The sequence below is a fragment of the Staphylococcus xylosus genome (assembly GCF_002732165.1).
Classification (GTDB): domain Bacteria; phylum Bacillota; class Bacilli; order Staphylococcales; family Staphylococcaceae; genus Staphylococcus; species Staphylococcus xylosus.
Map to the genome: position 1 here is coordinate 1 of NZ_MRZO01000001.1, position 57671 is coordinate 57671.

Below are 57671 nucleotides of genomic sequence, written 5' to 3' on the forward strand. Positions count from 1 at the left end.
ATCGGGACCGCCATTTTTAATTATGGTTCAGTAGCTCAGTTGGTAGAGCAATGGATTGAAGCTCCATGTGTCGGCAGTTCGATTCTGTCCTGAACCATTTTATGCAAGCCGGCCTAGCTCAACTGGTAGAGCAACTGACTTGTAATCAGTAGGTTGGGGGTTCAAGTCCTCTGGCCGGCACCATTCTTAGGAGGGGTAGCGAAGTGGCTAAACGCGGCGGACTGTAAATCCGCTCCTTCGGGTTCGGCAGTTCGAATCTGCCCCCCTCCACCATTTATTTTTTAATTTAATAGGGGCATATTTCAACGGTAGAATAGAGGTCTCCAAAACCTTTGATGTGGGTTCGATTCCTACTGCCCCTGCCATGGCGGTTGTGGCGAAGTGGTTAACGCATCGGATTGTGGTTCCGACACTCGTGGGTTCGATTCCCATCATCCGCCCTTTATATTAATGGGCTATAGCCAAGCGGTAAGGCAATGGACTTTGACTCCATCACGCGCTGGTTCGAATCCAGCTAGCCCAGTTTTTTATTGGCGGCATAGCCAAGTGGTAAGGCAGAGGTCTGCAAAACCTTTATCACCGGTTCAAATCCGGTTGCCGCCTTCATCAAAATGCGGGAGTATTTCAACTTTTAGAATCCGTTCCTTCCCGGAACGAGGTATAGGTGTAAGTCCTATCTTCCGCTCCATAATTTAATACTTAAGCGGGAGTAGTTCAACTCTCAGAACACATTCCTTCCCGGAATGAGGTATAGGTGTAAGTCCTATCTTCCGCTCCATAATTTATTACTTATGCGGGGGTATTTCAACTCTTAGAATCCGTTCCTTCCCGGAACGAGATATAGGTGTAAGTCCTATCCTCCGCTCCATAATTTAATATTTAAGCGGGAGTAGTTCAACTCTCAGAACACATTCCTTCCCGGAATGAGGTATAGGTGTAAGTCCTATCTTCCGCTCCATTTATTCTTCCTTGTAGGAAGTTTTTTTTATATCTTTTTTTATCTTAGTATATATCCTTATTTTAACTTCCAATATTTGTAGAAATATCTGTATAATATGGTAATATGAATAATTACAATAGTGTTTTGTACTATTAATTTAAATAGCATACACTATTAAAAATACTTTTTGGTAGGAGATTATATATAATGATTAGAACAATGATGAATGGAAAAATTCATAGAGCGAGAGTGACGGAATCAAACTTAAATTATGTAGGTAGTATTACTATAGATAAAGATTTATTAGAAGCAGTTGACATATTACCTAATGAAAAGGTTGCTATTGTAAATAATAATAATGGGGCGAGATTTGAAACATATGTGATTGAAGGTGAACGAGGTAGTGGTAAGATTTGTTTGAATGGTGCTGCATCTAGATTAGTTGAAGTGGATGATGTGGTAATCATTATGTCTTATGTTCAGCTGAATGAAGAGGAGCTTTCTATACATGCACCAAAAGTTGCTGTTTTAAATGAATATAATCAAATTACACAAATGATTCATGAAGTTGAGAATGAAGTTATAACAGATTAGCTTTTAATAATTTCTTATATTAAATATTTTAGTGGTCTTTAAATTACAGTATTTATATAAGTAAATATACTTTAGCTTTGAAGTTAAATAGTGACAAAAATTACAATTTACATGTAAAAAAATTGTACCTAAACTAAGCAATTACAGCTTTTTTAATAAATCTATTGACGACAAATGTAGTTAGTAATATAATATACTTATGCCATTTAGAAGTTGTAAAATATTTACAGATATAAATGATAATTTATAAATAGTCTCGTATGAGCTATTGAGCCGGCGTGGCGGAATTGGCAGACGCGCGGGACTCAAAATCCCGTTCCTTTTTGGAGTGTCGGTTCGATCCCGACCGCCGGTACTAATAAAATAACTAACATTTAAGAAACATCATTTAATGATGTTTCTTTTTTTTACTCTCTTTTAGTTTATATAGAAATAGAGAAGTTAGTTTAACAATTGTATTTTAATTATATGTTGTTGTTTCCATTAGACAGAGGTTACTTTTGTTAATTTCTATATTTGTAAAACCTTTAAAATTAATTATTACTATGTCTAAGTTAATATTGTAGTTTAATACAATGTGTAATATTATTAGTCTAATGTTATATTTGGAGGACATAATTTAATGGTTAAATATAAAAGTTCAGAATCAAGCGGAAAACAATTTTTTACTAATATTTTACAAGCTGTTGGTGCAGGTGTAGTTATTGCTTTACTACCTAATGCGCTATTGGGAGAATTATTAAAGTTCTTTAAAGAAGGTAATCAATTACTAGAATCAATATATCAACTTGTAGTATTAATTCAGTCGTTTATGGCATTTATAATCGGTGTTTTAGCAGCACATCAATTTAAGTTTAATGGTGCAGGAGCTGCTATGGTAGGTGTTTCTGCTATGTTAGGTAGTGGCGCTGTGAAAATTACAGCTGATGGATTTGTGTTAAATGGTATCGGTGATATTATAAATACTATTCTCATCGTTATTGTTGCATGTTTTTTATATTTATTACTACGCGATAAACTCGGCTCATTAGAAATGATTATTTTACCAGTGTTAATACCTGTTATTAGTGGTGTGATTGGCTTATATACGTTAAGTTATGTATCAAACGTAACTAAAGGTTTAGGCCATGTTGTTAGTTCATTTACAGAACTTAATCCAATGTTAATGTCGATATTAATTTGTATCACTTATTCATTACTAATGGTAACACCAATATCTGTTGTAGCTATTGCAACTGCCATAGGTTTATCTGGATTAGGAAGTGGTGCAGCAAATATGGGTATAGTTGCTGCATGTGTGACGTTCTTATTTGGTTCAATTAGAGTTAATAGTGTTGGGGTGAATCTAGTCCTAATAATCGGTGCTGCAAAAATGATGATACCGGTTTATTTTAAACATTTAATTATTGCAGTTCCATTAACTATAAACGGTATAATTGGTGGTTTAATTGCTTATTTCATAGGTATACATGGCACACCAATGTCTGCAGGGTTTGGATATACAGGGCTTGTAGGGCCAATAAATGCATTTAATCGTATGGATGGTGATCCGATGACCAATATTATTCTACTTATTTTTGGATACTTTATCATACCTTTTGTAGCAGCATTTTTTGTACATGAATTATGCAAAAAATTCATTGCTAAATATTCTGATGAAATTTATAGATTCGAAATCCCAAGACAATAGGTGTTTCGTACTTTACAAACTCAAAATAACTAACTATCTAAATTTTGCATATAAAAGATAAAAATAAGTATATGTTATATCACTCTTTTAAGTGCTAAATACAACGGTTTAAGAAATCATTACCAAACATTTGATTTCTAACCGTTTTTTTATACATAAGTATTGCATAATAATTTATTATCATAAAAGAAAATGCGATATAACAATAATTTTAAAAAATATTATTGAATAATGTTGCGTTATTGTGTATAATAATTAATATTATAGAGAGGGGATACAAAGATGAAACACATATTAAAAGGCTTTATGGTATGTATAATTATTCTTAGTGCCATAATAAGTTATATAAACCCTACAGCTCATGCACAAACGCAAGACGATCAATGGGAAAAAATAAAAGAACGTGGTGAGTTAAGGGTTGGTTTGTCAGCTGATTATGCACCTTATGAATTTGAACATAATGTTAATGGTAAGTCTGAATACGCGGGAATAGATATTGAATTAGCGAAAAAAGTAGCAAAGGACAATGGTTTAAAATTAAAGATTGTAAATATGCAATTTGATAGTTTACTGGGAGCTATTAAAACTGGGAAAGTAGATTTAATCATTTCTGGTATGACACCTACGCCAGAACGTAAAAAAGAAGTAGACTTTTCTGATCCATATATGACCGTTCAGCAAAAAATGATTATAAAAAAATCTGATGCTGATAATTTAAAAACTATCGATGATTTTACTAATAAAAAAATAGGTGTTCAAAAGCAGACACAACAGGAAAAAATCGCTCAGTCAGATATTGAAAATGCTCAAATTCAATCACTTACTAGAGTTCCAGAAGTAATTATGTCATTAAAAAGTGGAAAAGTAAGCGGCATGGTTATTGAAGGACCAGTTGCAGAAGCCTATTTAAAGCAAAATAAAGATCTAACTTTTGCTGATGGAGTGAAATTTAATGAAGGAACTAAAAGTACAGCAATAGCTGCACCAAAAAACTCTCCTAAATTGATGGAAAAATTAAATACTAGTATTAAAGAGGTTAAGGATAAAAACTTAATTGCAGACTATAAAGACTCAGCTGCAGAAGCTATGAAAAAAGATGATGGTAACTTCTTTAGTAAGTATGGTAACTTTTTCTTGAAAGGTATCCAAAACACTATTTTAATTTCAATTGTTGGTGTGTTATTAGGAACAGTTTTTGGAGCTATTATAGCATTAATAAAACTTAGTAAGATCAAAGTACTTAGATGGATAGCTTCAGCTTATATTGAATTCCTAAGAGGTACTCCATTGTTGGTACAAGTATTTTTAGTCTATTTTGGTACCACAGCGATGCTTGGTTTAGATATATCAGCCTTAATTTGCGGTATGATCGCGCTAGTAATTAACTGTTCAGCGTATATTGCCGAAATAATTAGAGCAGGAATCAATGCGGTAGATAAAGGGCAAACGGAAGCTGCACGTAGTTTAGGGCTTACATACGGTCAAACTATGAAAACAGTTATATTGCCTCAAGCAATTAAAAAGATATTACCAGCGTTAGGAAATGAATTTGTGACTGTTATTAAAGAGTCATCAATTGTTTCTGTAATAGGTGTAAGTGAAATTATGTTTAATGCACAAGTAGTTCAAGGTGCTTCATTTGATCCATTCACGCCACTATTAGTTGCAGCAGTATTATACTTTATACTTACATTCACACTATCTAGAGTGATGTATTTCTTTGAAGGGAGAATGAAAGTTAGTGATTAATATTAAAAATTTATATAAAACTTTTGGGAAAAATGAAGTTTTAAAAGGTATTGATATGACAGTGAATCAAGGAGAAGTTGTAGCTATCATTGGTCCTTCAGGTAGTGGGAAAAGTACATTACTGCGTTGTATGAATTTATTAGAAACACCTACAAGTGGTGAGGTTATATTTAAAGAACATAGCTTAACAAGTAAAAATACAGAGTTAGAAAAATTACGTCAACAAATGGGTATGGTATTTCAAAACTTTAACTTATTCCCGCATAAAAAAGTGATTGATAATATCATTTTAGCACCAAGTTTGTTAAAAAAAGACAAGCAAAGTAATTTAAAGGAGCAAGCTCAGGAATTATTAGATAAAGTAGGATTAAGTGATAAAGCGGATGCTTATCCATCGCAATTATCAGGTGGGCAAAAGCAGAGAGTTGCTATTGCTAGAGCATTAGCGATGAATCCGGAAGTTTTACTCTTTGATGAACCTACTTCAGCACTAGACCCTGAAGTAGTTGGTGATGTTCTGAAAGTTATGAAAGATCTAGCAAAAGAAGGTATGACAATGGTTGTTGTAACACATGAAATGAATTTTGCTAGAGATGTGAGTGATAAAGTAGTATTTATGGCAGATGGGGTTATCGTTGAATCAGGTAATCCTGAGGCAATATTTGAACAACAACAACATGAAAGAACTAAAAACTTCTTAAGTAGAGTATTATAAATTTTTATTAAGGCCAGGTAGATAAAGTAATTATGACAATATAATTGCTTAACTACTTGGTTTTTATTTTTGATAATAAAAAATGAATTTATGCACACTCTAAACACGAAATAATGTGTTAAACTGTAGGATGTATGTTTTTAATGTGGGGTGTAAGAATAAATGGATTTAAATCAATTAAAACAAGATGTAATTGACTATGCACATACGATAGGTATCGATAGTATAGGTTTTACTACTGCTGATCCATTTGATGAAATGAAACAAAAGTTAGTAGATTATCATGCTAAAGGTTATGCATCAGGTTTTGAAGAATCAGATATAGAGTTAAGAACTGAACCGACATTAACATTACCGACAGCACGGTCTATTATCGCAATTGCGGTAGGATATCCTAATAAATTAAAAGGCGCACCTAAGAGTACTAGAGGAGATAGAAGAGGTATGTTTGCTCGTGCTTCATGGGGGCAAGACTATCACTCTATTATGCGAAAACGCTTGGATAAACTAGCTGATTATTTGAGATATAGAGTAGAGGGCGTTGAAATTCAGTCAATGGTAGATACTGGAGCATTGTCAGATAGAGCTGTGGCAGAGCGTGCTGGTTTAGGTTATGTTGGTAGAAATGGTTTTGTAATCAACCCTGAACTAGGAACCTGGACATATTTAGGAGAAATGCTTGTAAGTGTGCCTTTTGCACCGGATGATCCATTACTGGATAGTTGTGGAGACTGTACCATTTGCGTTGATCGTTGTCCGACTGGTGCACTTGTTGGAGATGGTCAACTAAATAGTCAAAAATGTATTAGCTTTTTAACCCAAACAAAAGGGTACCTAGCAGATGAATATCGTTATAAAATAGGTAATCGACTATACGGATGTGATACTTGTCAGCAAGTATGTCCGAGAAATAAGGGTATAAACACCCAGCATGATGATATTGTCTTAGAGCCTGAAATTTTAAAACCAAGATTAGTGCCATTACTAAAAATGAGTAATAAAGAATTTAAAAATACGTATGGTCATTTAGCAGGTGCTTGGAGAGGTAAAAAGCCTATTCAGCGTAATGCAATAGTAGCATTAGCACATTTCAAAGAAGAAAGTGCTATTCCTGATTTACAAGATGTTGCATTGAATGATCCTCGTCCAATGATTAGGGGAACAGCGTATTGGGCAATTGGGCAAATACAGGGAGAAAATGCTAGAAGCTTTATTGAACAACAATACCAAAATGAACTAGAAGAAGTTCAACAAGAAATGTTAAAAGGATTAGAAATGAGGAGAGAACAATAGCATGACAAACCATATCGTATTATTTCAACCACAAATACCAGGTAACACTGGTAGCATCGCAAGGACTTGTGCAGGAACATATACCAATTTACATTTAATTAAACCATTAGGATTTAGTACAGATGATAAAATGTTAAAACGTGCAGGATTAGATTATTGGGAAACTGTAAATATTATGTATCATGAAAGTATAGAAGAATTTTTTGAAGCCACTGAAGGAACATATTATTTATTAACAAAATTTGGAGAAAAAACGTATTCAGACTTTGATTTTACAAATACTGAGCATGACCACTTTTTCATATTTGGTCGAGAAACAACTGGCTTACCTGACTGGGTAAAAGAAAAATATGCAGATACTGCACTTCGTATACCTATGAATGATAATATTAGATCGCTGAACCTTTCTAACACTGCTTCTTTACTAATTTATGAAGCTTTGAGACAACAGAATTTTCCGGAGTTGCATTAATATTTATCGAAATGAATGAAAATATGCTAAAAGCTTTGTATAATGATAATAAGTCTTATAATGGCTATTTGGACAAATCATCATTTAGTTTAATAAAGTATGGGTTTATAGGAACATTATGTAGGGTATTAATAAAAATAATGCTAGAACCGTCTTAATTGAAAAAGAGGAGTGTAATTACTATGGCAATGAACTTTAAAGTTTTAGAAAACGAAAGAGTTGTAGCTGAATATGCTGCAGATATTTTAAGAAAACAATTTAACAATAATCCAACAACTATCGCAGGTGTACACCTTGCTAATGACAATGCTCCTGTATTGGATGAATTGAAGAAAAATGTAGATAAAAATGCTGTAGATTTCAGTCAAATTAATATACTTGATTATGATGATAAGAAATCTTATTTTGAAGCATTAGGCGTACCAGAAGGTCAAATTTATAATGTATCATTTAGTGAAGACACTGAATCGTTTATCAAAGATAAGATTAAAACTAAAGAAAATAAAGGCAAATTAGTTACACAAGTACTTTCTATTGATACAAAAGGTAATTTAGACGTAAGTATCAAGCAAGGCCTTTTCTCAGCACGTGAAGTGATTTTAATCATTACTGGTAGTGAGAAAAAAGAAATTGTTCATAAACTTTATGAAGAAAATGGTAAAACAAGTTTTGAACCTTCAGATTTAAAGGCTCACCGCATGGTTAATGTAATTTTAGATGAAGCGGCTGCAGAAGGTTTACCTGAAGATGTTAGACATTATTTCACAGCACGTTTTGCATAATCAAATGTGAGGTGATCCAAATGACAAAAAATAAGAATTCAAATGAACAACCAAACGAATCTTTAGTGCCAGAGAATGAAATGGTCGATGATTTCGATGATGTTGTTGAATTAGGTAAAGAGATGGAACAAATTTCAGAAGAAAATGATGAAGATAAATTAGATAAATCACATGATGCTGAAGTACGTTCTGACCTTAATGATTAATATATAGCTAACCGAGACATTAATTAGTGTCTCGGTTTTATATATTAATTATTATTTTACAATTAAATAACCTTATATCATTGTTAGCTTATCAAATTAGATTTACAGTTATGTAAATTTAAATGTAGTGTGAGTTACAAAAAAGCAATGCCATGTTAAAAGTTAATATGGTATGATTAAAGCATTATTGATTTAAGGAGATTTATATATGTTAAGTAAGCAATGGAAATATATCATGATAGTTGCAGTAATTATTAACTTATTATCAATTAAAGGTTTTCCAATGGCAATTGGTGCTATCTACTTACCAGTATTATTTAAAATTATTAAATTGCAGATAAATTTATCACGTGGCCTTGTAGATCAGGTTAATGCTTCTACATTTGTTAAAGGTAATCAAACAGGTATTATTATTAGTGTTTTATGCTGTATGATTGTAACTGTTTTATTATTTAAGCCGTTAGGCGATTTTTATAGCAATTTAGACGGCTTTTTAGGTTTATTAATCACAATAAGTCCAGTAACGATGGTAATCGGTGCTATACTGTTAATTTTAACTGCTATTGGTATTATTCAAGCTGCTAAAGAACAGTTTAAAAATGTAAATATAACAAAATAATTATAACGTCTAATAATTTTTAAGAAGAAAACCTCGGAAATAGTTGAGGTTTTCTTTTTATATATAAAGAAATAGGTTATTGAAGAGAGTGAAGAAAGAATTGATAAATATTATGTTTTTAAGAAAAATGAATTTATAATGAAAACGCTATATAATACAATTGCCCGTTTAAAATGATTAATGCTATACTTAAAATGAACTAAGATTAATGAAGGGGAGATTTATAAATGTCAGTTAGAATTGAACATGATACATTCGGTGAAATAGAAGTACCATCAGACAAATACTGGGGTGCTCAAACAGAAAGAAGTAAACGTAACTTCCCTGTTGGTAAAGAACGTATGCCAATTGAAGTTGTTTATGGATTTGCTCAATTAAAAAGAGGTGCCGCTTTAGCTAACTATGAATTAGGAAAATTATCAGCTGCTAAGAAAGACGCAATTGTTTATGCATGTGATCGTGTATTAAATAAAGAATTAGATGATCATTTTCCTTTAGTAGTATGGCAAACAGGCAGCGGTACGCAAAGTAATATGAATGTTAATGAAGTTGTAAGCTTTGTGGCAAACACTTACTTAAAAGAGCAAGGTAGCGATGAATCTATTCATCCTAATGATGATGTCAATAAATCACAAAGTTCTAATGATACGTTCCCTACAGCAATGCACGTGGCATTATATAACGAAGTAGAAACGAAACTAGAGCCTGCATTAAAATCTTTAAGAGACACGTTTAAACAAAAAGAAGAACAATTTAATGATATTATTAAAATAGGTCGTACACATTTACAAGATGCTACGCCAATCCGTTTAGGTCAAGAAATTAGTGGTTGGCGCTATATGTTAGATAAATGTGAAACATTATTAACTGAATCAAAAGCACATATTTTAAATTTAGCAATAGGTGGAACTGCGGTTGGTACTGGTATTAATGCGCACCCTGAATTTGGTGATAAAGTCGCTAAGTTCATCGCAGAAAATACAGGATATCCATTTGTGTCTTCTGAAAATAAATTCCATGCATTAACTGCACATGATGAGGTAGTACAACTTCATGGCTCATTAAAAGCGCTTGCGACAGACTTAATGAAAATTGCTAACGATGTTAGATGGTTAGCATCAGGCCCACGTGCAGGATTAGCAGAAATTTCAATACCTGAAAATGAACCAGGTTCTTCGATTATGCCGGGTAAAGTTAACCCTACACAATGTGAAATGTTAACAATGGTTGCTGTCCAAGTTATGGGGAATGATACAGCAGTAGGAATTGGTAGTTCACAAGGTAACTTTGAATTAAATGTATATAAACCTGTTATTTTATTAAATACACTACAATCTATTTATTTATTAGCAGATGGTATGGACACATTTAATAGTAACTGTGCTGTTGGTATAGAACCAATTCCTGAAAACATCGATAATTACTTAAATCAATCGCTTATGCTAGTTACTGCTTTAAACCCACACATTGGTTATGAGAAGGCAGCAAGTATTGCTAAAAAAGCGCATAAAGAAGGCTTAACTTTAAAAGAATCTGCAATTCAATCAGGCTATGTAACAGAAGAACAGTTTGAGCAATGGATTAAACCAGAAGATATGGTTGAACCGAAGTAAATATACCGTAAAAAAGCAATTGTTGTGATCAACTAAGTAATGTCTTGTAATCACATCGAAATGTATATTCTTAACTAATAAACGCACTGTCATTTTAAATGGCAGTGCGTTTTCTTTTTATGATATTAAAAATTTTGAAATTATACTTACATATAACCAACTTATATGAAAATAAGGGATGAATGATAGTTATAACTTTGAGTATAAGTATTAATTTGAGTAAATAGTGAAATATAGATTAAAAAAAGACACTTCAATATAAGTATAGTCTTTGTGACTTTATATTGAAGTGTTTATATATTTTGTAGAATAAGTTTTAGGCATGTAATAGTATAAAATTTATGATTAAGTATACTACTAAATTAGATCTCATCATCTAGACTGACAGAAATTTGTGCTTGTGTCAGTGGATGGATGAATTCAATTTTATAACTATTTAATTGAAGTTGTCTCAAAGTAGAGTTTCCATATAATGGGTCGCCTATAACTGGATGTCCAATTTCAGCTAAATGAACACGAATTTGGTGAGTGCGGCCTGTATCTAATTTTAATTCTAATTCACAGACGTCTTCTTTGACCATTTTTGAGTCAAGAATATGTGTAATTGCTGATTGTCCGGTTGGTGACACCCTACGTTTGTTAGAATGGAATTTATCTTTACCAATTGGCATATCAATAGTTTGAGGTTTGATTGGTAATAAACTATGAACATTTGCTTTATAGATGCGATCAATTTCATTTTCTTCTAACATACGATCTAATATTTTTTTCATCAATGGGTTTTTTGCTACGATTAATAAACCAACAGTTTCTTGGTCTAAACGGTGAATTGGTTCAACATAGTCACTTTTAACTGTATAAATTACATGATTCATTAATGTATTACTTTCTTTTAAATCATTTGGGTGTGTTTTAACACCTTTTGGCTTCATGACTATAGCGATATCATCATCTTCGTAGTAAACTTGTGCAAAACGATAACTAGGTAAATAGTTACTTACTTCATCTGGAGTAGGGATAAACACATTGTCACCTGTGTTAACTCTTGTCATTAATGAAGCGGTTGCGTCGTTAATTGTAATTGCTTTAGACATGTTTAAATTATGCAAATCTTTTTTAGGTAAATGCAATTGTTGAAAAATTTCTCTTAACGTTAAATCATTGTATTTAATAGGGATTTCAAATTTCATAGTATCCTCCTTGATAATCAACTATTATCATACCATAAACATAGATTTAAAAATATTAGATAAATACTTTCAGTAGATTAAAAATTACATTTGTAATTAAATTATATATTCAATCAAAAAATCAGGATTTTTAAATTATTATCTTAGAAGGTATAATAAACATAAAGTTGTAAAGGAATGGACTGGTTAAATGGAAAAACCAACTAGACTTGCATTGTTAAAAGAAATTGCAGAATTTTTAAATGAAGAGACAGAAACATATAATATGATTCAAGGCGCATTGAAATATTTAATTGAAGGTACTGCATTTACTACGGGGTGGATATTTTTTATAGATGACGCGGGACAACATGAATTAGTTGCCCATTATGATTTACCTGGCGCATTAGCAAAGCAAAATTGTAAATATATGTGTGAAGGTACCTGCTGGTGTGTGCAAGCGTATCAAAATAAAAAACTGACTAAAGCATCTAATATAATAAATTGTTCGCGTATTAATCTTGCAAACCGTGCATTTCATGAGGAAACAGAAGGTATTACACATCATGCGACGGTGCCGCTACGCTCTGGGGATGAGTTGTTTGGTCTCTTAAATGTAGCAACGCCATACAAGACAAGTTATAGTGAAGAGGATTTAGAGTTACTAGAGTCTGTTGCTTTTCAAATTGGTTCTGCAATAAAACGTATCGTATTAACGGATCAAGAGAAGGAAGCTGCGCGTATCAGTGAAAGAAATCGACTGGCGCGTGATTTACATGACTCAGTAAATCAATTGCTCTTTTCTGTAAAGTTAACCGCGCATGCTGCACAAGGTATTTCTAATGAAGAAGTATCGCGTAAAGCTTTTAATATAATTGAAGAAACAAGTCAACAAGCTGTAAATGAAATGCGTGCATTAATTTGGCAACTAAAACCAGTTGGATTAGAACATGGTTTAGTTAAGGCTATTCAAAATTATAGCGACGTATTACAATTGGATTTATCAGTTAGCGTTGAAGGTTTGATTAGCTTGCCAAGTATTATTGAAGAAAATATCTACAGAATTATCCAAGAAGGTATGAATAATACGAAAAAGCATGCCCAAGATACAGAAATTACATTAAAACTAGCACAAAATCAGGACTATTTTTATGTAGAAATTAAAGATTTCGGTATAGGCTTTAACATGCAACAATCAAACTATAATAATTCTCATGGCATTAATAATATGAAACAACGAGCAAAAGTGATTAATGCCAGTATAGAGATAAACTCCGAAGAACATAAAGGAACTCAAATTTATATAAAAGTGCCTTTATAAAGTAATGAAAGGAAGATTAAATTGAATCGAATTGTGCTTGTTGATGATCATCACATTGTAAGACAAGGTTTAGAATTTTTATTGTCTACAGTAGATGATTTAGAAGTCATTGGAGGATTTTCAGATGGTAAATCATTTTTATCATACTTAACAACTAATGATTTACCAGATATTGTATTACTAGATTTAGTTATGCCAGAAATGAACGGCATTGAAATTACAAAGATATTAAAAAGTAATTATCCCCAAATAAAAATATTGGTCTTAACGAGTTATGTTGATGATGAACACGTGATATCTGCTATTGACCAAGGGGCAGATGGATATGAAATGAAAGATGTTGAACCAGAGCAATTAATTAAAACAATAAAAAAAGTGCTAAATGGAGAAAAAATTATTCATCCACAGGCTCAAAGTGTTATGGAAGCTGTTAGTAAAAAGCCACATTTTACAAATAAATTATCTAAGCGTGAGGCAGAGGTTTTAGCTGAAATGGCCAAAGGTAAGACTAATAAAGAAATTGCAGAAACATTGTTTGTGTCTGAAAAGACGATTAAAACACATGTGAGCCACATTTTTAATAAATTACAAGTAACGGATCGTACACAAGCAGCTATCTATGCGATGCAGAATAATTTAATATAAATCTGGATTTTATTTAAAAACATACCACGTGGAAGCAATTTTCTTCTTATTTTGAAAAATTACTTTAAAATATATAAAAATACTATATAATAAAGTTAATACTCAAAAGGGGATGTTGCTATGAAAACAAAAAATCTTTCGTTGAAGATTGTCATAGCATTAATACTAGGTATTGCAATTGGTTCTATATTTAATATTTTTACGGACTCAGCTTTTGTCGAGAACGTAGATAAATACCTATTTAATGTTATCGGACAAATTTTCTTGAATTTAATCTTTATGCTTGTAGTACCAGTAGTATTTGTATCCATTGTTTTAGGAGTAGTCGGTGTAGGGGATCCGAAATTATTGGGAGGGATTGGACTAAAGACAATTGCTTTCTTTCTAACTACGACTGCAATTGCAATTACAATCGGACTTACTTTGGCAATGTTGTTACAACCTGGTGCAGGTAAATCTGAGCTTTTAAATAGCGATGATGTATCAAGTTATCAACAAACACTAAACAAAGAAAACAGTGCACAAGATTCAGCTGCAAAACAAACATTTGATCAAACGCTTATTAATTTGTTTCCTAAAAACCCATTACAAGCAATGACCGAAGAAAATATGTTGCAAATCATTACATTTGCGATATTCATTGGCGTTGGTATTATTATGGTAGGTTCCAAAGCACAGATGGTACATAAATTTTTAGAACAAACCAATGAAGTGCTAATGTATATCGTGACTATGATAATGAGCGTATTTGCTCCAATAGGAACTTTTGCCCTAGTGGCACACGCATTTACAGGGGCAGGATTTGGGGCAATTCAGCAACTGGGGATGTACTTCTTTATTGTATTGTTAGCCTTGGTAATCCATTTCTTTGTAGTTTATGGTACTGCTGTCAAGGTTATGGGAAGAACGAGTCCATTAAAATTTTACAAGGAATTTATTCCTGCGATTACATTAGGGTTTAGTGCTTCAAGCTCAACCGCAACTTTACCTGTTTCTTTAGAATGTACAAAGAAAATGGGAGTTAGGCGTGAAATTGCTTCATTTGTTCAACCATTAGGCGCAACGATTAACATGGACGGTACAGCAATAATGCAAGGTGTTGCTACTGTATTTATTGCTCAAATTTCAGGAGTTACGCTATCTTTTGCCCAAATTATAACGGTAGTCGTAATCGCCGTAGTAGCTTCAATTGGAACAGCTGGTGTTCCTGGTGTGGGTCTAATAATGTTAGCCATGGTGTTAAACGCAGTAGGCTTAGATCCAGCTGCAATCGGTATAATCCTAGGTATAGATAGATTGCTAGATATGACAAGAACTTCAGTGAATATAACTGGTGATGCAGCTTGTGCATTAATTATTTCTAGAGCTGAAGAGAGAAAATTAGCCGCAAAGAATGAATGAATTTAAATAGTTTAGAATGATAATTTAAGAGGACGAAACATTATTTTAATGTTCTGTCCTCTTTTTTTTATTAAAATCATTAGTTGTAAAAATAAAAGTGTTATTGGTTAATTATTTTTGCAAATTATTCTATAAAAATAGACTATATGTTTTAAGTTGTTGTTAAAAAAGTTTTTGTTATTAAAAATAAGACTTTAGGACTACCTAAAAAATATTGCTATAACATTACCTTTGTGCAACAATTGTAAACATAGTATTAAGAAAGGGTAAAGTTAATGTTAAATATATTGAGAAGCTTTAAAAAGCGATTAAAACATTTAGATATTGGTATCATAATTAGTTTTATAATTCTAAGCGTCATCGGTGTCATAATGGTATACAGTGCAAGTATGGTTCCTGCTTCTAAGGGGAGTTTAACAAATGGAACACCCATTGAAGCTAATTATTTCATGAAAAGACAATTTATCTTTTTCATTTTAAGTGTTTGTATAATCTTATTTATTAGTATGTACTTTAATATTAAAATGCTAAGAAATGCCAGTACTCAAAAATTTCTAATAGTAGGGACATTTGCATTATTAATCCTGACGTTACTAATTGGTAAGGATGTAAATGGTTCTAGAAACTGGATCAATCTTGGGTTGTTTAGTTTACAATCATCTGAGTTTTTAAAATTAGTTGCTATTTTTTATCTTTCATATATTTTAGATAAAAAATTAACAAACAATCGAGATTATAAGTTGAAGAATATTGTTCCACCTTTAGGCGTATTAGGTGTGGGATTAGCTCTAGTATTAATGCAGGGAGATCTAGGGGGTACATTATTAACTGTTGCAATTATTGTGGCTATCTTAATGTATTCTGATATCAAAAATAAAATAAAAATACAAATTTTAACTATTACTTCTATTCCTGTAGTACTATACATCTTTTATACTTTAGTTTTTGATTCGAAAAATCTATATAGAATGAAACGAATTAAAGTAGTATTGGATCCATTTAAGTACGAAAATGGTGACGGATATCAACTTACAAATGCATTAGTTTCAATAAGTAACGGTGGCGTATTCGGTCGTGGCCTAGGTAATGGTATTTTGAAATTAGGCTATTTACCAGAACCACATACAGACTTTATATTTACTGTTATTTCTGAAGAATTAGGCCTCATAGGTGTATTACTTATACTACTGATGTATGGTTTTATTATCTTAAAAGGATTTATTTATGCAAACAAAACGCGTAACCACTTTTACAAATTAATTTGCGTAGGTGTAGTTAGTTATTTATTTATGCAAGTATTTGTAAATATAGGCGGTGTATCTGGATTAATACCATTAACTGGTGTAACACTCCCTTTATTAAGCTATGGTGGGTCATCCATGCTAAGTATTAGTATAGCATTGGGAATTTTATTGGCAGTTATCCGAGAAATAAAAAAAGAGTCCAAAGTATATGAATAATACATGGAAAAATCAATTGAATAATTAATGGAAAGGAAGAAGTAATTTGAAGTTATCGAAAATAGGCAAAATTGTAGCGATTATTTTACTGTTAATACTTATTATAATCGGATTTTTTGCATATAAGTTATTTCATCTTAATCAAGCAATACATGATTCAGACGGTACAGATGAAGCAACGAAAGCAACACAAGAAAAAATAAAAAATAACAAACCAATTTCTATCGCAATATTTGGGGTGGATTCAGATGCGAAGCGCGCTGAGGAAAACATGGGACAACGTACAGATACACTATTAATTGCATCAATTAACCCCGAAAAGAAAAAAACAAAACTCATTTCTATACCTCGTGATATGAATAGTAATATCCCTGATGTCGCTGGTAATCAAAAGATTGCGCATGCTTATGCATACGGTGGTCCAAAGACAGCAATGGACACACTTAGACAAAATTTAGATGTACCGGTAGATGCTTATGTTACTTTAGACATGGATGGTTTCGAAAAGATGATTGATATCTTTGATGGTGTAACTGTAACAAGCAACGCAACATTTAGTTATAATGGTTCTAGTTTTAAAGAGGGACAAAAAGTGAAATTAGATGGCGATAAAGCACTGAATTATGTGCGTAGTCGTAAAGAAGAAGGTGCAGGTGGTGACGAAGGTCGTACTGAAAGGCAACGTCAAGTGATTGATGAACTATCTAAAAAAGCAAATGGTTCTTCTAATTTATTTAAGATAAACAAAATACTTAAAGTTAGTGAAGAAAATGTTAAAACCGACCTGAACGTTGGAGATTTAAAATCTTTATATTCAAATTATAAGGATGCTACAAATTCTATTGATAAAGAATCTATCGATGGTGAAAATTTAATAGAATCTGATGGAGTTTGGTATTTTGAACCAAATGAAGAAGATAAAAATGTTAAAATAAATGAATATAAGAATAATTTAAAATAGAATATAGGGTTTTAATGTTGAGAGGTGTAAAGCAATGACAGTTATAATATTGCTTATAATAGGACTCGTTTCTTCTATTATAGGTTCTTTAATCGGTGTTGGTGGAGGTATTATCATTGTACCTACGCTAGTTTTTATAGGTGCAAATTTTGATTTATTAAGTGGTATTACAACTCAAACTGCAATTGGTATATCATCTGTGACGCTTGTTTTTACAGGTTTATTTTCAATAATTGCATACCGGGGCAAAGGCAAAGATGCGATTGATTTTAGAAATGGTATTTTATTTTCTATTGGTATTATTCCCGGATCGTTATTAGGGGCTTACCTAAGTCAATTTCTGAATGATATATACTTTAATATTATATTTGGTATATTTTTATTTTTAATTTCAATCTTACTTTTTATAAAAGACTACTTAGCATCTAAAAAGGACAGTACTACAGAAAAAAATGTGAATCTAACATTAGGAATTATTTTTGCATTTTTTGTAGGTATCAGTGCTGGTTTGTTTGGAATTGGTGGCGGTGTGTTAATGACGCCGTTAATGATTATTGTTTTCAACTTCACACCACACGTAGCTGTGGCAACAAGTATGATTATTATTTTTACTTCAAGTTTAGCAAGTTCAGTAGGACATGTGATTCAAGGACATGTGATTTGGGGCTATGGATTGATATTAATCATTGCAAGTTATGTAGGAACAAAATGCGGTGTGAAAATTAATAGATCAATTAATTCTGCAAAGTTATCCAACTTACTTAAATTTGTTTTGATTTGTTTAAGTATCTATTTAATCATCAAAGGATTTATTGAATTGTAAATTTAACAAGTATGAGTAAGATAATGTGCTGATTAATTAAACATTATCATTTGCTTATGACATAGTTGACTAGAATTGAAAATATCATCTTAGCGCATTTTGAATTCTAGCTAGCTTATTAACAATTTATTAGAATAGAAAAAGATGGGTAAATGTAATTTTATTATGCATGCTAACTTATAATAATTTTTACAGAAAATCAGCCTAAAACATGTTATTGTTTTAGGCTGATTTTTTTAATAATAAACATTAGTAGAATAAAATAATTTATATTAACTCCGTACGCTATATTTTTAAACTATTGAATTTCATTATAAAGCTCTATAAATTGTTTGCCTCTTTTACGATTTATAGAATTAAAAATCCATGTTTCACCATCTTTGTCCATAACAACCATTCTATAACAGGTTAATGCTAAACCCATTTTAATGTTTTTAATGTCTGAAAATAAGAATTCATTTTTAAATTTTGGCAGTTTTGCACCATCGCTAGTTTTAAAATATATACGATCGCTGAGCAAAATTAAATCACCAGCAATTGATTGTGAAAGTGAATATTTCAATGTGGCTTGAATAACAAATACCGGATTGTTAAAATCTATATTCATAACTTATTCCTCCAAATTTTAATTAATGAGTTAAATTCAATGAAGTTTGACAGAAGATTCAACTATTTACTTAATATTATCACTAATGTTGCGTGCTATAAAATATAAAAGGAAGCAATAACCCACTTTATTTCATCATGAATGATTTAAAGTGGGTTTAGTATAGTTAAATTATATAAAATCGGCAAAATGGTCTCTATAACGCATATGCAATATAGAACCAACAATAAATAAAATAGTTACTAGGGCAAGGTTATACAGCGTTAAGTGCAAGTGTTCTATAAAATACCATTGATGGTGAAGAACAGATGCTCTATAGCCCTCCGCTAGAAAATAGATAGGATTTAATTTCATTACTGTCATTACTATTTCATTTTTAGGCGTATACAAAATAGAAGATACGAAAAATATGATTCTCATCAACGATTGAACAACCATCTGTGTGTCTCGAATGAGTACACCTAATGTAGAAGTTAATAGTGAAATAACTATAGTGAGTATAAGTGCATAGGGTACATAAATTAATAATTGTAATGAATATATGGAAGGATAATAACCTCCAAAGAAACATAATATTAATACAATCATAAGTAAACCAAGATGTCCATAAAATCTACTGAATACAATATAACTAGGTATGATAGATAAAGGGAATTTCATTTTAGCTACTTGATTATACTTTGAAGTGATTGATTTTGTACCTTCTAATACACCTTGATTAACGAAAAACCACATGCTAATACCGACAATTAACCAATAAATAAATGGAATACCATCATGTGTTGTATTATTTCGTAACCCTAAACCAAAGACAAACCAGTAAACTGCAATTTGCATGGCTGGGTTTATAATCTCCCAAGCGATTCCTAAGTAATTATTGTGATTTGAAATGCGTAGTTGAAAGTCTGCTAATCTTTTAATTAAATATAAATTTTTTAATTGCTCTTTTAAAACAAAATATACCGCATTCATTTGAATATATCACTCTTTCATGCTAACTTTTAAAAACTGACAAATAAGATTATACATTATTTAAAAAAATATAAGCAAATATAATATTAATGATATTAAACGTTAAAGCATATCTATAGAGAGGTTAGTATATCGTCATTAAATACTTTATTTAAGCTAAAACGAACCTCCCGAATTAGCGAAGCGGGAGGTTCGTTAAAACATTATATAAAATGGTTATATTTTCAAAGGGATATTACCTTTAAAATTTACAAACTGATAAGCTAATTTAACATCGTTATCTGTAGGTGGTTGAACATCCTTTAAAGGATAGCTAAAGTTCATTGCTTCCCATTTATGAACACCAAGTTGATGATAGGGCAATATTTCAAATCTTTCTACATTATCTAATGTATTTATAAATGCCCCTAATTGTATCAAATCTTCTTTAGCATCAGTATATCCGGGAACTAGCACGTGTCTAATCCAAACAGGCTGTTTTAGCTCTGATAACTTTTTAGCAATTTTTAATATATGTGTATTAGGTTTTTCAGTTAATGCTATATGTTTTTCGTTATCAATATGTTTAATATCTAATAGTATTAAGTCTGTATATTTTAATAATTCATCGAAGTGACGTTGAAAGGCTAGTGTGTCATTTGCGCAGCCTGCAGAAGTATCGATGCATGTATGAATTCCGTTTTCCTTTAATGCTTTAAATAAAGCTGTAATAAAGGGCATTTGCAGTAACGGTTCACCACCACTTATAGTTACGCCTCCTCCAGATGCTTCGAAATAAGGTTTGAAAGATGTTATTTCATCAATCATTTCATCAACTGTTACTTCTCTAGAAAATGAATTAACTTTCCATGTATCTGGATTATGACAATACAAACATCTCAATAAACAGCCTTGCATAAAGAGTATATATCTAATACCTGGACCGTCGACAGTGCCCATACTTTCGACAGAGTGCAAGTGTCCTTTAAGCATTTTGCTCCCACCTTATTAATATTTATTTACATTCTTTCATGGAACGTACGAGAAATAACATCTAACTGTTGTTCTCGTGTTAATTTAATGAAATTAACAGCATAGCCAGAAACACGAATAGTTAATTGTGGATACTCTTCAGGGTGATCCATTGCATCTAGCAAAGTGTCTCGATTAAAGACGTTTATGTTTAAATGATGGCCGTGTTGCATAGCGTATCCATCGAGCATACTTGTAAGATTTCTATTTTGTTCTTCTGGTAATTTTCCTAATGATTTAGGAACGATGCTAAAGGTATTTGAAATACCATCTTTACAACAATCATAAGGGATTTTTGCAACAGAACTTAGTGACGATAATGCACCTTTTTGATCTCGTCCGTGCATTGGGTTGGCACCAGGAGCAAATGGTTCACCAGCTTTTCGTCCATCAGGTGTGTTACCAGTCTTTTTGCCATAAACGACATTTGAAGTGATAGTGAGTACACTCATCGTATGTTCAGAATCACGATACGTTTTATGACTTCTTAATTTAGTCATAAAGCGTTCTACTAAATCAACGGCAATATCATCTACACGAGTATCATTGTTGCCATATTTAGGGAAATCTCCATTTATTTCAAAATCAATTACTAAGCCATTTTCATCACGTATTGGAGTAACTTGAGCATATTTAATTGCTGACAATGAATCCGCAGCAACTGATAATCCTGCAATACCAGTCGCCATTGTACGTATAATATTAGTATCATGTAACGCCATCTCGATACGCTCGTAACTGTATTTATCGTGCATATAATGAATAACATTTAAAGAATTGATGTAAACACCTGCTAACCAATCCATCATTTTATCAAATTTTTCAAATACTTCATCGTAATTTAATACATTTGAATTGATAGCTTCATAGGATGGTCCTACTTGCATACCAGATTTTTCATCTTTTCCACCATTAATTGCGTATAATAGAGTTTTAGCTAAGTTCGCGCGAGCACCAAAGAATTGCATTTGTTTACCAATTTTCATTGCAGATACACAACATGCAATGCCATAGTCATCACCGTATGATTCTCGCATTAAATCATCATTTTCATATTGAATTGAACTTGTTTTTATACTCATTTTTGCACAGTAGTTTTTAAAATGGGACGGCAATTGTACCGACCAAAGTACAGTTAAATTAGGCTCTGGTGCAGGACCTAAGTTGTCTAATGAGTGCAAGAAACGGAATGAGTTTTTAGTTACAAGTGGTTTACCATTAATTCCTATACCGCCAATTGATTCAGTAACCCAAGTAGGATCCCCAGAGAACAATTCATTATAATCAGGTGTACGTGCAAATTTCACAATACGTAATTTCATAATAAAATGGTCAATTATTTCTTGAACTTCACTTTCTGTTATCGTTCCATTTTTTAAATCTCGTTCAGCGTATATATCTAAGAATGTAGACGTACGTCCTAAACTCATAGCAGCACCATTTTGTTCTTTAATAGCAGCTAAATATGCTAAATAAAGCCATTGTACAGCTTCTTTAAAATTATTAGCAGGGCGTCCAAGATCAAAGCCATATGTTTTCCCTAATGTCTTCAATTCTTTGAGCGAACGATATTGTTCTGATAATTCTTCGCGTAAACGAATAACATCTTCAGACATTTCAGTAGACATAGTATTAAAGTCGTGCATTTTTTCTGCCATCAAAAAGTCAATACCGTATAGCGCAACACGACGATAGTCACCAATTATTCTTCCACGACCGTAAGCGTCAGGAAGACCTGTGATAATACCAGCTTTTCTACAATTAAGCATTTCTTTAGAGTAGGCATCAAACACGCCTTGATTATGTGTTTTACGATAATCTGTAAATATTTTTTCAGTTTCTGAATCTAGCTCATAACCATATGCTTCACATGCTGCTTTAGCCATACGAATGCCTCCAAAAGGCTGCATAGATCGTTTAAATGGTTTCTCAGTTTGGACACCGACAATAGTTTCTAAATCTTTATTTAAATATCCAGCTTCATGTGAAGTGATTGTAGAAGGTACTTTTGTATCCATATCCCACATGCCACCACGTTCACGTTCTTCTTTGGATAAAACCATCACTTGATCCCAAAGCTTTGTTGTTGCCTCAGTTGGTCCTTCTAAAAATTGATCGTCGCCTTCATATAGTGAGTAGTTTAGTTGGATAAACTCACGAACATCAACATGGCGATTCCAACGTCCATTTTTGAATCCTTGCCAAGCGGTTTCGTGTAATTTTTCTTTTGCTAACATTTATACTCCTCCATTCATTTTGTTAATAATTTCACAAACATTGTAACATTATCCTTGTTATATTTTTCACAATGTTTGTGAAAGTTTTTAATACAAATTGTGAACGATTTGAGAAACTGTAGGAATTTATATGACAGTTTTATAATATTGTGTGTCTGTTATACAACAGGTGATAATAGGAGTATTATTGGTGAGTAAAGAAAAGGCTAGAATGATGATGAGTATAAAAAAGGGAAGAAATACAAAACAAACCATATTTATCCTTAATAATTAGTGGATAAATATGGTTTAATAAATTGTGCATATATAATAGAAGGTTTTAGAAATTAAATTGTGCATAAATTTATATTAACCATTATGATAACAGTAATTAGTACACTTTTTATACACAATATTAATTAAAAACAATTGTTTTATTGCCATCATTAACGATGACTTTATGTTGAACATGATATTCAACTGCTTGAGCTAAAACAGAAGACTCGACATGACGACCAATTTTACGTAAATCTTGTACATTATAACGATGATTAATACGTGTGACATCTTGGTCTATAATTGGTCCTTCATCTAAATCAGATGTTACGTAATGGCTTGTTGCACCGACTAATTTTACGCCGCGTTCCCAAGCTTGTTTGTATGGATTTGCTCCAATAAATGATGGTAAGAAAGAATGGTGTATATTAATAATTTGATTAGGATAGTGACTGACAAAATTATCAGTAAGTATTTGCATATACTTAGCTAAAACGATTAATTCTACTTCGTGTTTTGCGCAAATATCTAATATATTTTGTTCGACAACTGCTTTGTCATTATTGCTTGGTACATAGTAAAAAGGGATATTAAATGATTCCGCAAAATGTCTATTGTTTTCATGATTACTGACAACACAAGTGATTTCAGCGGGGATTTCTTTACGCTGAACTCTTAATAACACTTCATTAAAAGCATGATCTTCTTTCGATACAAATAATGCGATTTTTGTTTTGTCACTTGTATCAAAAATATCAAAATTAATATCATTTTGACTTAAAGTGCTTTCTAGAGCTTCTTTCAATTGTTTTGCTTTTTCAAACTCAAATCTTAAAAATAATTTTCCTTCGGTATCTTGCGCATGATCATATTCTGTAAAGTGATCAAGATGTAAAATATTAGAGCCGTATTCTGCAATAATATTTGTAATTAATGATGTTATACCGACTTTGTCATTGCATGTTGCGAGTAATATGTATTTATCTTCCATTTAAGCACCTCAAAGTTTAATAAAGTACTTAAAATTATAGGGAATATTCTGAACAATGTAAATAAATAAAATGTTTTTCAACAAAATCAGAACAATTTATAGTTTTAACTATACTATTATAGTAGAAATAAGCTATAATGATAAATAGTGTTTTTATCTTTTATGAGTAATAAGTAAATCTTGATGATGACACTTTTCACGAAAATAATACGCTTACAAACAAAGTGATTTTTGTTTGTAAATTAATTATAAGATATAAGATTGATTATTTTGATAATTGCGCCAATGATAAAAAACGATGAAAATTTGATTTCACTCTTTTATTTTCTTAAAAATTGTATTAAGATGTAATTTGTGTTTCAAGAAGCGTGTATTATTGCAATTTCTTGTGTCCGGATAAAATATTCTTTAGATGAAAGGTAGATTAAAGTAATGGATAGACAGAATTTCACAGATTTAATTCAAACAAAATTTAAAATGGTACGTATTGAAGCAGGTTATACGCAAGATACGATGGCCCAAACTATTGGTCTTTCAAAAAAGACTTTAGTACAAATAGAAAAAGAAAGAGTACTACCTAACTGGACAACATGTGTGTCAATTTGTGCATTATTTAGAGATTCAGATGTTTTAAATAGTACATTTGGTTGTGATCCTTTAGAAATGGTACAAACTATTTCTCGTAATCACTGTGCGTACCCTAACCATTCAACAACAAGTGACATTTACTGGAACACTGTTGATAGCCGTAATGGTTTTATCTTACAAAGCAATAAAGTAAGTGATATTTATCGCGTACTTAACCAAGAAACACAACCAATATTTGGTACTTCTAAATTAAGAGAAGCAGAAACATATTTTGGTAGAATTTCTAAAGAAGAGTTAATGCACGTATAATATTAATTCAATTTGTGATAGAAGAATCATTATTTATATAATTTGGTGACATAGGACTTTAAATTGTATATGAATGATTTAGTCACTATACACTACTTGACCTAAACAAAAGATTTAGGTCTTTTTTTATTTTTAATGTTTTTTTAAAATGAATAAGTGTGTTCTTCTACACAATTAAACTATATGTATTGTACAATGTTTAAGAGTGTATTTTTATTATAAGTACGTAATCAAGTTAAATAAAAAGGAGAAACTTTTATGCATGCATTTTTAATAATTATATTTATGATGATAATTGGTGCATTAATAGGTGGAGTAACGAACGTTATTGCTGTAAAAATGTTATTCCATCCATTTAAAACATATTATATTTTTAACAAACGCGTTCCATTCACGCCAGGTTTAATACCAAAACGAAGAGCAGAAATTGCTGATAAAATTGGTCAAGTTGTTGAAGAACATTTACTTACTGAAAGTATGATTCAATCTAAATTAAATGCAACAGCAACGAGAACTGCAATCGAAGAGGTAATACAAAAGCAAATTGAGAAATTAAAAGAAGATCGTATATCTTTAGATTATTTAGCAAATAAAGTTGATATAGATATTGCCCAATTGGCAAATGGTAAAATAGAAACGATTATGTCAGAAAAATTAGAACTGTTTTATTATGATCATCGCAATACACCTATTACACAATTAATTCCTGAAAATATTGAAAAAAGTATAGATAATAAAGTTGAAGCTGTACCAGAAATACTATTTGATAGAGCGCGTGTCTACTTAAAATCTGAAAAAGGCGCAGCAGATATCGCCTCAATGTTAGATACATTCTTCAATGAAAAGGGTAAAATTGTCGGGTTATTACAAATGTTTATGACGAAAGAAAGTATTGCTGATCGTATCCAACATGAATTAATCAGATTGACTAATCATCCCAAAGCGAAAGATATTGCGAATCAAATTATCGATAATGAATATGAAACATTCAAATCCAAACAATTAAGTGAAGTGCTAAATGAACAACAATTTCAAACTTTTAAAACATCAATAACTGATTTAGTAATAGGTTACATGGATATCAATAATATGGCAACGAGATCACTAAATACGCTTACGCCAAACTTTATACAATTTTTAGAAAATAAAGTAACCCAAAAGTTAACGAATGTGATTATTGAAAATGCATCAAAACATATGTCGCCAATTATGAAGAAAGTTAATTTACGACAAATGGTTGAACAACAGATTAATACGTTTGATTTAGCATATATTGAAAAACTTATTATAGATATCGCAAATAAAGAGTTGAAATTAATCATGTTTTTAGGTTTCTTATTAGGTGGTATTATAGGTTTATTACAAGGGATAATTGCAATTTTTGTATAACATATTAAATTATGTTATTGTAATATCGATGTGGTTTTAACACATATACAAAAAAGGAGTGAAGCATAGTGGCAGTAAATTTATACGATCATGCAAATCAATTAGAACAAGCATTAAGAGAAAGTGATGAATATCAAGCTATTCAAAATGCTTATGCAAAAGTTAAAGAAAATCAAGAATCAAAAGATTTATTTGATGAATTCCGTGAAACACAATTAAATTTCCAACAAAAACAAATGCAAGGTGAAGAAATCGGTGAAGAAGAGCTACAAAAAGCACAAGAACAAGCTCAAAAAATCGAAAATGATTCTAACATTTCTGAATTAATGGCTGCTGAACAAAACATGAGTCAAGTATTCCAAGAAATTAACCAAATCATTGTAAAACCTTTAGATGAAATTTACGCTGACTAATTTTTGTTAGTGTAACGTATAAAGACTATGATACAAACAAATATTGTGTTGTAGTTTAAATGGAGAGTACAGAAAACTAATTATTTTATAACTAAGATTTTGTCATCCATCATGGTGCTAGTGACTATAATTGAAATAGTTTAAATTAAGCGCAATTCCAATTAGTCAGTAGTTACTAATACAATATTTGAGGCTGAGGCATATATTTATGTGTCAGCCTCATTTTTTTGTGACCCTTTTTAAAGAATTTGTTTTAATTTAAAAAACGATGAATATGGCTATGTGATAAGGTATTCAATAACAATTTGGAATGATATTGTCTTGAATTGAGCATCTTTTGTTTTATCGACTGTCTAATAGGCAATGTGGTAAAATATACTAATACAAGGTATTTGTATGCATAAATTTTAGTAATGGTTGAAATATGTAATCTGTTACTGAAGTATTCAAAATGCATCAGCTTAAATAAAGCTTTCAATAAAGGAGAAAGATACTGTATGGTGAAATTTATTCATTGTGCTGATTTACACTTAGATAGTCCTTTTAAGTCTAGAGATTATCTCAGTCAGCCTATTTTCGAAGATATTCAAAAAAGTGCTTATGAAAGTTTTGAAAAAATAGTGGACTTAGCATTAGCCGAAGAAATCGATTTTATGATTATTTCAGGTGATTTATTTGATCAACAAAACCGCACATTACGTGCAGAAGTGTTTTTAAAGAAGCAATTCGAACGTTTAGAAAGAGAACAGATTTTTGTCTATTTATGTCACGGTAACCATGATCCTTTATCATCAAATATTGGTACTGTGTGGCCAGACAATGTATCAGTTTTCTCTGAAAATGTTGAAACATATCAAACAATAACTAAAAACGGTGAGGAAATTTATCTTCATGGTTTTAGCTATCAAAATGATGCTAGTTATGAGAATAAGCTCGATGCATATCCAACTAGCCAAGGCTATAAAGGTATTCACATTGGCATTTTGCATGGCACATATAGTAAAACTAGTACAAATGACCGTTACACAGAGTTTAGATTAGAAGACTTAAATAATAAATTGTATCACTACTGGGCATTAGGACACATACACGAACGTCAACAATTGAGCGATATGCCACAAATACATTATCCTGGCAATATACAAGGAAGACACTTTAAAGAGCTTGGTGAAAAAGGTTGTCTCCTCGTTGAAGGTGATAACTTAAATCTCAATGCTAAATTTGTGCCAACGCAATTTATACGTTTTGAAAAAGCGACTCTAGAAACAAAACAAACGTCTAAACAAGGCCTTTTTGATGCTATACAAGCATTTAAAACACAAGTTAGAAAAAATGGTAAGGCAATCTATCAGCTCAAGGTATTAGTAGATTCAGATCAATGGATATCTGAACAAGATATTTTACAAATTCATGAAATGATAAGTGACTATGAGGCCAATGAACATAACTTTGTATTTATTGAAGATTTAACAATCAAGAATAAGTATGAGGATCAAAATACATTAGTTAAAGAATTTTCTCCTGAGTTAATCGAGGACAATATCTTATATGATCAAGCGATGAATGACTTATATTTAAACCCTAAAGCATCTAAGTATCTAGAAAACTATAGCGATTTTGATAGACGAAATCTTATTGAACATGCTGAAGAACTCTTGAAGTCAGATATGAGGGGAGAATAAAATGAAAATTAAATCATTAGAGATTTACGGCTACGGTAAATTTATACAAAGAAAGATTGAATTTGATGAATCATTCACTGAAATTTATGGAGAAAATGAAGCGGGTAAATCAACGGTCCAAGCATTTATTCATTCCATACTTTTCGGCTTCCCAACTAAGAAAGAAAATGAGCCACGGTTAGAGCCTCGATTAGGAAACCAATACGGCGGTAAGTTGACTTTAATTCAAGATGATGGGTCTTTAGTAGATGTTGAACGTATTAAAGGCAGTGCAACAGGTGACGTAAAAGTATACTTACCTAACGGAACTATTAAAGATGAAACTTGGTTAAATAAAGAACTGAATTTTATTTCTAAGCGTACATATCAAGGTATTTTTTCTTTTGATGTACTTGGGCTTCAAGATATTCATAGAAAAATGGATGAAACTCAATTACAAAATTATTTGTTACAAGCAGGCGCATTAGGTTCAACAGAATTTACAAGTATGCGCGAAATATTAAGTAATAAAAAAGAAATGTTATATAAGAAAAATGGTCGTAATCCTATCATAAATCAACAATTAGAACAGTTGAAAGAACTTGAAGGACAAATTCGAGAAGAAGAAGCAAAGTTAACATCATATAAAAGATTAGTTGATGATAAAGATAAAGCTGAACGTAGGTTAAGTACTTTAAAGCAAAACTTAACACAACTATCTAAAATGCATGAGCAAAAACAAAAAGAGATTGCATTACATGAACAGACTCAAGAATGGAAACAACTAGAAACCCAATTAAATATTGAACCAATAGTGTTTCCAGAACAAGGTATTGATCGTTATGAATCTGCGAAAATACAAACACAAAATTTAAAACGTGATATTGGTTTGCGTGAAGAACGATTAGCACATCTAAAAACAGAAAATGAAAAAGTAAATGTGCCCAAACAAAGTGATATAGATGCATTTAATCATTTACATCAACAAGAAAACGAAATTAAGCAAAAAGAATATGAACTAAAATCTGTAGAAAAAGAAATAGAAGATAAAAAGCGTGAAAAATCAGGGTTAAGTTCAAATATTGGTTGGCAAGATGTGCATCATCAAGTAGACGATTCTGAAGCAATGAAAAGTCACGTTAGCAATCAAATAAAAAACAAACAAGAACAAACTGCATATATACAACAACTGGAACGTAACATTGAAGAAAATAAAATTGATAAAGACACAAACAACGCAGAAATAGAATCATTAGAAGCAGACATTGTTCCAGAAGAAAATTTCGAGAAGAAAAAGCAATATAATAAAAGAGTATTTGAATTACAAGAAAAAAATAATCTCTATCAAAAAATGAAAGAGGCATTTGATACTGAACAACGAGAAAATGAGAAAAAACAAAATTTATTACGTATAGCTCTAATGGTATTAGCGGTAATAGGAATTGGGTTAACAATCTTTTCGTTTGTATCAGCAAATATTATTTTCGGTATCGTATTTGCTATTTTATCTCTAGTCTTTATCACAGGTTTATTCTTTGTAAAAACAAAAGAAATTGGGCATAGCGAAACATTTTCAAAAGAGATTGATGATTTGCAACAGCAAGTGAATCATTTAGAGGACAATTATGACCTTGATTTTGATTTGGATGATCAGTATAGAGTTCGCGAACAATACCAAACTGCAATTAAAACAAAAGAAGCAATTAATAAGAAAGCAACTTATTTAGAAGACACATTAGAGCAAGCCAAACAACATTATCAAACTGCACAGAACAATATTAATGATGTTAAAGCAGACTTGTTCTTATCTAATAAAATGTCAGATGAATTAATTATTGATAGCATTAATACAATGAATAAAATTAAAGAACATGATGTTCATATTACTGAACTTCATAAAAAAGCACATGAATTACAACAACAATTAGATGAATTCTATGCTCATGCACAAGAAATCACTAAAAACCAATTTTCATATTTTAATAAACTTTCATTGTTCCACGATATAAGACAATGGCTAAAAGAAGAAACAAATAATTTAGATAAGTGGAATAGAAATAATGAACAAATTAAGCTACTTGAAAGTGAGGTTTCACAACTTCATAATAGACTCAATGAAAATAGTAATGTCATTTCACAATTATTCAATTTTGTTAATGTTAACGATGAAGAGTCTTATTATCAACATCATGTTCAACATCAAAATTACCATCAACAGATGGCACGTTTTAATGATTTATCAAAATATCTAGAAAATCAAAATTACAATTATGATTCTAGTTCTAGATTGAGTGAGAAAACTGCTGCACAATTGACAAATGAAGATGAAGTACTTGCACGTCAAGTTGATGATTATAACGACCAATATTTAGAATTACAGTCACAAGTAAGTGACTTAAATGCTAAAATAACTGATATGGAAACAGATAAAACTTTAGCTGATTTAAGGCATAGATTCCATATACTTAAAAATAAAGTAAATGACGAAGCTAAAGATTGGGCTAGCCTTAGTTATCTACAAGCTTTGGTAGAAGGGCATATTAAGCAAATTAAAGATAAACGTTTGCCACAAGTGATAAACGAAGCGACTAATATCTTTTCGCATTTAACAAATGGTCATTATGTGCAAGTAACATATGCTAATGACGATTTAATGGTAAAACAAGTAAATGGACAGATGTATGAACCAGTAGAATTAAGTCAATCTACGAAAGAAATTTTATATATTGCATTACGTTTGAGTTTGATTCAAACTTTGAAACCGTATTATCCATTCCCAATTATTATTGATGACGCTTTTGTGCATTTTGATAAATATAGAAAAGACATCATGATGAATTATTTAAGACAAATGCCAAGCAGCTATCAAATTTTGTATTTTACATGTGTGAAAGATACGAGTGTGCCTTCAAAACAAATTATAACTTTAAATAAAATAGAGGAAGGCGGTAAATAATGAGAAATGTTGAAAATTTAAATCCTGGAGATTCAGTGGATCATTTTTTCTTGATTCATAAAGCTACACAAGGTGTAACTGCTCAAGGTAAAGACTATATGACGCTTCATCTACAAGACAAAAGTGGAGATCTTGAAGCGAAACTTTGGACTGTAAGTAAAGAGGATATGAAAGTATTAGAGCCTGAAAAGATTGTACACGTTACAGGCGATATTATAAATTATCGTGGCCGTAAGCAAATGAAAATTAATAAAATAAAATTGGCTACACCAGAAGATAATATGAAAACACAAGATTTTGTAGACGGTGCACCTATGACACCTGATGAAATTCAAGAAGAGATTTCACATTATATGTTAGAAATTGAAAATGCGACATTACAACGCATTACACGTCATTTAATACGTAAACATCAAGAAGCATTCTTTACATTTCCGGCTGCAAGTACACACCATCACAACTTCTCAAGTGGTTTAAGTTACCATGTGTTAACAATGTTGCAAGTAGCTAAATCAATATGTGATATTTATCCATTATTGAATCGCAGTTTATTATATAGTGCTATTATTTTACATGATTTAGGTAAAGTCAGAGAATTAAGTGGACCAGTGGCTACGTCTTATACAGTTGAAGGAAACTTATTAGGTCATATATCGATTGCAAGTGATGAAGTTGCTGAAGCTGCTAGAGAATTAAACATTGATGGTGAAGAAGTATTATTATTACGCCATATGATTTTAGCACATCACGGTAAAATGGAATTTGGATCACCTAAATTACCACACATGAAAGAGGCTGAAATATTGTTCTTTATTGATAACATAGATGCGAAAATGAACATGTTTGAAAAAGCATTTAAGAAAACAAATAAAGGACAATTTACGGAACGTATCTTTGGATTAGATGGTAGACAATTTTACAATCCAACATCATTAGATTAATAGTTAAGGCTATTTGATTAAGCTAGAAAATTTTCTTGAAATAGCTTGATGAAAGAGGTTTTTAAATTAAATATTGAGAGTAGGGCTGCAATTACTTTTAAAAAGATTGCATCGTCCTACTCTCATTTTTATAACTTACTTTTCTTTATAGTATAAAAAAGAGGTTAGGAAAATTCCTAACCTCTTTTTTGAATTTATTATTGTCCTGTAGACATGCCAGCGCCACTTTGTTGCATCATTTGTTGTTGTTGTTGCTGCTGTTGTTGTTGTTTAATTTTTTCAGGATCTAATATTGAGTCTTCGATTGCTTTTTTGATATCTCTATCTTTGTAATCTACTTTATATTCATCCAATAGCTCTTTATATGCATCTGTTAGTAATTTAGGTTCTTTTTGAACTTTAGATTGAATTAATTGTGATTTAAGTTTGCCTTTTTCTTTATCAAAATCATCTTGTTTATCTGCTTTAATGATGTGATAACCATAATCAGTTTTGACTACGTCAGAGATGCTACCTTCTTTAAGCTTGAAGAGTGCTTTTTCAAATTTATCTTCCATTTGACCTTTGATAACGTAACCTAAGCTACCATCTTTTTTAGCTGAAGATTTATCCATTGATTCTTTTTTAGCAATTTCGCCAAATTTATCTGGATCTTTTTCAACTTGTTTTTGGATTTTTTCTGCTTTAGCTTTAGCATCTTTATCTGATAAACCTTCTTTATCATCTTTGTTTTCTTTAACTTTAATTAAGATGTGAGAGCCTTTTTTAGTATCTTCTTTAATCTCTTTATCTGAGATATCTACTTTGTCATTAAGCAATTCTTTTTGATAAGCTTGTAATTTTTTCTGCTCTTTGTAATCGCCTAGAGACATTTTTTGTTGTTTTAACATGCTTTCAAATTGGTCTTTACCACCATATTGTTTTTGCTCTTTTTCAACTTCCTTATCAATATCTTTAGTGTTAACTTCATCTTTATATTTATCAGCCAGTAGTTTGTTTAATAAAATAGAGAAAGAACTGTTAGCAATTTGTTCATCGCCAATTTTATTCATAACATCTTCTACTTTAACGTCACCAGCTTTGGAAGAAATGATTGTATCTTCTTTTGAGTCTGTTGCACTGTTACCACACGCACCTAATAATAAAGCACTTGCTGTAACAGGAAGTATAACTTTTTTCAATGTTTTCATGGTTGGAACTCCTTTTGTAAGAATAACAACGTAAATATAACATATTATTGTTTAATCACCAATTAGAAACACAATTTCTAAGACTATAGTATTAGTTTGCTTATAAAAAACAACAAAATCGAATTCTAAAAATAAGATTTTGTTGCTTTATTAAAATAATTTAAATTATAAAAACTTATTGAAAACAGCTTTTGAAACATTAGTATTATTTAAAATTTTAGTTATATATGACGTTCATGTTTTGACTCAACTTTATTTAATATATTAATGCCTGTTTGATGTTCTTCAATGTAAGTGCCTTCGTTTGAAAATATAATAATCTTTAAGTATAGAAAATCCATTACTGAATAGCCCATGTTTAATGCAATAAGAAACATTAGATAATGTCCATACTGCGGGAATAAAGTGCTTAAATAAGCGCAAACTGTAGTGATTATAATAACTGGTGTCATCAAATCAAAACAAAAATAATACTTATTTACAGGCGTGTTCACGTACGTGTTATAAAAAGGAATGTTTTTTTGCTTTAATAACTTATACTTTTTAAATGATTTATAGTACGGAAACAAAAAGAATAAATGAATTGCTTTATGAATAGGGTATAAAACTAATACGAGTAACAAGAAAATTAAAAAATATTTATCTGTTAACTTTGTATTTGAAAAGAAGTATAAAATTTCATAAGCAATGAGAAATGTAATGATTGTTGTGACTAAACTAAGAAAAGCAATCCTAGGTAAACCAAAACGAGCATTAATATCTATTTGCCGTGTACAAAGATACATTATTCGGTCATACTCCTTTATATTATAATTCGCATGCTATATACTTTCGTATTATCTATCTTAATAGAAAAATCGTCAAGATAAATTTGTATCTAGTATTTGCACTTAAATTTAAGTCTTATATTACGGTTTTAGCCTGAATAGCTAATGATTAAAAAAGAACTGCAACTCACACCAATAAAGGGTGAGTTGCAGTTCAGAAATATTGGCAACAGACTTTAAACCAAGCCGCGATTAACTTAATTATCTTTTTCAAACGCTTTAGTAATTTCATCTCCGCGGTTTTGGAGGTTCTCTATATGAGATTGTAGTTTTTCAATGTTAGGGTTTATATCTGATTTAAAATCACCAATCATTGTTTTAACTTCATCACCAATTGAACTACCAAATTCAGTGCCTTCAGACTTTATTTGAGCAATATAGTTAGTGATGTCGTTTATGCTTTGCTTAATTGTATTGATTTCTCTATTAAATTCAGACTCAGCGCCAACGGGTTTCTTCGCGTGTTCAATGTATTCATTAGAATGTTTTTTATCACGATTCATCAACGCTACGCCTAGACCAGTAGCAACTCCGGCACCTAGACCTAATAGTATTTGAGCTGTTTTCATAAAAATTCTCCTCATTTCTAAATAATATCTCAACGGTTAATAATTTTTATATACCCTATATGTTATAAGGTAAGCATTTTTAATCGAAGTGAGCAGCTATCTCTTCTGCGATTTTTGCCTTTTGTTCGTCATCGATACTTTCTGCATGTGTTTCCCATTTATAACCAAAACCATCCACATCGTTTTCGTACCTTGGTAATAAATGGAAATGAAGATGGAAAACAGATTGATCGGCAAATTCGCCATTATTTTGTATAATATTTAATCCGTCAGGGTTAAAAGCTGATTTTATAGCATTTGCTACTTTTGGTAAAGCAACTCCGATATGTGTCATAGTTTCACTATCAGTTTCAAAAATATTTGCAGATGCTTTTTTTGGTATTAATAATGTGTGACCTTTTGTAACTTGTGAAATGTCTAAGAATGCATATACGTGTTCATCTTCATATACTTTATAACTCGGAATTTCACCATCGATAATTTTACTAAAGACTGTTTCTGACATAAAAGCTTCACTCCTTGTAAGATTGTTACTGCCTATTATAGCATTACTATATTATTCACGTCAGTTTTCGCAATAAATTTATACCTAAAGCTTAATTTTTGATACAATATGATTTGTGGAGGTGCCATATGACAGTAAAAGTAGAACATTTAACAGGCGGATATGGTAAACGACCTGTAATTAAAAATATAAATTTTGAACTCAATCAAGGAGAAATTGTTGGCCTTATTGGGCTAAACGGTGCAGGAAAGAGTACGACAATTAAACATATGTTAGGATTACTGACGCCAATGGAAGGTAGTCTAACTATTTCAGATATCAACATTAATCAAGATGTAGAGACTTATAGAAGGAAACTATCGTATATTCCTGAATCTCCAGTTATATATGAAGAACTAACATTACAAGAACACATTTATATGACGGCTATGGCTTACAATATTAGTAGGGAAGAAGCAATGGAACGAGCGCACCCGTTACTCAAGACTTTTAGATTAGAAGATGAGTTACATATCTTCCCAAGTCATTTCTCTAAAGGAATGAAACAAAAAGTAATGATAATCTGTGCTTTTATAGTAGATCCTGAACTATACATTATTGATGAACCATTCTTAGGTTTAGACCCTTTAGGAATTCAATCAATGTTAGATTTAATGGTTGAGAAAAAGAATGAAAATCGAACAGTTTTAATGAGTACACACATTTTAGCAACTGCAGAAAGGTATTGCGATCGATTTTTAATCATGGATGAAGGTGAAATTGTAGCTTTCGGTAATTTAGAAGAACTTCGTGAGCAGACAGGCTTAGAAGGTAAAACACTAGATGAGATTTACATCCATGTAACACAAGGTGGCAATAATTCATGACACAGAATGCTAAGCAATTATTTTTTAGTAGAAAAAAGGAAATCAGTAAAGAAAAGCAATATTATAATAAATTTATTTTCAATGGCCATTTTTCTGTATTTCTTGTTATTTTATTAGGTGCATTTATATTAGGATATGGTGATTGGTTAAAGTCTATACCACAGCATATTAATTATGCTTTGATTACAAGTGTTATTGTGGCAATTACCTCTATGTTTCCATTAAGGACTTTACTGAAAGATGCAGACAGGTTATTTTTATTGCCTTTCGAAAAAAATATGGAAACATACATGACACAATCGCTTGTTTATAGTTATTTTTCGCGAATAGGACTTCAACTTTTAATTTTAATCGTGCTATTTCCATTGTTTTTCGTAATAAATAACCGATCATTTGGATTTTATATACTGTTTGCTGTGTTAATGCTAGTTATGCCTTATTTAGGATTATTAGTGAAATGGCAATGGTACAAGTATAAATTAGAAAGTTGGTCTCTCCATCTTGTATTGTTTATCGTTTACGCTTCGGGGTACTATGTTGCGTTAGATGCAAAGCATTTATCTAGTTTAACCTCTATATTCGTATTAATTGGATTAGCCATTTTGCTTAAACACCAAAATAAAAATCAATTATTTCCTTGGGAAAGAATGATTAAGTCAGAACAACAACATCATATGAATTATTATAAATTTGTGAATATGTTTACCGACGTTAAACACTTAAAGGAAACGGCAGTACGTAGAAGTTATCTTGATCCATTGTTAATCACTCCGAAAAACAAGAAATTTAATGAAAACTATATGTATCTTTATTTATTTATTAGAAGTTTTGCAAGAGGTAAAGATGCGTTTAACATAATATTAAGATTAGTTGTATTAGCGATGATTTTAATGTTTTGGTTAGATCAACCATTGGTTACTCTAATTATAGGTAGTCTTTTTATGTATATAATTTTATTACAAATGGCTCAGTTTTATACACAGCAAGCTTATGGCTTGTGGCCACAAGTTTGGCCGAGCCCAGATACTAAAGTAATAAAAGGCTATGAACAATTTCTATATAGACTCATGTTTATTGTTGGTGTATTGTTTGTAATCGTTTATGCAATCACATTACCGATGTATAGCTATTATGGTTTGTTATTCTTTTTAGTAGGGTGGTTAACCATCAGAAACGTTGTCAAAAAACTCAAATATCAAGAATCATTACTAAAAGATTAAAAAAGTGGTCGTTACTCTATACATCATTAAATGAAATGAGCAACGACCACTTTATTTTGATATGATCTTTACGAAAAAATTAATTATCGTCAATTGGGAACAGATATCTTTCGAAATAACTTGAATGTTGACCACTAGAGCCAAAGAATTGACTAAGTGCAAGTTTATCAAAATTATCTTTGAAAACAGATGAAGCTTTAAAATCTTCATAAGCTGTTCTACTTTCAAAACCAAAGTAAATCTTATAAGTTAAACCATGGTCTGGTTTTAAGAAGCGGTAGCATCTATAACCTGCAAATTGTTTGAAATCAGTAGTTAAATTTTCTAATCTTTTTTCTAGTTGATAAGCATGATCTTCTGATGTTGGCACAAAGATTACAGAATAAAAATAGTTTTCGTTTAAATCTCCTTCAGACTCAAGGATATTATAAATTAAAGGCTGTTTTAATACTGATTTTTCATCTGTTTCTTCCAAAATCACTGAAGAATCTGATGCAGAAAATTGTAATAAGTTATGGTCAGGATTATTCAATCTGATTTGATTTAAATAACCAAACGTCCCATAAGATGCAAAAATTTTCATAAAGATTTTCCCCCTTGCTTTGTTTATGGAAGTATAGTTAACTACTATACCTTACTATAAGATATATCTAGTTTTTCAAATAGATATAAAATAAGCTTTGATAACATTATAATTGATTTCTATCATAAAACAATAGTCAAATGATTAAATCGGGAAAAGCTAACAGTTTGTCTTTTTTATGACATTTAAGCACAATGAAATACGAGTGATAATGCAGTATGGTATTATAGATAAGAATGATTACAATGTAGGAGGATTAAAAGGTGCATAATAAAAATAATACAATCCTAAATATGATTAATGGTGAAGCTGTGTCACATACGCCAGTATGGTTTATGCGACAAGCAGGGAGGTCACAACCTGAATATAGAAAATTAAAAGAAAAGTATTCGTTATTTGAAATTACGCACCAACCAGAATTGTGTGCATATGTAACACATTTACCTGTAGATAATTATGATACAGATGCAGCTGTACTTTATAAAGATATTATGACGCCATTACAACCGATTGGTGTAGACGTTGAAATAAAGTCAGGAATTGGTCCGGTTATTCATAATCCGATAAAAAATATCCAAGATGTTGAGAAACTAGGTGTTATAGATCCAAAACGAGACGTGCCCTATGTTTTAGATACAATAAAATTATTAACTGAAGAAAAATTAAATGTACCTTTAATAGGCTTTACTGGTGCACCATTCACTTTAGCGAGTTATATGATTGAAGGTGGACCTTCAAAAAATTATAATTTTACAAAGGCAATGATGTATAGGGACGAAGCAACATGGTTCGCATTAATGGATCATCTTGTTGATATGTCTATCACTTATACTGCCGCTCAAGTAGAAGCGGGTGCCCAAATCATTCAAGTATTTGATTCTTGGGTGGGCGCGTTAAATGTTCAAGATTATCGTTATTATATAAAACCAGCTATGAATAAGTTGATCAGTGGTATAAAAGCAAAATATAATGTGCCAGTTATTTTATTTGGAGTTGGCGCGAGTCATTTAGCTGATGAATGGAATTCTTTACCAATCGATGTTTTAGGGTTGGATTGGCGTTTATCTATTAAAGAGGCCAATGCGATGAATATTAATAAAACGTTACAGGGTAATTTAGATCCATCTCTGTTATTAGCACCTTGGGATGTTATAGAAGAAAGATTAAAAGTGATTTTAGATCAAGGTATGGAGCATGGGAAACATATTTTTAATTTAGGTCATGGTGTTTTTCCAGAGGTGAAACCTGAAACTTTAAAACGAGTGACTACGTTTGTACATGAATACACACAAAGATAGTACGACATAAACTTTGGCTACCAAGATTCACAAATAATTATGTCATATAAATCTAAAATTTATTATACAAGAGGATGATTTTAAAATGACAAAAACGATAGGTCTATTAGTAATGGCTTATGGTACACCATATAAAGAAAGTGACATTGAACCATATTACACTGATATTAGACGTGGTAAAAAGCCATCTGATGCAGAATTACAAGATTTAAAAGATAGATACCAATTTATAGGAGGACTATCTCCTTTAGCAGGTACGACAAATAGACAAGCTGAAGCTTTACTAGACGCGCTCAATGAAGCATATGATGATGTGCAATTTAAACTTTATATAGGATTGAAACACATCTCTCCATATATAGAAGATGCAGTACAATCAATGCATGAAGATGGTATAGATGAGGCAGTTACCGTTGTGTTAGCGCCACACTACTCAAGTTTTTCAGTGGGATCTTATAATACACGTGCTCAAAAAGAAGCAGATAAATTCGGTATACAATTTAAACATGTAGCGCATTATTATCAACAGCCTAAATTTATACAATACTGGACTGAAAAAATTAATGAAACACTAACAAAAATTCCACGCGAAGAGCATGATGAAACTGTATTAGTAGTATCGGCTCATAGCTTACCTAAAGGACTGATTGAGAAAAATAATGATCCTTATCCGAATGAATTACATCATACTGCACAATTATTAGAGGAGCAATCTGATATCATTCATGTGGCAGAAGGATGGCAATCGGAAGGTAACACGGGTACGCCGTGGTTAGGGCCAGATGTTCAAGATTTGACGAGATCTTTGTATGAAACACACGGATATAAGCATTTCATATATACACCTGTAGGATTTGTTTGTGAACATTTAGAAGTATTGTTTGATAACGATTATGAATGTAAAGTGGTTTGTGATGAACTAGGAGTAAATTATTACCGACCTTCAATGCCTAATACGGATCCATTGTTTATCGGTGCAATCGTTGATGAAGTTAAAAATGTTTATTAAAGGAAGCGTGAATTAATTTGGGTAAAAGTATCGCAATAATTGGTGCTGGTATTACAGGATTATCTAGTGCTTATTTTATAAAAAAATTACGTCCCGATGTAGATGTAACTATATACGAATCTTCTAATAGAACTGGTGGAAAAATCCAAACATATAGGAAAGATGGTTATACTATTGAGTTAGGCCCAGAATCTTATTTAGGTCGCAAACAAATTATGACTGATATTGCTCAAGAGATTGGTTTAGAAAATGACTTGATTACTAATCAAACTGGACAGTCTTATATCTATGCAAAGAATAAATTGTTTCCAATACCTGGTGGGTCTATACTAGGCGTGCCAACAGATATAAAACCCTTTTTAAAGACAAAGTTAATCTCTCCTAAAGGAAAATTGCGTGCTGGATTAGATTTATTTAGAAAGCCGACAGAAATGGATGAAGACATTTCAGTAGGCGCATTTTTCCGAGAACGTTTGGGTGATGAGGTACTAGAAAATCTAATTGAGCCTTTAATGGGTGGTATTTATGGTACAAATATTGATGATTTAAGTTTAATGAGTACTTTTCCAGAGTTTAAGCATAGAGAAGAACAATTTGGTAGCTTGATTAAAGGCATGAGATATGAAAAAATACAGCGCCAAAAGCAGCGTCAATTATACCCAGGTGCGCCCAAGGGACAATTTAAACAGTTTAAACATGGACTTAGTTCATTTATAGAATATTTGACTGAATACGTTGTCAATCAAGGCGTTGAAATTAAATATCAAACGCCAATTAAAGATATCATAACTTCACAAAATAATTATGAAGTTATCAGTGGAGAAAATAAAGTTACTCACGACAGTGTGTTAGTGACTACACCACATCAAACATTTATGCAATGGTTTGGTAATGATCCTGCCTTTGATTATTTTGATTCTATGGATTGTACCACAGTAGCCACTGTTGTATTAGCCTTTGACGAAAAAAATATTGAAAACACATACGATGGTACTGGATTTGTTATTGCCCGTACAAGTGAAACCGACATAACAGCTTGTACATGGACAAGTAAGAAATGGCCATTTACGACACCTGCAGGCAAAGTACTTCTACGTGCCTATGTAGGTAAACCTAATGACACAGTTGTAGATAATCATACAGATGAAGAATTAGTTAATATTGTTAAAAAAGATTTGAGCCAAATGATGACTTTCAAAGGGTCTCCAGACTTTAGCATTGTGAATAGGCTACCTAAAAGTATGCCACAATACCATGTTGGTCATATAAATAAAATTAGATCAATACAAACACATATTAAACAAAACTATCCAAAACTACGTATCACAGGTGCGTCTTTTGAAGCGGTAGGTTTACCTGATTGTATTCAACAAGGTAAAAATGCTGTAGAAGAGTTATTAGCAGAATTATAATAATTTAATAAACACAATTAACCATATCATCTATATAGATGATATGGTTTTTTAATTAAGACTATTAGATTCTTTATAATAGAGAAGAATCTATGAGATAATGAAACAGTTGTAAAGTTAATATGATATATAGCAAATGTGATTCAAATAAAGTGGGGGATATTTATGACTGATATCGTAATAGTACATTCAAAATATGGAGATGCATCAAATCATTGGTATGATTGGCTCGCAAATAACCTTACATTAGAAGGTTATGATGTAACATTATTTAATTTACCTTATGAAAAAGATAGCAAAATTGAAAAATGGGTAAGTGAAATGAAGAAACAAATTCAAATTAATAAATATGAAACTTATTTTGTTACACATGGCTTTGGTACTTTAGCATCATTAAAATTTATTGAAGAAGTGGATGTAGATTATATAGAAGGTTTTTTCAGTATTTCAGGATTTATGGAAGATGCTCAAGTGCCGAATGAATTAGCTCACACAGAAAGCTTTCAAGTCGATTATGAACAAGTTAAAGGTAAAGTAGAATCTTTTTATGGTTTGTGCGCTAAAGATGATAAATGTATATCATATGAAGAAACTAAAAGGTTAATGGATACATTAGGTGGCAAATGTAAGGTGACTGAATATGGGGGACATTTTATGGAAGATGATGGATTTACAACATTTACAAGATTGCAAAGTAAAATGCAAGGTATTATGAGTCAATAAATAACAATTTTAAATAGAGTTATCTAGGTTGAAGGTCTTTATCTATTGAACTATTGTTACACTTTTTGATTGAGAAAATATCTAAAAACTGTAAATAAATGGGTGAAGGCACTAATTATTTGTATAAAAAGGAAACTAAAATTAAAATAATATTATTATAAACCATTTTTACACAAATTAGTTTTTGAAATCCATTGACTAAACCGTAAAATCTTTATATACTAAGTTAGTCTTATTTGATAGGTGATGTGCGAACAGCCACTATCACACTTAGTTTTAAATTTGATTAAGCCAATGTAAATTAATTTTAAAAAAACGTTGACATTAAGTTAACATTTATGGTATATTTAATTGGTAGTCGTCATTAATAATATTAACGCGGGATGGAGCAGTTCGGTAGCTCGTCGGGCTCATAACCCGAAGGTCGGTGGTTCAAATCCGCCTCCCGCAATTTTTAAAAGGTCCCGTAGTGTAGCGGTTAACACGCCTGCCTGTCACGCAGGAGATCGTGGGTTCGAATCCCATCGGGACCGCCATTTTTAATTATGGTTCAGTAGCTCAGTTGGTAGAGCAATGGATTGAAGCTCCATGTGTCGGCAGTTCGATTCTGTCCTGAACCATTCTTTCTATTTTTACTTTGGCGGTTGTGGCGAAGTGGTTAACGCATCGGATTGTGGTTCCGACACTCGTGGGTTCGATTCCCATCATCCGCCCCATAATCGTTGAAATGCGGGTGTAGTTTAATGGCAAAACCTCAGCCTTCCAAGCTGATGTTGTGGGTTCGATTCCCATCACCCGCTCCATTAAAATTATTCCACAGTAGCTCAGTGGTAGAGCTATCGGCTGTTAACCGATCGGTCGTAGGTTCGAGTCCTACCTGTGGAGCCATGGCCCCGTGGTCAAGCGGTTAAGACACCGCCCTTTCACGGCGGTAACACGGGTTCGAGTCCCGTCGGGGTCATACAAACAGAAGTGAATTATCGCTTCTGTTTTTTTATATGGAGAGTTGTCCGAGTTGGTCGAAGGAGCACGCCTGGAAAGTGTGTAGGCGCCACAAGCGTCTCGAGGGTTCGAATCCCTCACTCTCCGTTAATTACATAATTAAAGATTTCTTAAAACATCGAAAGCCTTGATATTATAGGTTTCGATGTTTTTGTTTTACATAGACTTTTATAAAACATGTCATCCGCATGTCAAAATGGCGTAAAAAAATAATAAAACCATGTCAAAATTAAGGTTTCGTTGACATAAAATCTCTGTATCACATGTGGCGCAAGGCTTCTAGCCTCTTTGTTTCTTCTTGTTTTTGACTTTCTTCTAATAAATGACTATATGTCGATAGGGTAGTTGTTATATCTGCATGCCCTAATCTTTTTGAAATATAATATATTGATATGCCTTCGTGAATTAACATTGAACAGTGTGTATGACGTATGGAATGCAATGTATAATTACCTATTCTATTATTTAAGCAGAAACGTTGTAGCACTTTAGAAACTGCATTATGTGTAATTAACGATGCACCAGTTCTGAATATATCTCCATCTAAATTAATAGGGAAGTGGTTTAATACTTGTCTAACATGTTTTATATCTTCTCGTGATATTTTAATCACACGATCTGATGTAACATTTTTAGTACCTCTAATGTGAACAGTTTCGTTTTCTATATCGAAATCTTTGTATCTCATTTTCTGAATTTCGCTAAATCTAGCACCAGTTACAATAGCTAAATATATAAAAAGGTAGGATAGCTGGTTTTGACTTTGTGCATATTCTTTTAACTTATAAAAGTATTCTAGTTGCATAAACTTATCTTCCTCTGGTTGTTCTTTCACTGCACCTTTAATATTAACTTTGTAATATGACTCTAATATGTACTTTGTGCGTCCTAACTTTAAAGCAGCAGAAAAAATTACATGGAATTGGTCAGGACGTTTTACAGCTAACACAACGATTAAAGTAAGACGCAGTGCTGGATTAAAAGGTGAAGTTGTGGATAGTGGTTCATGGATTTATGCGAATGAATGGGTCGACTTTGTAAGCATAACTAAAAAGGATGGTTATTGGTGGATTAAATTTAAATATCCAACAAATCCAAGCGCTGGGTATTTCTACTTAGCTGTATGTAAGATTACTGATAAAGATGAAAAAATAAAGAACGAAAAATATTTGGGTAGTATTAATTGGAGTTAGGTATATTAATAATTAAAAAAAGTATTGCGATTTTATATTTTGCAATATAAAATTATATTCATGGAGTTCCTCCAGAACTTCATTCCTTTTGAACCACTCTGCGGAGTGGTTATTAAATAATGATTAATTATCAAAAATTAGGGAAGTAGTTCAAATAGTTATACTCCAATTTACCTATTTCCGTTAAATTATATGCACACCCCGTAAAGGTGTGTTTTTTATTTATAATAATATAAAGAGAGTTTAGTTCTTTACAAAGCTAGATTATACTTTAAAAATACAACAATCCTCTTTAATATGTAAATATTATATAGGTTGAAAATTATAGAATATTCTGATAACATGTATTTTATCCACTACAATTATTAGCAATTTTAAATATCATATCTCTCTGACAGGCACTTATGTGTCTGTCTTTTTATTTATGTGGTACAATCTATTTGTAAGTTGCCCCCTAGCAGCTTATACCTTGAATATATTTTTTCACAGCCATCCTTTTGGATGGTTTTTTTAAATTTATAATGATATAATTTCATTAGTTTCTCAGACATAGAAACTTCCTTTGATAGTTTAGGTAATAGTTTAGACAGCCGTTAAATCGGTTGTTTTTTTATTTTATAATAGATTATGCGTGATTATATTATAAAAGTATATACTCATGTGTTTGTTTTTTGATAGTTTACTTTTTAAAATATTATATATAGTAATTCAATCTTTTATGTTATAATTAAATCCCTACTACTGTCTCCTAAAAATTAAAAAAGGAGATTTAATATGATAAATATTATTTCAGCAATTGGATCACTAGGAACTTTTATTATGGCGTTATTTTATTTTGTATCGGTATCAGTTCAACTTTACCAAATGAAAATTAGTTTTATCCCAGCACTTGGTTTTAATCAAATCCTTTTAGAAAAAGAGGATAATAAAAATTTAAATTTAAGAAATACGACTTCAAATTCTGAAGAAAACGAAGATTATTTAAAGTTATATAACCTTGGTGGAGGAGCTGCTAAAAATATAACTGTCGAAGTTATATTAGGTAAAGATAATGTAATTCAGAAGAAATATATAAATATGTTACCTAGCAAAGAAAGCTATATGTTACCTATTAATAAAACTGTATTCGATGAATTGGACGATACTATTCAAAATAATGGTTACGAATCAGATATGAATATTAGGCTAACATATTATCACAATGTGAGTAGAAAGAAACAAGAAGTATTATTAAAAGGTCATATTGATAGTTTTAATACTTATGAAAATAAAGATATATATGAATTACAATTTATATAATTTTTTATTAATAATTAGTTTTCAATGAGAAAATTGGGGTATTTAATTATTAAGCGGCGTGGAACGCTTAACAAAGCGTAATAAATTAGCCTATCTGATTAGATAGGCTTTTTTTTATTTATTTAAAAACTCATTGAGTATTGGGTTATTACTTTCTTTTTCAACAACCACTGATAGATCTTCGGTTACATCTTCTTTTATATTTATTACTTTTTCTTCGATTAAACTTTCAACTCGATTAGCTACTTCTTTTGTATTCCAACCTATTTTTTCAATTTCTTTTTTGTAATCCATATGTATTCTCCTCGATTGTCTGAATTTATGTAACGATTAATTATAATTGATTTGAGGAAAAATAGATATTAAATTGATTTATAAGAACAAGAGTTCTTTTAAATTCACGCAAGACCAAAATAAAATTCATAGACCGTCCTTAAGTGACCACCAATTAAATGATTTAAATGATAAGTTAATATTCAAAATGTACAATGATCCTAAAATTGAATTACGTTATTTTATCGATGGATATTTTAAAACTAAAGAGGGTTGCATTCATAAAGTAGATGTTCACACACAAACACTACATTTATATGAAGAAACTGGTTTAAGTAAGGTTAATTTGTTAGATATTGTGGAGATAAAATAAATAAAAAACTTTAAGAAAAGGATTGTTATATGCCAACTGGCATGTTATAATATTATTATAAGGAGGTGAGGGAGTGAGGATAAAAATAAAAGCACCCAAAAGCTTTAAATTCTCGATAAAAGTCAATTTGGTCGTTGTACAATTCGAGATAGCTTTTGAGTACTAAACAGATGAGGGGTTCGCCCCTCTTCAATATAAATATAACATAATCCTCATTCTAAATAAATGAAACTATCTATTGATATTAGAAAAACAACAAAGAAAGAAAAAATTGAAGGTTTAATTGCTTGGTCGTTGTTCTTAATAACAATTATTGTATTAATTAAGTGGGTGTTTTAAATGAAGAAAGAAATACAAAAATTATTGGATTCTGATATTTCATCTTATAAAATAGGCAAAGAAACTGGTGTGAGCAATTCTATAATACAAAGATTAAGAAAAGGTGAAAGAACAATCGGCAACCTAACATTAGATACTGCAGAAAAACTATACGAATACGCAAAAGCCCATCTTAACTAATAGGTGGGCTTTATTTTTTATAAAGTTTTCATTTCAAAACATAATTTATTTTAAAAAATTGTTTGTCGAAAAATCGTAACAAATATATAATATTTTTATTCCCGTTTTGTGTTATTATATAAAAAAATAAATAGAGGTGATTAGAAATGAAAAATTATAAAAAAGTTATAATAGTTTCTTTGGTAGCAAGTGGATTAGCTTTCACTCCTTTAGTTAACACACAGACAAACGCATCTTCCGACAATCAAAGTTCATTTAGAATAGGTGAAGATAGAGAATATCAAGAAATTAATGGCCCACATTTGATTTATAATATCACTGGAATTGATAAGAATGGTAAAGAGATACTTAGTCCTAGTTTTATTGAATTTCATATAAAACCTGGTCAAGTTTTAAATAAAAAAGATTTAACTAGATATGCAGAATGGACTTTGGATAATGCTGTATATAATAAATATAGAGTAGTTGATTTTGCGCCAGGTTCAAAAGTTCAAGTATCATTTTTTGATAAAAATCAAAAACAAAATGTAACTAAATATTTTCCAATTACGGATAAAGGCTTTGTTGTTCCTGATCTATCTGAGCATACAAGTAATCCAGGATTTAGTTTAGTTGCAAACGTCGTTATTGAAGAAAAGAATCCTAAGTAATATAAAGCCCACCTAAATGAATAGGTGGGTTGTTTTACGCCAACACTACGCCAACGAATCGGCTTAAATACTGGTGTTATGAGGATTATCGAATCCCTCACTCTCCGTTAATTACATAATTTGAGCTTTCTTGAGACACCGTAATCCTTGATATAATAGGGTTTCGGTGTTTTTTTGCTTTTATGAACTAATGAATAATATAAGAATACACAATACTACACAGAAAAAATAGATTTTTGGACTGAAAGTCAATAAGATGATCAGTTTTTTACTTAATTCAACAGGTTAGTTATTAAGCGTTTACAACTTTAATATGAAGAGCAGATTTTAAAATATGGCTAACCCAAAGAAAATACTAATAACAGGTGCTACTAGAGGAATGGGAAAAGAAATTTCAAAAGTATTAGCGGAGAAAGGCTATCATGTTATCTTAGGTGCAAGAAGTTTACAAGATGGTCAATCTATTGTGAAAGAATTAGAGTCAAAAGGTTTGTCTGTATCTGCAGTTCAACTAGATGTTACTGATATAAATTCTGTGCAGAATGCAGTGCAAGAAATAAACGCTTTAGATATTTTAATTAATAATGCAGGTATAGCTTTAGAAGCTTCTAGCCCCTCTAAACTTGATGTTACTAAAGTGAAAAATGAGTTTGATGTTAATGTTTTTGGTGTCATTAATGTAACTTCAGCAATATTACCACTACTCCAAAAAGAAAAAGAAGCAAAAATCATTAATATATCTAGTATGATGGGATTTCTTAATTCAGCTTTAGATAAAGATTCAATTGTATATGGTGCAAGTGTTGCCGGTTATCAATCTTCAAAAGCTGCTTTAAATATGTATTCTATACAATTATCAAAAGAATTAGAAAAAGAAGGTTATAATATCAGTATAGATTTAGTTGATCCTGGAATGGTAGCCACTGAATTTGGAGGTTTAGATCCAGAAACAGCTAAAAAAATGGGAGCACGTTCAGTTGATGAAGGTATAAAAAGAGTTATTGAGTTAGTGGAACAAGATAAAATAAATAAAAACATAACTTTTACAAACAATGATGGAGTTGTACCTTGGTAATTTAAAACGCTTAAAAATTTAGCACTTACCTCAATTATTTAGGGATAGAAAAACATTACATTAAATCTACCTATACGAATAGTTGGGTTTTTTAATAATTGTATAATCTAAAATATCTATCCAATATTATCTATTGCCTAGTTAACTACATTTTATATTGATAAAATTTTTCTGATTGAATATATAATAATTTACGATAGTTTCGAGCGTTTACTTAAAGATGAAGTTGAACTTACGAAAGACGGATTGGCATTTAAAAATCAAGTTGCGATTTATTATAAAGATAAAGATTGTAATTTTGTTAAGTAGATTTTATTTGCTTTTCAAGACAAGTTAACTCATTAAAATATATTTTAAAACAGAAGTAATCTAATTAAAAAAATAAACAATGAAATAAATATACACTCTATAAGGTTACGGGGATAAACTTAATTTAGATAAGCGATTTTACTTATAAAAACTTAAAAATAAAGGACCTTTAGCTAAATAAATAGGTAAGGGATGTTATATTCCAACAAAATTTCATTCAAAAAAACTTAATTTATGGAATTATAAACTAAGTGAAAGGAGATAAAATATGAAATTATCAAAAATAGAACTTCAAGAAAAAGATTACCCAAAAGCACTAGAAATATGGGAAAAATCTGTAATTGCAACTCATGAGTTTTTGAAAGAAAAAGATCGATTAGAATTAAAGGCTGAAATTCCTACATATTTTAAATTTGTCGAAGCTGATTTGTGGTTTAATGCCTACGAAGTAATTGGTTTCTCAGGTACAAACGAACTAAATTTAGAAATGCTTTTTATAGATCCAAAATATTTTAATAAAGGATATGGTACTAAAATACTACAGTATCTAATTCAAGAAAATAAAGTTCAATATGTTGATGTAAATAAAGATAACTATAATGCTGTAAATTTTTATATCAAAAATGGATTTAAAAAGTATAAAGAATCTCAAAAAGATCAACAAGGAAGACATTATCCGATATTACATCTTAAACTGTAATGATTACTTAATGAAATGCTTTTGAGTAAATCATTTATATAGTTAGTTGAGCCTATTTTTGTGAAGAAACATATAGAAATTTCTTTTTTAAAGCTGATTCATTTGAAGACATTTTTTAATAATACCAATGTCGAAAAATAGACAAAATATAAATAATAATTATATTGTTTCCTCTATTTAAATTTGATAAAATTTTTAAAATTATGTCATTTTGACGTGTAGAGGAGAATTTAAAATGAAAGAAAAATTATCATTTACTCAAATTATTTATGCTACTATCATTGGTGGGCTATTATCGGGAATAGTGAAATTAGGATGGGAAGTTATGCTACCGCCTAGAACCCCAGAGCGTAATGCAACTAATCCACCACAAGAATTATTACAAAAGTTTGGTTTTAGTTCAGATTTTACACATATGAGTTATCAATTTTCAGAACAATCAATGCCTTGGGTAAGTTTTATTGTTCATTTTAGTTTTTCAATAGCATTTGCGTTCATTTATATTATGCTAGTCAAACATTTTTCAAAAATAGCAATTGGCTATGGTTCTATTTTTGGTCTAGTTGTTTGGATAGTCTTTCATTTAATTATAATGCCAATAATGAGTGTCGTTCCAAATGCTTTAGAGCAACCATTCCACGAACATGTATCTGAATTGTTTGGTCATGTTGTGTGGATGATGGTTATAGAATTTGTTCGTAGATATTTTGTATATAAAAATGAGTTGAAGGTAAATAAATATTAATTCAAACATATTTTCAAATGAAAGGGATGTACTTTTATATAAGTGCATCCCTATTTTTATGTTTAGGTATATATATGGTCATTGTTAGTGTATGCATTACATGGCAAGAGAATAATGCTTGGCCCGAATTTAAAATTCTCCTTAAAACGATATTATAAAAATGATTTTCCTAAATTAATTAATCGTTGTATGTCACATAGATTAGTTTGTCATTGGTAAAATCGAATTCTACTTTCAAGTTATTAAAGTCTGCTTTCGTATCTAAGTTTTCTATTCTTGCAATTTTATAATCGTTCATAATTAACCAAGGTATATCATATTTTTGGATTTTTAAGGTTATATTTTCATAATTTGCATATATCCATTCAATTTTGTTCTTATTATTTTTTATATCTATGACATTTAATTCAAGCTTTTTTGTATCATTATAGTTGTAATCATACACTTTAGTTATTCTCCTTTAATGAATTTATCTGCTGCCATAACAGCTAACAAATTATTTTGTCTTATGGCTTCTAATTTCATATTGAAAATTTGTGTAACGTACTGATCGGCGCTTCTAGGAACGCTATTAAGTGTTTTTGAAAAATACTTCAACCATTCAATTTTATCTTCATATTTCATTTTACTAATTGCAAAATTTTTCTTTTGCCCGTGTCTAAATAACCGCGTAGTAAATTTTCCAGCAAATTGGTCCCGTGTTTTTGGATCTTTGTAAATAGGGCTTTTGTAAATGGTGTTATAAATTTCGTTGATTGTTGCAAAGTATTGTTTCCCAGAACTTTTCTGATGTGATAAATGTGTACCATTATCAAAATTATTGACTACGACGTAGTATTCGTAATCTGTTTTTATAGCATAATTCCTAGAGTTCATTAGAAATTCTATAGTGAATAGTTGATCTTCACCAGTTTGTGAAAATGTTTTAAATCTTAACTTATTTTTATCTATAATTGCTTTTTTAAACATTTTGAGTACAGATAAAGCATAGAACATACTATTTTCAATAATATTAGCTTTCGGAACATTTCCATTTTCAAATATAGCTTTAGGTACGCTTCTACCTTTACCTTTAACGCCGTATTTTCCAATAATCAAATCACTTTTATGTTTAATTCCATAATTATATAAGTCTTCTAAAGCACGCGGGTGTAAAAAATCGTCAGAATCTAAAAAGAAAATATACTGACCACTACTCATTTCAATACCTTTATTTCTTGGTTTGCTAGCACTACCACTGTTGAATTTTAGTCGTTTGAATTTAATTAACTTACTGTATTTTTTTGTATAGGATTTAATAATATTTAATGTATTCGAGTTAGTTGAATGATCGTCTACAATTATTAGCTCATAATTGGTTTTCTCCATTGTTTGATTAATAACAGAATCGATTGTACGAGAAAGAGAACAATCGTTATTGTATGTTGGCATAACTATGCTGACTTTTTTAATTTTAAACGCCTCCTTTTTTACAAAGTTAGCAAAGAAGGCATTATTAGTATATGTAGTTAGTCGGTTTTTAAAATAAGTACAAGCAAAAATAATAAAAAAATAAGTTAGATTAACGAAAGTTATATGCAGTAATGAAATATTAGATAGTAATAAGATTTATTTTAATTATTCAATAATGTTAGTGGGTTAATAATATAAGAGGGATGTAAATTAAAGGAGGTATTATACGATTAGTATAATATACATTAAAATAGAAATTGACTATTTGGTAACATATTTAGGCATTAATAATTGATATAAAGTCGGTGACTAAAGTGGGTATTATGTAGAGCGCTAATCAACTTAAGTAATTAGTAAGCCGATTTTTAAAAGAACCACTTCTCTAAAGAAGTGGTTCTTGATTTATGAAGTTAATGGAAATGATAACTTTCGATCTAGTCATCTTAGTCAAAGAAGGGCGATAAATTCCTTTTAGATGAAATAGGGAATGTGTTTTAAGAGAAATTGACTTTGACGTATTGACAATAATTAAATGTTTACCTAGATATATGCTTAATTATCTTGTTCGTTATTTAACACTTTACCATTCTTAGCATCAATCGTTATTTCATGTTTTTCTTTGTCGTTTTTAAGGTCTAAATCGTAAACAAGTTTCCCATCGTCTTTTGATAGTGACCATTCTTTGATTTTTCCATCAAATTCTTTTTGCCCTTTTTTAATAGCGTCTTTATAATCGTTGGCTTCATTATATTTAAAAGCCTCGTCATTGTTAATTGAGTTTTCGTTTTCTTGTTCTTTATTTAAAATTTTTTTATTTTTATCAGAGATAATAACTTCGGATTCTTTGTTATCACCTTGTTGTTCAATTTTATATGCCCACTCACCATTGCTTTTTTCATATGATATGCCTTTTAAATCTTGGTTATTATAAGTTTCTTGGGCTTTTTTAATGGCGTCATCAGGACTTGTTTTGATTTTATTGATAGAGATAACTTGGTTATCGGATGTTGTATCTTTTTTATTTTCAGATTTTGAATCACTGTCAGATGAACCATTGCCACAACTAGCTAATAATAGACTAGATAACAAAATTGCTGATAAACTTTTAAACTTCATCTGTTTCACTCCTTTATCTTTTTTACAATAGATAATTACCCAATATTTGCTATGAGCAAAACATTAAAGGTGAAAAATTGATTTTTAACCAGTTGAATAATTTATTTAAACTAAATCAAAAATAAAAGTAACCTCTATATTATAAGGTGACCAAAAATGATTATAAATAGTTGAAATATTAAAAAATATTACGTCTTGTGCATGAACCCTGTTAAATAAATATAAACACGTTATAATAAATATAATTGAGATGGAGGAATGACAGATTGGATTTTTGGTTAAAAGCGCAAGCTGAACAAAATAGTAAAGGGATATTTATCGATGATGGCGTGAATCAAATTACATTTGGGAAGATGTATGATAGCGCTAAAAGGCTGGCCTATAGTCTGAAACAGTTAGAGTTAAATAGAATAGGTTTATATATTAATAATACAATTGAATCCATAGTACTTATAAATGCTGCATGGGTAGCAGGCATAGAAATAGCTATGGTAAATACGAGATTAACTAAAAAAGAAATGATTGCTCAAATGAAATCTATAGATGTAAGTACAATTATATCGATGGAACAGCTTCATTTAAGAGATATTGAAGTGATAGATTTTCAAACATTACAGACTCAGGAAGGATATGAATTTGAAGCGCCGTTCTCAAATGATCGTATCGCATCGATTATGTTTACTTCTGGTACTACAGGACCTCAGAAAGCAGTGCCACAAACCTTTTACAACCATTATGCAAGTGCATTAGGTTGTAAAGAGAGTCTTGGATTTAGTCAATCTACAAAATGGTTATCGGTATTGCCGATTTATCACATTTCTGGTTTAAGCGTAGTGTTACGAGCCTTAATTGAAGGTTTTACATTACGACTTGAAGCGAAATTTGATGCTGATAAAATGATGAAGATAATAAGAGAGGAAACACCTACACATATATCATTAGTACCACAGACTTTGAAATGGTTAATGGACAAGGGGTGGCATCAACCATTCTCGATTGAAAAAATATTGCTTGGTGGAGCTAAACTAACTACATCTTTAATAAATAGAGCGTTAGAATATAATTTACCGATATATAATTCTTTTGGGATGACTGAGACGTGTTCGCAATTCTTAACAGCAACACCAGAAATGTTAAAACTAAGACCAGACACGGTTGGAAAACCGAGTGACAATGTTGAAGTGAAAATTTCTCAACCAAATGTTAATGGTCATGGAGAATTATTAATTAAAGGTGACAATGTTATGAATGGGTATCTTTTTCCAATGAATAAAAAAGATACCTTTGTAGATGGTTATTTTAAAACGGGTGATATAGCAGAAATAGATGAAGAAGGTTATGTTATGGTATATGACCGTAGAAAAGATTTAATTATAAGTGGTGGAGAAAATATATATCCTTATCAAATAGAAACAGTTGCTAAAAAACATGAATCTATCGAAGATGCAATGTGTGTAGGTATTGAAGATGATACATGGGGGGAAGTACCTTATTTATATTATATTGCTTCAGAAGCTATAACTAATAAACATTTAGTAGCATTCTTTGAAAATCATTTAGCAAAGTATAAAGTGCCAAAACAATTTAAGCGTGTTACTTCGTTACCTTATACATCAACAGGTAAATTGCAAAGGAATCATTTATAAAAAGTAATAAGGAGTCTATATGAAAATAGTTGATATGCATCTATACGTTTACGACGAACGTTTTAATACCCCAATTATTACACCTAAAATAAAACTTGAAACACGTAAAGCGTTGTTTGTAGCTTTAGTTACGGATAATAATTCATATTACTATGGAGAGTGTAATGCGTTTGAAACTGATTGGTATGCAAATGAAACGATTGATGATGCACAAACCCAAGTGAAAGATTGGTTCGAAAGTATTAAAAATATAGCGTTTTATACTTTCGATGAAATGTTGTGTAGTTTAAATCATTTAACTAAATATCCAGCAACTAGAAGTATGATTGTAATGGCTTGTTATCAAATGTTTTTCAAATTAACAGATTTTAACGTAGCCTATGGTGCAACAATTAGTGGTTTAGCAGAAGAAAATATTTTGCAATTATCCCAAACACAACCTCAACGTGTTAAAGTAAAATGGTCTGATTCAATTTTAAATGATATAAAAAAAATTAAACAATTACCATTTAAACCAGATGTTGTTATAGATGCTAATGAATCTATAACCAATTCAGAGATAGCTAAGTTAACAACAATTGGGTATGATCAATTATTGTATATAGAGGAGCCGTTTAAATCTTTAAATATGCTAAATCAGTTTGATGCATACGAATTACCACCAGTTGCTATAGATGAAAAGGCAGACACAGTAGGTAACATTCTAGAGATTCTAGATAATTACGCTATAGATGTTGTTGTATTGAAACCTTTTAGGTTGGGTGGGATTGATAAAGTGATGGATATCATTAAAATGCTTAATGATAAAAATGTAAAAATAGTTATAGGTGGCATGTATGAGTATGGATTAAGTAGATATTTTACTGCGATGCTAGCGCAATTTTCTAATTATCCAAGTGATATTACACCAGAAGGTTATTATTTTGAGAATGATATGGTTGACCGCGCAGGTATATTAAAAAGAGGCTCAATTTATTTTGAGCCTCCAAAGGTTAAAAGTACAAGATTAACAAGAATTTATTAATCTTTGTTGTCATCTTTTTTCTTTAAGGGTACTGGGTCAAAACCGCCTTTATGAAGCGGATGGCATTTTGAAATCCGTTTAATACCTAACCACGTACCTTTGAATGCACCATATACTTGAATTGCTTCTCTTGTATATTCAGAACAAGTAGGGTAAAAACGGCAAGTTGCGGGCGTTAATGGTGATATAAATCGTTGATATATATGAATGAGTCCAAGAAATATAGTTTTCATAAATTTTGCCTCCAACAAATAACTTAGCTTTAGCATAGTTAGTTTAACATAATAAGGGGAAGAGTGATGTATATGAAGTTTAAAGATAAAGATAATGACAACGTATATTTATCATATAAAGATAAAGAAGATATTGCTGATGGAAATCATGTTCTCATTATTCCGAAATATAAAGATCAGTTGCTATTTACAAACCACAAATTACGTGGCATTGAATTCCCCGGCGGTAAAAAAGAAGACGGAGAAACAAGTGAAGCAGCTGCTGCGCGAGAGTTGTTTGAAGAAACAGGAGCAACGATAGCGCAATGTGAGTATATTGCACAATATGAAGTACAACGTACGAATGGTTTATGTTTTACAAAAGATGTATTTATGGTAAATGTATCAGAGATAAGTCATCAAGTGGATTATTTAGAAACAAATGGCCCGTTATTTTATAAGGATATAGCTGACATTCCAGAGAGTAACAAAAGTTATTTGCTGAAGGACGATGCGATTTTACACTGTTTAGAGAGAGTGATATCACTTGGATTTTATAAATAGAAAATGTATGCCGATTGAATCAATGCATCATAAATTTGATGAAGTCACATATCGTGTCGATAATTTAAAAGTTCGAGGCTTAATAATGACGCCGAAAAAAAATGTAAAAAGAATTGTGATTTATCTACGTGGTGGCAAAGGTCAGGTAGGTAAAGTGAGGGCAGCTAGAATGATGCAGTTTGCAGATACAAGCACTTTAGTCTTTGGTCCGTATTATAGAGGGAATAATGGCAGTGAGGGTAAAGATGAATTTTATGGGGCGGATCTAAATGATGTCACGGTCGCTATACGTATATTGCATCAAAAATACCCTAATGCGGACATTCATATGATTGGATTTTCAAGAGGTGGACTTCAAGGTTTACTCACATTTCAAGAATTACCAATCTCAAGTTATATTATCTGGGGTGGAGTATCTGATATATACTTAATGTATGAAGAACGCGTCGACTTAAGAGGCATGCTGAAACGCATGATTGGTCATCCTAAAAAGCAAGCTGCTGCCTATCAGCAACGAGATGCATTAGCTCAAAT

Annotated in this window: 57 protein-coding genes and 18 tRNA genes (1 of these 75 running past the window's edge); 58 read left to right on the forward strand and 17 right to left on the reverse strand. The window is 31.0% G+C overall.

Annotated features, from left to right (window positions below; translation table 11 throughout):
• Positions 1-24 precede the first annotated feature (24 nt).
• The 20 genes from BTM19_RS00005 (at position 25) to fumC (ending at position 10673) form a co-directional block, all read left to right on the forward strand.
• Positions 25-97: transfer RNA gene (locus BTM19_RS00005), tRNA-Phe, on the forward strand.
• Between the two features lie 10 nt (positions 98-107).
• Positions 108-183, forward strand: a tRNA-Thr gene (locus tag BTM19_RS00010).
• A gap of 6 nt (positions 184-189) precedes the next feature.
• Positions 190-273 (forward strand) — tRNA-Tyr (locus BTM19_RS00015).
• An 18-nt stretch (positions 274-291) separates the two neighbouring features.
• Positions 292-365, forward strand: a tRNA-Trp gene (locus tag BTM19_RS00020).
• Between the two features lie 2 nt (positions 366-367).
• Positions 368-440: transfer RNA gene (locus BTM19_RS00025), tRNA-His, on the forward strand.
• Positions 441-451: 11 nt separating this feature from the next.
• Positions 452-523: transfer RNA gene (locus BTM19_RS00030), tRNA-Gln, on the forward strand.
• A gap of 9 nt (positions 524-532) precedes the next feature.
• Positions 533-603, forward strand: a tRNA-Cys gene (locus BTM19_RS00035).
• A gap of 100 nt (positions 604-703) precedes the next feature.
• Positions 704-778 (forward strand) — tRNA-Gly (locus BTM19_RS12935).
• Positions 779-883: 105 nt separating this feature from the next.
• A tRNA-Gly gene (locus BTM19_RS12940) sits at positions 884-958 on the forward strand.
• 189 nt (positions 959-1147) lie between these two features.
• Positions 1148-1534 carry an aspartate 1-decarboxylase gene (gene panD, locus BTM19_RS00040; RefSeq protein ID WP_029376875.1) on the forward strand — a complete coding sequence of 129 codons (387 nt, stop codon included), beginning with the start codon at positions 1148-1150 and terminating at the stop codon, positions 1532-1534.
• Between the two features lie 272 nt (positions 1535-1806).
• A tRNA-Leu gene (locus BTM19_RS00045) sits at positions 1807-1889 on the forward strand.
• Positions 1890-2156: 267 nt separating this feature from the next.
• Entirely contained in the window at positions 2157-3224 is a 1068-nt protein-coding gene (locus BTM19_RS00050) for a PTS sugar transporter subunit IIC (protein WP_029376876.1), read from the forward strand.
• A gap of 282 nt (positions 3225-3506) precedes the next feature.
• Entirely contained in the window at positions 3507-4973 is a 1467-nt protein-coding gene (locus BTM19_RS00055; RefSeq protein WP_029376877.1) for an ABC transporter substrate-binding protein/permease, read from the forward strand.
• Positions 4966-5688, forward strand: a complete 723-nt coding sequence (locus BTM19_RS00060) for an amino acid ABC transporter ATP-binding protein (protein ID WP_029376878.1) — start codon at positions 4966-4968, stop codon at positions 5686-5688. Before BTM19_RS00055 ends, BTM19_RS00060 begins: the two co-directional genes overlap by 8 nt.
• Before the next feature lie 162 nt (positions 5689-5850).
• Entirely contained in the window at positions 5851-6981 is a 1131-nt protein-coding gene (gene queG, locus BTM19_RS00065) for a tRNA epoxyqueuosine(34) reductase QueG (RefSeq protein ID WP_029376879.1), read from the forward strand.
• 1 nt (position 6982) lies between these two features.
• Positions 6983-7453, forward strand: coding sequence for a tRNA (uridine(34)/cytosine(34)/5-carboxymethylaminomethyluridine(34)-2'-O)-methyltransferase TrmL (gene trmL / locus BTM19_RS00070; protein WP_029376880.1), 471 nt, complete (start codon positions 6983-6985; stop codon positions 7451-7453).
• 182 nt (positions 7454-7635) lie between these two features.
• Complete coding sequence (locus BTM19_RS00075) at positions 7636-8235, forward strand: 6-phosphogluconolactonase (protein WP_029376881.1); 600 nt, start codon at positions 7636-7638, stop codon at positions 8233-8235.
• Between the two features lie 20 nt (positions 8236-8255).
• A complete protein-coding gene (locus BTM19_RS00080; protein ID WP_029376882.1) occupies positions 8256-8441 on the forward strand; it encodes an SAS053 family DNA gyrase inhibitor in 186 nt (61 codons plus the stop codon).
• 208 nt (positions 8442-8649) lie between these two features.
• Complete coding sequence (locus BTM19_RS00085) at positions 8650-9060, forward strand: hypothetical protein (protein ID WP_029376883.1); 411 nt, start codon at positions 8650-8652, stop codon at positions 9058-9060.
• Between the two features lie 227 nt (positions 9061-9287).
• Positions 9288-10673: a class II fumarate hydratase gene (fumC, locus tag BTM19_RS00090; protein ID WP_029376884.1), complete on the forward strand. Its 1386-nt coding sequence runs from the start codon at positions 9288-9290 to the stop codon at positions 10671-10673.
• Positions 10674-11035: 362 nt separating this feature from the next.
• On the opposite strand, the gene BTM19_RS00095 is transcribed toward fumC, so the two are convergent.
• Positions 11036-11863, reverse strand: coding sequence for an RluA family pseudouridine synthase (locus BTM19_RS00095; RefSeq protein ID WP_029376885.1), 828 nt, complete (start codon positions 11861-11863; stop codon positions 11036-11038).
• 190 nt (positions 11864-12053) lie between these two features.
• Between BTM19_RS00095 and BTM19_RS00100 the strand changes: the two genes are divergently transcribed.
• The 6 genes from BTM19_RS00100 to BTM19_RS00125 all read left to right on the forward strand — a co-directional run bounded on the left by BTM19_RS00100 (position 12054) and on the right by BTM19_RS00125 (position 18453).
• Positions 12054-13163 (forward strand): GAF domain-containing sensor histidine kinase, encoded by a 1110-nt coding sequence (locus BTM19_RS00100; protein ID WP_029376886.1) that lies wholly within the window; start codon positions 12054-12056, stop codon positions 13161-13163.
• Positions 13164-13184: 21 nt separating this feature from the next.
• A complete protein-coding gene (locus BTM19_RS00105; RefSeq protein WP_029376887.1) occupies positions 13185-13808 on the forward strand; it encodes a response regulator in 624 nt (207 codons plus the stop codon).
• A 120-nt stretch (positions 13809-13928) separates the two neighbouring features.
• Positions 13929-15209 carry a dicarboxylate/amino acid:cation symporter gene (locus BTM19_RS00110; protein ID WP_058625906.1) on the forward strand — a complete coding sequence of 427 codons (1281 nt, stop codon included), beginning with the start codon at positions 13929-13931 and terminating at the stop codon, positions 15207-15209.
• 275 nt (positions 15210-15484) lie between these two features.
• On the forward strand, positions 15485-16669 hold the full coding sequence (locus tag BTM19_RS00115) for an FtsW/RodA/SpoVE family cell cycle protein (protein WP_038678784.1): 1185 nt from the start codon (positions 15485-15487) through the stop codon (positions 16667-16669).
• 46 nt (positions 16670-16715) lie between these two features.
• Positions 16716-17630 (forward strand): LCP family protein, encoded by a 915-nt coding sequence (locus BTM19_RS00120; RefSeq protein ID WP_029376890.1) that lies wholly within the window; start codon positions 16716-16718, stop codon positions 17628-17630.
• 34 nt (positions 17631-17664) lie between these two features.
• Complete coding sequence (locus BTM19_RS00125; protein ID WP_029376891.1) at positions 17665-18453, forward strand: sulfite exporter TauE/SafE family protein; 789 nt, start codon at positions 17665-17667, stop codon at positions 18451-18453.
• A gap of 298 nt (positions 18454-18751) precedes the next feature.
• Here BTM19_RS00125 and BTM19_RS00130 read toward each other — a convergent pair whose 3' ends face one another.
• The 5 genes from BTM19_RS00130 to purU all read right to left on the reverse strand — a co-directional run bounded on the left by BTM19_RS00130 (position 18752) and on the right by purU (position 24526).
• A complete protein-coding gene (locus tag BTM19_RS00130) occupies positions 18752-19060 on the reverse strand; it encodes a hypothetical protein (protein ID WP_058625908.1) in 309 nt (102 codons plus the stop codon).
• A gap of 171 nt (positions 19061-19231) precedes the next feature.
• Positions 19232-20032 carry an ABC transporter permease gene (locus BTM19_RS00135; protein WP_029376893.1) on the reverse strand — a complete coding sequence of 267 codons (801 nt, stop codon included), beginning with the start codon at positions 20030-20032 and terminating at the stop codon, positions 19232-19234.
• A 216-nt stretch (positions 20033-20248) separates the two neighbouring features.
• Positions 20249-21004: a pyruvate formate-lyase-activating protein gene (gene pflA / locus BTM19_RS00140; protein ID WP_029376894.1), complete on the reverse strand. Its 756-nt coding sequence runs from the start codon at positions 21002-21004 to the stop codon at positions 20249-20251.
• Between the two features lie 26 nt (positions 21005-21030).
• Entirely contained in the window at positions 21031-23280 is a 2250-nt protein-coding gene (pflB, locus tag BTM19_RS00145; RefSeq protein WP_029376895.1) for a formate C-acetyltransferase, read from the reverse strand.
• 394 nt (positions 23281-23674) lie between these two features.
• Positions 23675-24526: a formyltetrahydrofolate deformylase gene (gene purU / locus BTM19_RS00150; protein WP_029376896.1), complete on the reverse strand. Its 852-nt coding sequence runs from the start codon at positions 24524-24526 to the stop codon at positions 23675-23677.
• Between the two features lie 432 nt (positions 24527-24958).
• Between purU and xdrA the strand changes: the two genes are divergently transcribed.
• The 6 genes from xdrA (at position 24959) to yhaM (ending at position 32783) form a co-directional block, all read left to right on the forward strand.
• Positions 24959-25423, forward strand: a complete 465-nt coding sequence (xdrA, locus tag BTM19_RS00155) for an XRE family transcriptional regulator XdrA (RefSeq protein ID WP_017723171.1) — start codon at positions 24959-24961, stop codon at positions 25421-25423.
• A gap of 258 nt (positions 25424-25681) precedes the next feature.
• The gene (locus BTM19_RS00160) at positions 25682-26812 is read left to right on the forward strand and encodes a DUF445 domain-containing protein (RefSeq protein ID WP_029376897.1); all 1131 of its coding nucleotides are present in this window, start codon (positions 25682-25684) and stop codon (positions 26810-26812) included.
• A 68-nt stretch (positions 26813-26880) separates the two neighbouring features.
• Positions 26881-27225, forward strand: a complete 345-nt coding sequence (locus BTM19_RS00165) for a YlbF/YmcA family competence regulator (RefSeq protein ID WP_017723169.1) — start codon at positions 26881-26883, stop codon at positions 27223-27225.
• A gap of 497 nt (positions 27226-27722) precedes the next feature.
• The gene (locus BTM19_RS00170) at positions 27723-28907 is read left to right on the forward strand and encodes a metallophosphoesterase family protein (RefSeq protein WP_029376898.1); all 1185 of its coding nucleotides are present in this window, start codon (positions 27723-27725) and stop codon (positions 28905-28907) included.
• A 1-nt stretch (position 28908) separates the two neighbouring features.
• Positions 28909-31842: an ATP-binding protein gene (locus BTM19_RS00175; RefSeq protein ID WP_029376899.1), complete on the forward strand. Its 2934-nt coding sequence runs from the start codon at positions 28909-28911 to the stop codon at positions 31840-31842.
• Positions 31842-32783, forward strand: a complete 942-nt coding sequence (gene yhaM / locus BTM19_RS00180; protein WP_029376900.1) for a 3'-5' exoribonuclease YhaM — start codon at positions 31842-31844, stop codon at positions 32781-32783. Before BTM19_RS00175 ends, yhaM begins: the two co-directional genes overlap by 1 nt.
• Before the next feature lie 197 nt (positions 32784-32980).
• On the opposite strand, the gene prsA is transcribed toward yhaM, so the two are convergent.
• The 4 genes from prsA to BTM19_RS00200 form a co-directional block, all read right to left on the reverse strand.
• Positions 32981-33973: a peptidylprolyl isomerase PrsA gene (prsA, locus tag BTM19_RS00185; RefSeq protein ID WP_029376901.1), complete on the reverse strand. Its 993-nt coding sequence runs from the start codon at positions 33971-33973 to the stop codon at positions 32981-32983.
• Between the two features lie 221 nt (positions 33974-34194).
• On the reverse strand, positions 34195-34758 hold the full coding sequence (locus BTM19_RS00190; RefSeq protein ID WP_029376902.1) for a DUF3267 domain-containing protein: 564 nt from the start codon (positions 34756-34758) through the stop codon (positions 34195-34197).
• A 239-nt stretch (positions 34759-34997) separates the two neighbouring features.
• Positions 34998-35369, reverse strand: coding sequence for a YtxH domain-containing protein (locus tag BTM19_RS00195; protein ID WP_038678770.1), 372 nt, complete (start codon positions 35367-35369; stop codon positions 34998-35000).
• Between the two features lie 79 nt (positions 35370-35448).
• Positions 35449-35874 (reverse strand): HIT family protein, encoded by a 426-nt coding sequence (locus BTM19_RS00200; protein WP_029376904.1) that lies wholly within the window; start codon positions 35872-35874, stop codon positions 35449-35451.
• Between the two features lie 128 nt (positions 35875-36002).
• Here BTM19_RS00200 and ecsA point away from each other — a divergent pair, with 128 nt between their 5' ends.
• Positions 36003-36740: an ABC transporter ATP-binding protein EcsA gene (ecsA, locus tag BTM19_RS00205; protein ID WP_099265699.1), complete on the forward strand. Its 738-nt coding sequence runs from the start codon at positions 36003-36005 to the stop codon at positions 36738-36740.
• Positions 36737-37960: an ABC transporter permease EcsB gene (gene ecsB / locus BTM19_RS00210; protein ID WP_029376906.1), complete on the forward strand. Its 1224-nt coding sequence runs from the start codon at positions 36737-36739 to the stop codon at positions 37958-37960. The genes ecsA and ecsB overlap by 4 nt, the downstream gene beginning before the upstream one ends.
• Before the next feature lie 79 nt (positions 37961-38039).
• On the opposite strand, the gene BTM19_RS00215 is transcribed toward ecsB, so the two are convergent.
• Positions 38040-38543, reverse strand: coding sequence for a hypothetical protein (locus BTM19_RS00215; RefSeq protein ID WP_029376907.1), 504 nt, complete (start codon positions 38541-38543; stop codon positions 38040-38042).
• A gap of 263 nt (positions 38544-38806) precedes the next feature.
• On the opposite strand from BTM19_RS00215, the gene hemE reads away from it, so the two are divergent.
• From hemE to BTM19_RS00275, 12 genes are all read left to right on the forward strand, one after another.
• Entirely contained in the window at positions 38807-39841 is a 1035-nt protein-coding gene (gene hemE / locus BTM19_RS00220; protein WP_029376908.1) for a uroporphyrinogen decarboxylase, read from the forward strand.
• 85 nt (positions 39842-39926) lie between these two features.
• Positions 39927-40850 carry a ferrochelatase gene (hemH, locus tag BTM19_RS00225; RefSeq protein WP_029376909.1) on the forward strand — a complete coding sequence of 308 codons (924 nt, stop codon included), beginning with the start codon at positions 39927-39929 and terminating at the stop codon, positions 40848-40850.
• Between the two features lie 17 nt (positions 40851-40867).
• Positions 40868-42262 carry a protoporphyrinogen oxidase gene (hemY, locus tag BTM19_RS00230; protein WP_029376910.1) on the forward strand — a complete coding sequence of 465 codons (1395 nt, stop codon included), beginning with the start codon at positions 40868-40870 and terminating at the stop codon, positions 42260-42262.
• A gap of 165 nt (positions 42263-42427) precedes the next feature.
• The gene (locus BTM19_RS00235; RefSeq protein ID WP_029376911.1) at positions 42428-42985 is read left to right on the forward strand and encodes an alpha/beta hydrolase; all 558 of its coding nucleotides are present in this window, start codon (positions 42428-42430) and stop codon (positions 42983-42985) included.
• Positions 42986-43362: 377 nt separating this feature from the next.
• Positions 43363-43436, forward strand: a tRNA-Met gene (locus tag BTM19_RS00240).
• 9 nt (positions 43437-43445) lie between these two features.
• Positions 43446-43521, forward strand: a tRNA-Asp gene (locus BTM19_RS00245).
• A gap of 11 nt (positions 43522-43532) precedes the next feature.
• Positions 43533-43605 (forward strand) — tRNA-Phe (locus tag BTM19_RS00250).
• A gap of 20 nt (positions 43606-43625) precedes the next feature.
• Positions 43626-43701 (forward strand) — tRNA-His (locus BTM19_RS00255).
• Positions 43702-43714: 13 nt separating this feature from the next.
• Positions 43715-43788, forward strand: a tRNA-Gly gene (locus BTM19_RS00260).
• A gap of 10 nt (positions 43789-43798) precedes the next feature.
• A tRNA-Asn gene (locus tag BTM19_RS00265) sits at positions 43799-43873 on the forward strand.
• 1 nt (position 43874) lies between these two features.
• A tRNA-Glu gene (locus tag BTM19_RS00270) sits at positions 43875-43946 on the forward strand.
• Between the two features lie 39 nt (positions 43947-43985).
• Positions 43986-44074: transfer RNA gene (locus BTM19_RS00275), tRNA-Ser, on the forward strand.
• Positions 44075-44246: 172 nt separating this feature from the next.
• On the opposite strand, the gene BTM19_RS00280 is transcribed toward BTM19_RS00275, so the two are convergent.
• Positions 44247-44792 (reverse strand): site-specific integrase, encoded by a 546-nt coding sequence (locus tag BTM19_RS00280; protein WP_069796897.1) that lies wholly within the window; start codon positions 44790-44792, stop codon positions 44247-44249.
• A 67-nt stretch (positions 44793-44859) separates the two neighbouring features.
• Between BTM19_RS00280 and BTM19_RS00285 the strand changes: the two genes are divergently transcribed.
• Positions 44860-45180, forward strand: coding sequence for a hypothetical protein (locus BTM19_RS00285; RefSeq protein ID WP_051664340.1), 321 nt, complete (start codon positions 44860-44862; stop codon positions 45178-45180).
• Positions 45181-45954: 774 nt separating this feature from the next.
• Positions 45955-46479 carry a hypothetical protein gene (locus BTM19_RS00290; RefSeq protein ID WP_038678767.1) on the forward strand — a complete coding sequence of 175 codons (525 nt, stop codon included), beginning with the start codon at positions 45955-45957 and terminating at the stop codon, positions 46477-46479.
• Positions 46480-46593: 114 nt separating this feature from the next.
• On the opposite strand, the gene BTM19_RS00295 is transcribed toward BTM19_RS00290, so the two are convergent.
• Entirely contained in the window at positions 46594-46773 is a 180-nt protein-coding gene (locus BTM19_RS00295; protein WP_038678765.1) for a hypothetical protein, read from the reverse strand.
• A 73-nt stretch (positions 46774-46846) separates the two neighbouring features.
• On the opposite strand from BTM19_RS00295, the gene BTM19_RS00300 reads away from it, so the two are divergent.
• From BTM19_RS00300 to BTM19_RS00325, 6 genes are all read left to right on the forward strand, one after another.
• Positions 46847-47125 carry a YolD-like family protein gene (locus tag BTM19_RS00300; RefSeq protein WP_069796899.1) on the forward strand — a complete coding sequence of 93 codons (279 nt, stop codon included), beginning with the start codon at positions 46847-46849 and terminating at the stop codon, positions 47123-47125.
• 339 nt (positions 47126-47464) lie between these two features.
• Positions 47465-47644 (forward strand): XRE family transcriptional regulator, encoded by a 180-nt coding sequence (locus BTM19_RS00305; RefSeq protein ID WP_038678761.1) that lies wholly within the window; start codon positions 47465-47467, stop codon positions 47642-47644.
• A 146-nt stretch (positions 47645-47790) separates the two neighbouring features.
• A complete protein-coding gene (locus BTM19_RS00310) occupies positions 47791-48294 on the forward strand; it encodes a staphylokinase domain-containing protein (protein WP_069796901.1) in 504 nt (167 codons plus the stop codon).
• Positions 48295-48628: 334 nt separating this feature from the next.
• Positions 48629-49369 (forward strand): SDR family NAD(P)-dependent oxidoreductase, encoded by a 741-nt coding sequence (locus BTM19_RS00315; RefSeq protein WP_029376970.1) that lies wholly within the window; start codon positions 48629-48631, stop codon positions 49367-49369.
• Positions 49370-49946: 577 nt separating this feature from the next.
• Positions 49947-50378 (forward strand): GNAT family N-acetyltransferase, encoded by a 432-nt coding sequence (locus BTM19_RS00320; protein ID WP_029376971.1) that lies wholly within the window; start codon positions 49947-49949, stop codon positions 50376-50378.
• A 235-nt stretch (positions 50379-50613) separates the two neighbouring features.
• Complete coding sequence (locus BTM19_RS00325; RefSeq protein WP_029376972.1) at positions 50614-51123, forward strand: YagU family protein; 510 nt, start codon at positions 50614-50616, stop codon at positions 51121-51123.
• A gap of 178 nt (positions 51124-51301) precedes the next feature.
• Here BTM19_RS00325 and BTM19_RS00330 read toward each other — a convergent pair whose 3' ends face one another.
• The 3 genes from BTM19_RS00330 to BTM19_RS00340 all read right to left on the reverse strand — a co-directional run bounded on the left by BTM19_RS00330 (position 51302) and on the right by BTM19_RS00340 (position 53691).
• Positions 51302-51568, reverse strand: a complete 267-nt coding sequence (locus BTM19_RS00330; protein ID WP_029376973.1) for a hypothetical protein — start codon at positions 51566-51568, stop codon at positions 51302-51304.
• Between the two features lie 5 nt (positions 51569-51573).
• Positions 51574-52575 carry a glycosyltransferase family 2 protein gene (locus BTM19_RS00335; RefSeq protein ID WP_029376974.1) on the reverse strand — a complete coding sequence of 334 codons (1002 nt, stop codon included), beginning with the start codon at positions 52573-52575 and terminating at the stop codon, positions 51574-51576.
• Between the two features lie 552 nt (positions 52576-53127).
• A complete protein-coding gene (locus tag BTM19_RS00340) occupies positions 53128-53691 on the reverse strand; it encodes a PepSY domain-containing protein (RefSeq protein ID WP_029376975.1) in 564 nt (187 codons plus the stop codon).
• 266 nt (positions 53692-53957) lie between these two features.
• On the opposite strand from BTM19_RS00340, the gene menE reads away from it, so the two are divergent.
• A complete protein-coding gene (gene menE, locus BTM19_RS00345) occupies positions 53958-55337 on the forward strand; it encodes an o-succinylbenzoate--CoA ligase (RefSeq protein ID WP_029376976.1) in 1380 nt (459 codons plus the stop codon).
• A 19-nt stretch (positions 55338-55356) separates the two neighbouring features.
• The gene (gene menC / locus BTM19_RS00350; protein ID WP_029376977.1) at positions 55357-56361 is read left to right on the forward strand and encodes an o-succinylbenzoate synthase; all 1005 of its coding nucleotides are present in this window, start codon (positions 55357-55359) and stop codon (positions 56359-56361) included.
• Here menC and yidD read toward each other — a convergent pair.
• Positions 56358-56594 (reverse strand): membrane protein insertion efficiency factor YidD, encoded by a 237-nt coding sequence (gene yidD, locus BTM19_RS00355; RefSeq protein ID WP_029376978.1) that lies wholly within the window; start codon positions 56592-56594, stop codon positions 56358-56360. The genes menC and yidD overlap by 4 nt on opposite strands.
• Before the next feature lie 66 nt (positions 56595-56660).
• Here yidD and ytkD point away from each other — a divergent pair, with 66 nt between their 5' ends.
• Both ytkD and BTM19_RS00365 read left to right on the forward strand, forming a co-directional pair.
• Entirely contained in the window at positions 56661-57137 is a 477-nt protein-coding gene (ytkD, locus tag BTM19_RS00360) for an RNA deprotection pyrophosphohydrolase (RefSeq protein WP_037556911.1), read from the forward strand.
• Positions 57121-57671, forward strand: the 5' portion of a protein-coding gene (locus tag BTM19_RS00365) for an alpha/beta hydrolase family protein (RefSeq protein ID WP_029376980.1). 223 nt of this gene lie beyond the right edge of the window; only the first 551 of its 774 coding nucleotides appear in the window; the start codon lies at positions 57121-57123; its stop codon lies beyond the right edge, outside the window. The genes ytkD and BTM19_RS00365 overlap by 17 nt, the downstream gene beginning before the upstream one ends.

What these genes read in the sequence shown, in the direction of transcription:
- panD (WP_029376875.1), top strand. Translation starts at nt 1,148, where the DNA reads ATGATTAGAACAATGATGAATGGAAAAATTCATAGAGCGAGAGTGACG.
- BTM19_RS00050 (WP_029376876.1), top strand. Translation starts at nt 2,157, where the DNA reads ATGGTTAAATATAAAAGTTCAGAATCAAGCGGAAAACAATTTTTTACT.
- BTM19_RS00055 (WP_029376877.1), top strand. Translation starts at nt 3,507, where the DNA reads ATGAAACACATATTAAAAGGCTTTATGGTATGTATAATTATTCTTAGT.
- queG (WP_029376879.1), top strand. Translation starts at nt 5,851, where the DNA reads ATGGATTTAAATCAATTAAAACAAGATGTAATTGACTATGCACATACG.
- trmL (WP_029376880.1), top strand. Translation starts at nt 6,983, where the DNA reads ATGACAAACCATATCGTATTATTTCAACCACAAATACCAGGTAACACT.
- BTM19_RS00075 (WP_029376881.1), top strand. Translation starts at nt 7,636, where the DNA reads ATGGCAATGAACTTTAAAGTTTTAGAAAACGAAAGAGTTGTAGCTGAA.
- BTM19_RS00080 (WP_029376882.1), top strand. Translation starts at nt 8,256, where the DNA reads ATGACAAAAAATAAGAATTCAAATGAACAACCAAACGAATCTTTAGTG.
- BTM19_RS00085 (WP_029376883.1), top strand. Translation starts at nt 8,650, where the DNA reads ATGTTAAGTAAGCAATGGAAATATATCATGATAGTTGCAGTAATTATT.
- fumC (WP_029376884.1), top strand. Translation starts at nt 9,288, where the DNA reads ATGTCAGTTAGAATTGAACATGATACATTCGGTGAAATAGAAGTACCA.
- BTM19_RS00095 (WP_029376885.1), bottom strand. Translation starts at nt 11,863, where the DNA reads ATGAAATTTGAAATCCCTATTAAATACAATGATTTAACGTTAAGAGAA.
- BTM19_RS00100 (WP_029376886.1), top strand. Translation starts at nt 12,054, where the DNA reads ATGGAAAAACCAACTAGACTTGCATTGTTAAAAGAAATTGCAGAATTT.
- BTM19_RS00110 (WP_058625906.1), top strand. Translation starts at nt 13,929, where the DNA reads ATGAAAACAAAAAATCTTTCGTTGAAGATTGTCATAGCATTAATACTA.
- BTM19_RS00115 (WP_038678784.1), top strand. Translation starts at nt 15,485, where the DNA reads ATGTTAAATATATTGAGAAGCTTTAAAAAGCGATTAAAACATTTAGAT.
- BTM19_RS00125 (WP_029376891.1), top strand. Translation starts at nt 17,665, where the DNA reads ATGACAGTTATAATATTGCTTATAATAGGACTCGTTTCTTCTATTATA.
- BTM19_RS00130 (WP_058625908.1), bottom strand. Translation starts at nt 19,060, where the DNA reads ATGAATATAGATTTTAACAATCCGGTATTTGTTATTCAAGCCACATTG.
- BTM19_RS00135 (WP_029376893.1), bottom strand. Translation starts at nt 20,032, where the DNA reads ATGAATGCGGTATATTTTGTTTTAAAAGAGCAATTAAAAAATTTATAT.
- pflA (WP_029376894.1), bottom strand. Translation starts at nt 21,004, where the DNA reads ATGCTTAAAGGACACTTGCACTCTGTCGAAAGTATGGGCACTGTCGAC.
- pflB (WP_029376895.1), bottom strand. Translation starts at nt 23,280, where the DNA reads ATGTTAGCAAAAGAAAAATTACACGAAACCGCTTGGCAAGGATTCAAA.
- purU (WP_029376896.1), bottom strand. Translation starts at nt 24,526, where the DNA reads ATGGAAGATAAATACATATTACTCGCAACATGCAATGACAAAGTCGGT.
- xdrA (WP_017723171.1), top strand. Translation starts at nt 24,959, where the DNA reads ATGGATAGACAGAATTTCACAGATTTAATTCAAACAAAATTTAAAATG.
- BTM19_RS00160 (WP_029376897.1), top strand. Translation starts at nt 25,682, where the DNA reads ATGCATGCATTTTTAATAATTATATTTATGATGATAATTGGTGCATTA.
- BTM19_RS00170 (WP_029376898.1), top strand. Translation starts at nt 27,723, where the DNA reads ATGGTGAAATTTATTCATTGTGCTGATTTACACTTAGATAGTCCTTTT.
- BTM19_RS00175 (WP_029376899.1), top strand. Translation starts at nt 28,909, where the DNA reads ATGAAAATTAAATCATTAGAGATTTACGGCTACGGTAAATTTATACAA.
- yhaM (WP_029376900.1), top strand. Translation starts at nt 31,842, where the DNA reads ATGAGAAATGTTGAAAATTTAAATCCTGGAGATTCAGTGGATCATTTT.
- prsA (WP_029376901.1), bottom strand. Translation starts at nt 33,973, where the DNA reads ATGAAAACATTGAAAAAAGTTATACTTCCTGTTACAGCAAGTGCTTTA.
- BTM19_RS00190 (WP_029376902.1), bottom strand. Translation starts at nt 34,758, where the DNA reads ATGTATCTTTGTACACGGCAAATAGATATTAATGCTCGTTTTGGTTTA.
- BTM19_RS00195 (WP_038678770.1), bottom strand. Translation starts at nt 35,369, where the DNA reads ATGAAAACAGCTCAAATACTATTAGGTCTAGGTGCCGGAGTTGCTACT.
- BTM19_RS00200 (WP_029376904.1), bottom strand. Translation starts at nt 35,874, where the DNA reads ATGTCAGAAACAGTCTTTAGTAAAATTATCGATGGTGAAATTCCGAGT.
- ecsA (WP_099265699.1), top strand. Translation starts at nt 36,003, where the DNA reads ATGACAGTAAAAGTAGAACATTTAACAGGCGGATATGGTAAACGACCT.
- ecsB (WP_029376906.1), top strand. Translation starts at nt 36,737, where the DNA reads ATGACACAGAATGCTAAGCAATTATTTTTTAGTAGAAAAAAGGAAATC.
- BTM19_RS00215 (WP_029376907.1), bottom strand. Translation starts at nt 38,543, where the DNA reads ATGAAAATTTTTGCATCTTATGGGACGTTTGGTTATTTAAATCAAATC.
- hemH (WP_029376909.1), top strand. Translation starts at nt 39,927, where the DNA reads ATGACAAAAACGATAGGTCTATTAGTAATGGCTTATGGTACACCATAT.
- BTM19_RS00235 (WP_029376911.1), top strand. Translation starts at nt 42,428, where the DNA reads ATGACTGATATCGTAATAGTACATTCAAAATATGGAGATGCATCAAAT.
- BTM19_RS00280 (WP_069796897.1), bottom strand. Translation starts at nt 44,792, where the DNA reads ATGCAACTAGAATACTTTTATAAGTTAAAAGAATATGCACAAAGTCAA.
- BTM19_RS00285 (WP_051664340.1), top strand. Translation starts at nt 44,860, where the DNA reads ATGTACTTTGTGCGTCCTAACTTTAAAGCAGCAGAAAAAATTACATGG.
- BTM19_RS00290 (WP_038678767.1), top strand. Translation starts at nt 45,955, where the DNA reads ATGATAAATATTATTTCAGCAATTGGATCACTAGGAACTTTTATTATG.
- BTM19_RS00295 (WP_038678765.1), bottom strand. Translation starts at nt 46,773, where the DNA reads ATGGATTACAAAAAAGAAATTGAAAAAATAGGTTGGAATACAAAAGAA.
- BTM19_RS00305 (WP_038678761.1), top strand. Translation starts at nt 47,465, where the DNA reads ATGAAGAAAGAAATACAAAAATTATTGGATTCTGATATTTCATCTTAT.
- BTM19_RS00310 (WP_069796901.1), top strand. Translation starts at nt 47,791, where the DNA reads ATGAAAAATTATAAAAAAGTTATAATAGTTTCTTTGGTAGCAAGTGGA.
- BTM19_RS00315 (WP_029376970.1), top strand. Translation starts at nt 48,629, where the DNA reads ATGGCTAACCCAAAGAAAATACTAATAACAGGTGCTACTAGAGGAATG.
- BTM19_RS00320 (WP_029376971.1), top strand. Translation starts at nt 49,947, where the DNA reads ATGAAATTATCAAAAATAGAACTTCAAGAAAAAGATTACCCAAAAGCA.
- BTM19_RS00325 (WP_029376972.1), top strand. Translation starts at nt 50,614, where the DNA reads ATGAAAGAAAAATTATCATTTACTCAAATTATTTATGCTACTATCATT.
- BTM19_RS00340 (WP_029376975.1), bottom strand. Translation starts at nt 53,691, where the DNA reads ATGAAGTTTAAAAGTTTATCAGCAATTTTGTTATCTAGTCTATTATTA.
- menC (WP_029376977.1), top strand. Translation starts at nt 55,357, where the DNA reads ATGAAAATAGTTGATATGCATCTATACGTTTACGACGAACGTTTTAAT.
- yidD (WP_029376978.1), bottom strand. Translation starts at nt 56,594, where the DNA reads ATGAAAACTATATTTCTTGGACTCATTCATATATATCAACGATTTATA.
- ytkD (WP_037556911.1), top strand. Translation starts at nt 56,661, where the DNA reads ATGTATATGAAGTTTAAAGATAAAGATAATGACAACGTATATTTATCA.